Source organism: Helicobacteraceae bacterium (genome assembly GCA_031258155.1).
GTDB lineage: Bacteria > Campylobacterota > Campylobacteria > Campylobacterales > SZUA-545 > JAIRNH01.
The window spans coordinates 1-46,868 of sequence record JAIRNH010000029.1; the positions used below are offsets into that span (position 1 = coordinate 1).

Genomic DNA, 46,868 nt, shown 5'->3' on the forward strand with positions numbered 1-46,868 from the left:
ATTATGCTAAGCGACCCCGAGCGCGACAAGCCGATCGACGACGGGTTTTTCACCCCCGCGAACGGCTGGGATATTATCTCTCAATAAGGTTTTGACGAGTTGCGCGTCAGCGTTTATTATGGCGATCGGGATAATTTTGTGGAGATTATGCTAAGCGATCCCGAACGCGACAAGCCGATCGACGACGGGTTTTTCACCCCCGCGAACGGCTGGGATATTATCTCTCAATAAGGTTTTGACGAGTTGCGCGTCAGCGTTTATTATGGCGAGTAATTTTAGCGTCCGCGTCGATCAAACGACTGGCGCGTCGCTTTTATGACGCGATAGAAACATAAAAAGCTCCCCGCGTTTTGACGCGGGGAAACCTGAAAGCAAACCAACGTTCCTTTAAGCGACCTCTTATATCCGTATAGAACTACAAGAGGCAAGCGGCTTAGTAGTTAAAGATAGCCGCCACGCGAAGCGACGTATAATCCGTATCTTTATAAGCCTTATCGCCGCCAAAGACGCTAACTAGCGTCGCGTTAAGCGAAAACCAATCGGTAAAACCGTAGCCCGCCGTTAGGTCCAGCTCGTTAATAGAGCCTTTGCCGCCTTTGCTGCCCGTATCAAATACGCCAAGCAACGCGCCGACGCTAAGCGCGTCCGCTTCGTAGCCCGCGCCGATATAGATAGTCGTCGTCTCTTGGTTAAAGAAATTGTCGCCGTCCTCAAACGGGCTAACGTTTTCGCCTACGGCGCTTAACCCGCCGGCTCCGCCGTCCTCGTCCGTAGCCGCAAAGCCGGCGTATGCGTTAATGCCTTCCGCTGGCGCTATGCCCGCCTGAATATGAAGAACGCCGCCGTCATCCATGTTTTTGGTGGATTTCTTGTCAAGTTTCGAGATGGTATAAGCCGCGCTTGCGTTAAATAGATCGTTTTCAAACGCCACTTTGCCGCCAAACCAATCCGCCACGTCTGGCACAAGATAATACCAAGGCTCGATCGCCAAACCCTCTACGGGAGCGATAATCGCCTCTACAACATAAGCCCCCTGCTTCTTGTTGCTGATGACAACAACTCCGTTTTCGTCTCTGAGTGTGAGAACGTCATCCTCAAAGCCGCCGTAGTAGCCGTCGTAATCGCTTTCGGCGTATTTACCCGTGTAGCCCGCGATAACGGTAAGCGCTTCGGCTGGTTTAACAATCCCTACAATCGCCTCGTGGTAGTCGCCTAGCCACTCTAGCGCGATCTCCTGCCGTCCCGCCACAACCGTAAGCAGATCGTTGGAGTAGGTTAGATTGGCGGTATGGAATACCGTCGAATCAAAGCGATTGGCGTCGCCCCAGTCGCCGTCTTCTTTTTCAAAGAGCTTGCGGTTGCCGCGCGCGCCAAGATTAAAGCTCAGCCCGTTATAGACGTCGCCCGAAGCAAAACCTACGTTTACCGAGCCGTTTACAAAAAGGCTCTGCTTTTCGCCGTTGTTCTGCTTCTCGGAATGATTGGTCAGATCGCCATACACAACCCCCTCGATCGAGGTCTCTCCAGCCGCGAAAGCGGCGGAACCAAACAGCGCAAGCGCTACGACTATGCTAATGTTCTTCATTGTGAAAACCTTTCTTAAAATTAAGATAACGAATAATGCCATATTTTTCTGAAATCCGCATCGCCTTCTGTGGATCGTTTTTAAGCGCTTGACGCGATTTATCTATTGGGTGATAACGCGATACTCGATCGGAACGTTTTTCTTACGCTCTTTTTCTATATAATCCAGCGCTTTTTGACTGATCAAGCTCATTAACACATATACATACCGCACGTCGTCCTGCCAAAAATTATGTCGCTTGAAAAACGCCGCGCAATCCATCGCGAACAACTCGACTTCGGACGCGGTAACTTCGCCCATATTATTAGAGCAGTGGATAAGACAGATTTCGTTGGCGCGGGTGGCGATCAAATGCACCGCGTCGTCTTCGTTAATATCGACGTCTCTATAGGTTACGTCGTATCCGAGTCTTTTAAACGCGGCGGCTACGATTTTGGCGTAATGCTCGCCTTTAATCTCTTCCGCTTTCGGCTCGTTTTCGTCTTTGTCGTCGCCGTCCTCGCCTTTTTTTCTCCCCAGCTCTTCGAGTAGCCGCTGCTCGCGAAGTTTTTTGCGTTCTTCCTCGACGCGCCTTCGCTCTTCGGCTTTGCGCGCGTTTTCCTCTAAGCGGCGTTTTTCCAATAGTTCTTTGTAGCGCGAATAAGCGTAAAACGCCGCTAAGGCGACAATCGCGTAAAGCGCGTATTCAACGCCGTTCTTAACGGCGCCCGCGGTTTCCGCTATAAATCCTACGGCTAATATACCTAATATTATCCCCAAAAATAAGGTTCGACGGTTGTCCGCGTTGCCGCTCTTTGCCTCTTTCATTAGATTCCTTTATGTAGCCTTAACGGCGCGAATGATTATACCAGAACGCGCCGCCGCCGACAAAGGCTAACAGCTCTAAACGATCGCCCTCCTTTAAGATCGTAGTAGCCCAAAACTCCCGTTTGACCACCCGCGCGTTCAGCGCGCAGGCGGCTATCTTGCCCTCTATATCCAGCGTCTTGACGACGCTTTGAACGGAGGCGTTTTCCTCGACCTCGCGCGTCTGCCCGTTGATCTCTATTTTCATAGGTTAAAAGCGTAGCGCGCGCCTATCCCTCCGCCTATTTCGCGATCTTTCCAATACTCGTCGCCGTAATGTTTTTCTAGTTTTTGCCACAAACGATAACGGCAGAAAATGGACGCGCTTACAAAGAGGTTATCGCTAATTATCGATCTTTCAACGCCCGCGCTAACCAAAACCGATAGATTGTTCGGTTCCGCGCCGCTTTGAAAATCTTCGTAACCCGCGCCGATCGCCGCTTGCGCGTATGGGACGAAAGAGGCGATCGCCGTCTCTTTGAATCTAACGCCGCCAAAGGCTGAAATCTCTACAAAATCCTCCAATATACCTAGTTTCGCGCCGTAGTAAAGCTCTTTGCCGCCGAAAAATCCAAGCTCGATATTGTAAGCCAACTCGTCGGAGTCCTCGTCTGTTTTATATGTAGCGCCGTTTGCCGTTTCAAAACGCGAGCCGACTTTGACAATATCGCCGTTGTTTTTGGTTTTTATCTCTACGTCGCGTTTGCGATAAACGAAGTCCGCGCCTACTCCGACGAATATTCCGTATCGGCTTTCGGCTTTTGTTTGGTTTTGATCAATCTTGCTATATACCCGCCTTATTACGCGGAGGTTTTCGTCGGTCGGTTTGTCGCCAAGCGTCGGCGGGCGATCGCTTACATACTCCCGTTTGATAACGCGAGGCGCGTCGGCTAACAAAAGCGTTTGCGTGAATAACGAAATAAACAGTAACGCTCTAATCATAATCCCCTCGCTTTACGCTATTTGCAAGCAAAAATCGACGATCTTGCTTTCGTAGCGCTTTTTGTATAAAATCTAAGCAAACGCGATTCCATATTATCGCGGCGGCGTTTATGGAATAACGAATGCTTTATTTAATAGGGAGGCTTCCTATGCGCTTTATTGTTTTAACGGCGGTTTTCGCGCTTTGTTCATTCGCGAACGCTCTTGTTACGCCCTTTGTGGAAAGCGAGAACGGCTACGGCGCAAAGACCTTCGGCGGCGCGTTAATAGCGTCGAAAGAGGGCAAACTCATTCACAGAATATACGCGCTAGATTCGGTCGTATCTTTTAGCGAAATCATCGGATATAAAACGCTCGAACCAAAAGAGCCGCAAGAGACGACGATCGGCTTTTTGAATAGCGATCGGCGTTTAAGCGCCTACGCGGCGCTAGAGGCTGGCGAGATCGCGCCGAACATCTCGCTCAGGCTGGAAGCAAAAAACGGCGACGTGGAGAAGCTATTTACGCTTGAAAAGGGCGCTCGCGTAGAGGATTTGAAAATCAGGGTCGAAGGAGCGCAAAAGCTGGCGGTTAATAGCGCGGGCGAGCTTGTGATCGCCACAAAAAAGGGCGACGCGCGTTTCACAAAGCCGATCGCCTATCAAAACATAGGCGCCGAGCGAAAAACGATCGAGGCGGCGTATCGGATCGCGGACGGTTATTACGGCTTTAGATTGGGCGAATACGATAGGCGTTACGCCGTAGTTATCGATCCGCTCATGGCGGCGACCTATACGGGCGGCGCGGCGCGCGACGGGATCGACGCGATCGTTATCGATAGCGACACAAACGACGTATATGTCGCGGGTATTACCGATTCGCCCTCTATAGCTACGCTTTCGGCTTACGACGCTACGCTTGGGGCGCAACCGGACGGATTTATCGCCCGATACGACGAAAACTTGACAGCGCTTAAAGCCTTGACCTACGTAGGCGGGAACGGCGCCGATCGGATATACGGCTTGAGCTTAGCGCGAATTGGCGGCGTAAAGTATCTCTACGCCGTAGGCGAAACCGATTCGTCGGATTTAGGCGCGCCGCTTGGCGATAGCGACGGGTTTATCCTCAGGATTAGCGCCGATCTTAGCGCGTCGCCTTACGCGCCGACGCTTAAACGCGTCGGCGGCGACAACAAGGATCATCTAAGCGCCGTCGTCTATAGCGGCGGCTACGTCTATGCGGCGGGATATAGCGCCTCTAGCTCCGCGTTAAACGCTTCGAGCGCGTTATCGAATTACAACGCGCTCGCCGTTGCGTTTAGCCCCGATCTATCGACCGCTAGCGCCGTTATCGTCGGAACAAACGAGGCGGACAGATTTAACGCGATCGTCGCGACGCCAAACGGCGTTATCGCCGCCGGCGCGTTTGACGATAACGCCTCTATCGTTTCGTTTTCGCCCAATCTCGCGTCGCATACTTGGCATACCTTCAACGCGACGGCGGGAGCGAAAACGGAGATTTTCGCGCTAGAAACCAACGGCACGCATATATTCGCGGGCGGGCAGAGCGATAAGGCTGGTTTGCCCGCGACGCCTTCAATCGGCGCAGCCTGCCAATATATCGGCGCCAAAGACGCTTTTATCTCCGCGATCGAGATCGCCAATCTAAACAATTTTGTCAAAACCTGCTACGGCGGAGGCTCCGATGACGATCGCGTAACCTCGCTAAAGTTTAACGACGATAACGGTTCGCTCTTTATCGGCGGGCAGACGAATAGCGCTTTTCCGTATATGCCCGCCTTTCCCTATCAAGCGACGAAAAACGCCGATTTGGACGGCTTTATCGTTCGCGCCTCGATTAGCGCTATGGAGCTAGAGAGTATCACCTATTACGGCGGGAGCGGATCGGACTCCATAAACGCGATCGCTACGCTTGGCGGCGATATTTTCGCGGCGGGCGAAACCTCTTTTGGCGCTCTAAGCCAGAGCAAAGTCAATAGCCCCGCTCGCGTAAGCGGCGCGGCGGCGGAAGGCTTTATCGCCAGATTCACTAGCGATCTCGCCGCGAACTACGCGCAAATATCCGTCGGAGCGGTCGGCGTTAATTTTGGCAACGTGGGTTTCGGGCAGGTTAGCGCTCCTAAAGAGGTCGCGATCGTCAATAGCGGCTCGGATAACCTAACGCTCTCGTCGATTAGCTTGAGCGGCGGGCATTCGACGCAATTTGCGCTAGATCGCTATTTGTGCGAGGGGGTAACGACGTTAGCCCCTTTGCGTAGCTGCTCGATCAAGCTGATATTCGCGCCGTATTCGACGTTTGGCAACTTAACGACCGCGCTGGCGATTGTCTCTAGTTTAGGAACCTCTAACGTCGAGATTAACGCCACCTCGATCGCCCTGTCCGACGCGGTTTTGGCGACTTACTTTGGCGGCGATCTTTCGCTAAACGCCGAATGGGATTTTGGCGGCGCGCCGCAAGGGGGAGCTTCCGCGACCGTCGTTTTGACGCTGAAAAATATCGGAACGCCCCCCGTAACGATCAACTCGATCGCGCTTGGAGATACGACCAACTTTGGCGTCGTATCCAACTCGTGCGCCAACGGCGCTATTCTGCCTACGCAGAGCGACTGCGGCGTAACGCTTCGATTTACCCCGATTGCGGGATCGGATAGCGGGATTAGCTACGAAAGCGAACTGAATATATCCTCTAGCGATATGCACGCGCCAAATAGAACCCTGAGACTCAAAGGCGTAGGCAAAACGGGGCTTCAGATAACGCCAGCCGCGCTTAACTTCGGATCGCTCGCCGTTTCGCTAAGCAAAGAGTTAAACCTGACAATCAAAAATATGTATTCCGACGGCGCGGCGCTAACCTTCTCGTCGTCCGATCAGAACTTTACGATCGGCGGCGGTAGTTGCGCCTCCCCTCTCGCCTCGCAAGCCGAATGCAATATATCGATCGCCTTCGCGCCCATAGCGACGGGGACGATTAACGGCGCGCTAATCATAAACGATATAGCTACGGGTCATACCCCTTCTTACTCGATCGCGCTTAACGGCGTTGGAACGCCGGAGCCATACGGCGTTATCGATCTAAACGGCTTGCCGCTTCTTACGATAATCGACGCGACCGCGCTAGGGACGTTCAAAAGCGGCGTTATTACCTTGCGCAACGCGGGTTACGGCGAACTTGGCGTTTCGCTAACGCCAAACGGCGGGGATAGCTCCTCTTTCTCTATTGTCGATTCAAATTGCGCCGCGCCTATAGCGATCGGCGGTTACTGCAATTTCCGCGTCGCTTTCGCGGCGAGCGCGATTGGCTTGTATGAAACTAATATCTCTATCGTCAATACCGATCCCTCGCATCCGCAGGAGGTCAATCTAAGCGTTCGCGGCGAGGCGAGTTTAGCCGCGCCGCTCGCGATCGCGGGCTATTCGGCGGTTATTTCGGGGCTAACCGTAAGTTTTGACGCGAACGCGACGGGCGGCGTAACGCCGTATAGCTATCTGTGGAGTTTTTCGGACGGTATAACGAGCTTGGTGAAAAACCCCGCGCACACCTTCGCTTCGGTCGGCGAAAAAGAGGTAAATATCACCATAACGGACGCTGTCGGCTCAAGTCTGACGCGGGAGATTAACGTTACGCTAAGCGCCGCTATGGGCGTAAGCGCCGCGCCCTCCGTTAATCTAGGAACGGCGCCGCTTAGCGTAAATTATACGGGGACGATTACGGGAGGGAGCGCGCCTTGGACGCTGGTATGGGATTTTGGCGACGGATCGAGCGCGCTAACGCAAACAACTAACCTGCCGAGCTTTAGCGCGTCGCATACGTTTAGCGCCGCGGGAACGTATTTAGCCTCGCTTAGCGTAACCTCCGCCAGCGGCGAAAGCCTGTCCGCGCCGCTGGCGAGCGTCAGGGCGCTGCAAGAGGGCGGCGGTTACTATATCGCGGGCGATTCGAGAAAATCGGGCGAGGACGGCGGCTACTGCTTTATCGCGACCGCCGCGTATGGATCGTATCTCTCCGACGAGGTTCAGGCGTTGCGCGACTTTCGCGATCGGTGGCTTTTGAGCGGCAAAGTTCCTTTCGGCGCGGAGTTTGTGGAGTTTTACTACCGCGTTAGCCCGCCGATCGCCGATTTTATCAGAGAACGCGAGGGTTTGCGGACGCTGACGCGAGCGTTTTTAACGCCGATCGTATTTGCGGCGAAATATCCGTTTTTGTTTTTGATCGTTTGCGCGGCGATCGCGATATTGTTGTCCGTTCGCCGCCGCGACGTCTCTTTTTTAACGAATAAACGCGAACGTCTTTAAGTTAAAAGAGGTCTTATGCCAAAACTCAATATTCTTTTCGTGGCAAGCGAGTGTTACCCGTTTGCCAAAACGGGCGGCTTAGCCGACGTAGCGGGCGCGGCGCCAAAGTTTCTAAACAAGCTCGGACACGACGCGCGCGTCGTTATGCCGCGCTACTACGGCGTGGATCGCTCCAAACTCAAAAAACTGCCGGAGCCGCTCGGCGTTCCGATGGGGATTATCGGCGAGATGTGGTGCGCGGTTTATGAGGGGCGGCTGCCAAACTCGGATACGCCGATCTACTTTATAGACTACGAGCTATTTTACGGGCGCGAGAGCCTATATAACGACCAAAACGGCGTTGGGTTTATGGACAACGACAACCGTTTCGTCTTTCTCTCTCGCGCGGCGATGCAGCTATGTAAAGCGCTTGATTTCCGCCCGCATATACTGCATACGCACGATTGGCATACGAGCGCCGCTAATATGTTTTTGACTACTATCTACGCAAACGACGAGCATTTTAGAGGGTGCGCGTCTATTTTGACAATTCACAATATGCAATATCAGGGCGAGTTTTACAACGGACTAATGAACGTGCTAGATATTGGCTGGGAGCATTTTAACTTCCGCGAAGTCGAGATGAACGACAAGGTAAATCTGCTTAAAGGCGGCATAACGCACGCGACGATGATCAGCGCCGTCAGTCCAAAATACGCGCGCGAGATTTTAACGCCCGAATTTGGCTACAAGCTAGACGCGACGATGAGAACCCGCGAAAACGATCTCTGGGGCATACTAAACGGCGTGGATACCGACGAGTGGAATCCCAAAACCGACCGCTTTCTTAGCGTAAATTACGACGCGGATAGTTTAGAGGGCAAGTTGAAGTTAAAGCGAAAGTTGCAAAAGGAGACGGGTCTGCCGCAACGCGACGTTCCGCTTATCGCGATCGTGAGCCGCCTCGTTAAACAAAAGGGGATCGACGTGGTAGCCGAGGCGATCTGCGATCTGTTAAAGATGGATATTCAGATAGTCCTGCTAGGTAGCGGCGAGGTATGGACGCACTTTTACTTTGGCGATATAGCGCGTTTTTATCCGAAAAAATTCGCCTGTAAAATCGGCTTCGACAACGCGCTTTCGCATAGAATCGAGGCGGGAGCAGACCTATTTTTGATGCCTTCGCGCTTCGAGCCGTGCGGACTCAATCAGATGTATAGCCAACTTTACGGGACGCTTCCGATTGTGCATGGCGTGGGCGGATTGGAAGATAGCGTGCAAAATTACGACGAAAAGACGGGCGAAGGAACGGGCTTCAAGTTCTACGGGCTGAACGCGAAAAATTTGATCAACACCGTAGGCTGGGCTGTTCATACGTGGTATAACGAGAAGGATCGCTTCAAAGCTATGCAAAAGCGGGCTATGAAGTTAAATTACGGCTGGGAAAGATCGGCTAAAACTTACGAGGCGCTTTATTTTGAAGCGCTTAAGAGAGCGAATAAGACATTTTTTTAAGAATTATTTTAGAATTAGTCGCTACAATTCGCACTATTTTTGTCGGCTTTGTCCGCGCCAAATAAGGATGTGTTGTTATGAGAACGCGTCATGTAGAGAGATTGGTCAAAATCCTTTTGGAGCGCAAAGCTCAAATCGAGCGCAACATCCAAGACGTTCTTAAAGAGACGACGAACGCCGCGCAGGGCGAAGTGGTGGGCGACGACGCGGATTTAGCCACCTTTAGTTCCAACGCGCAAACGGGCGCGGCGATCAGCGAACAGCAACAGCGGGAGCTTAAAGAAATTGAGCACGCGCTAAAAAAGGTAAATCAGGGAACCTTCGGCGTTTGCGAAATGTGCGGCGAACAGATTGGCATAGATCGAATGCGCGTAAAACCCCACGCGCGTTACTGCATAATCTGCCGCGAAGTCTATGAGCAGAACGCAAACGGCGCTTCAGCAAACGGATTTATCCGCGCCAGACACATTGCGAGCGACTGATCGACCGCTACGCTTTTGGCGGCGCGGAAAAGGTCGCGTTTTTGGCGACGATCGATAGATCGCAAAATCGTAAAACGCGAATATTTTATTTACGCGCTTTAGCTAAGATCGCGGCATGAAAACCATCGCCGTAATTCCCGCTAGAGGCGGCAGCAAACGCATAGAGCGCAAGAATATCCGATCGTTTTGCGGCAAACCTATTATCGCCTATTCGATCGAGGCGGCTATAGATAGCGCGGTTTTCGACGAGGTGATCGTATCGACGGACGATCTAGAGATCGCAAACGTTGCCAAAACGCTAGGCGCGAGCGTTCCATTTACGCGCCCGACCTCTCTTAGCGACGATTTTGTCGGGGTCGTTCCCGTCGTCGCGCACGCTATAGAGGCGGTTGGCGGCGCTAATCGCGCTTGCTTGATCTACGCCACCGCGCCGTTTATATCCGCAAGCGATCTAAAAGAGGCTAAGCGAGCGCTTGGCGATAACGATTTTGTCCTGTCGATCGCCGCTTTTGAGGCGCCGATCTTTCGCGCGTTAAAAACGGACGAGAGCGGGCGGATAAGCTCGATTTGGCGCGAATACGAACAGACGCGATCGCAGGATTTGCCCCAAGCCTTTCACGACGCGGCGCACTTTTGCTTCGGTCGCGCCGAAGCGTTTCTGGAGGGCAGATCGATCTTTAATTCGCGGACGATAGGTTACCTAATCGACAAAAGGCGCGTTCAAGATATAGACGATCAATCGGATTGGCGGCGCGCGGAGGCGATGTTCAGGGCGCTTGCTTGCGCGTAGCGATCCGCGTCGATAGCTCCGTTCAAATCGGCTACGGGCATCTATCGAGAACGCTAAATATCGCGCGGGAGCTTAGATCGCGCGGGAGCGAGGTCTGCTTTATCTGCCGCGATCTAGACCTAAACGGCTTGCATTGGATCGAGGCTGCCGGCTTTAGGGCGCTCGTTCTACCGCGCCCCTTAACCGTTTTCGCGCCTATCGATCCAAACCCCAAGCGCTTGGCGTGGCTTGGCGTCGCGCTAGAGGAGGAGATCGCCCAAAGCAAGGCGGCGCTAAAAAAACTTGGCGGCGCGGATTGGCTTTTGGTCGATTCCTACGCGCTGGATTACCGCTACGAAAAAGCCGCGCGGGAGTTTTGCCGCCAGATCGCCGTTTTGGACGATCTAGCCGATCGCGCCCACGAAGCCGATCTGCTCATAGACGGCGCCTATATGCGAGATAGCGGCGACTACCGATCGCTATTTGGCGGAAAACCGCTGTGCGGCGCGAAGTATCTGCCGTTAAACTTGGATTACGGACGCTATCGCGCGTTGGCGCTGCCGCGCCGATTCCCGCCGAAAACGATTCTGATCGCCGCGGGCGGGATCGACGCGGCGAATCTAACCAGCGCGGCGCTTAACGCGATCGCCGAAAGCCGCTTTTCAAACGCCGCGATCGTCGCGGTTTTGAGCGCGCGCGCGCCGCATATCGCCTCGAATAAGAGGCTATCGCGCGAGCTTGGGCTGAAGGTCGATTGGCGTTTGGACGCGAGCGACATACCGCTTTTGATCTTGCGAGCCGATCTCGGCATGGGCGCGCTCGGCATGGGCGCATACGAGCGCGCCTGCCTCGCTCTGGCGTGCGTTACGATCGCGGCGGCGGACAATCAGCGCGAAAATCTTTTAAGGCTTAGCGCGGCTGGCGCGGTTATCGCCGAGGAGTCTTTCGCGAAAGCGTTGGAGTATTTAGACGAGGCGCGAGTAAGAGCGTGCGAACGGGCGGCGTTTGATATATGCGACGGCTTGGGCGCGGCGAGAATTTGCGACGAGATGGAAAGCGCGGCTTTGCGATAATGCGGATATTTGGAGCGGACTAAATGATCATAGACGAGCGCAAAATCGGCGGCGGCGCGCCGCCCTATATCGTAGCGGAGCTAAGCGCCAATCACGCCGGATCGCTGGAGAACGCGCTGGCGGCGATCGACGCGGCGAAGGCGGCGAACGCCGACGCGGTAAAGATACAGACCTACGAGCCGGACACGCTCACAATCGACTGCGATAAAGAGGATTTTCTTATTCGCGGCGGTTTGTGGGACGGCAGAACGCTTTACGATCTCTACCAAGAGGCTTGCACGCCGTTTGCGTGGCATAAGGCGCTCTTTCAGCGCGCAAAAGAGATCGGCATTACGCTTTTTAGCGCGCCGTTTGACGCGAGTTGCGTCGATCTGCTTGAAAGTCTAAACGCGCCCGCCTACAAGATCGCCTCGTTTGAGATAGTCGATTGGGAGCTGATCGCGGCGGCGGCGAAAACCGCAAAACCGCTGATTATCTCTACGGGAATGGCGAGCGAAGCCGAGATCGGCGAGGCGCTGGAGATCGCGCGGACAAACGGCGCGGAGTCGATCGCGCTTTTGCACTGCGTCAGCGAGTATCCCGCGCCGATCGAGGCGGCAAATACGCGATCGATTCTGTATCTAAAAAAGCGTTTTGGGGTTGAAGTAGGGTTATCGGATCACACGCTTGGGCTTAGCGCGGCGATCGCGAGCGTCGCCTTAGGCGCGGCGCTGATCGAAAAGCACTTTACGCCAGATCGCGATTTAGCGTCGCCCGATAGCGCGTTCTCTATCGATCCAGAAGGGTTGCGCGCTTTGAAACAAGCGGCGATCGAGGCGTGGAAAACGTTAGGCGTAGAGGGGGTTAAACGCGCCGAAAGCGAGATGAAAAATCTTGTTTTTCGCCGTTCAATTTACGCCGTGAAAGATATAAAAAAGGGCGAATTTTTTACGCGCGAGAACGTTAGAGTTATTCGTCCGGGCTTTGGTCTGCCGCCTAAAAATTTAAGCGCGCTACTTGGCAAAACCGCGCTATTTGACATAGAGCGCGGAGAGGCTATCAAGGAAGAAATGGCGCGATGAAATTTTTGATCGTTGCGCCAAGTTGGATCGGCGATATGGTAATGGCGCAAACCCTTTTCAAAGCGCTGAAAAATCGCTATGGCGCGGATACGATAATCGACGTTGCCGCGCCAAAGTGGGCGCTGGATATTTGCAAGCGAACGAGCGAGGTGGGAGAGATTATCCGTTTAGATATAAAACACGGGGAGTTTGGGTTAAAAAAACGCCGCGATCTGGGCAGAGAGCTACGATCAAGGCGTTACGATCGCGCCATAGTTGTGCCGATCACATTCAAATCGGCGCTGATTCCCTTTTTCGCGCGTATTCCAATTCGTAGCGGTTTGCTAGGCGAAATGCGTTTTGGGATTATCAACGACATAAAAAAAACGCGGAGCAAAAAACCTTCGATGGTAGAAAAATATCTGGCGCTAGACGATATAACCGAGGCGCCGCTCTTTCCCTCGCTCTTAATCGATCGGCATAACCGCCAAAGAGCGCTAAGAGAGCTTGACCTTGATACGACAAAACCGATTACCGCGCTATTTGTCGGAGCGGAATACGGCGAGGCAAAGCGTTGGAGCTATGAAAAGTTTGGCGAATTAGCCAATATGTTAATCGCGGATAATCGCGCCGTTTGGATATTTGGATCGTCGAAGGATTGCGAAAGGGGCGCTAAGATAAAGGCGATCGCGCCGAAGGCAATAGACCTGTGCGGCAAAACGACGATCGCCGACGCGATCGATTTAATATCGTTGGCGCAAACGGCGGTTTGCAACGATAGCGGACTTATGCATATCGCCGCCGCCGTCAATACGCCAATTGTCGCTATCTACGGCTCCTCCGCGCCCGATTATACGCCGCCGCTAACCGATAAAAAAACAATCGTTTCGCTTAATCTTCCCTGTTCGCCATGCTTTAAGCGAATTTGCCCGTTTGGGCATACCAACTGCCTTAATAATATAAGCGCCGAAACGGTCTATCAATGCATATAACGCATATTAACTTAGCGCGCGGTTTTCGCGGCGGCGAGAGACAGACGGAACTACTGATCAAAGAACTTGCCAAAACGGATATAAAGCAAACGCTAGTTTGCCGTAAGGATTCGCCTATGATCGAGCGGTTAAAAGATATACAGTCGCTTGAGTTTCGTTTTGCCAACTATTTTTTTAGCGGGCATTTACGCGCGAAAAAATGCGATCTGTCGCACGCGCACGACGCAAAAGCGGCGCGGTGGGCTTGGATAGAAAATTTGCTTAGAAAAACGCCGTATATTATCACGCGCCGCGCTCTCAACGCCATAAAACCAAGAACGTTAAAAGGGACGTATAAAAAAGCGCGAAAAATCGTAGCGATCTCCAAGGCGATCGAAAGGGGTATTAAAAGCCAAGACGAATCGATAAACACGATCGTTATCGCCTCCGCCGCTAGCGATCTAACGCCCGATAAAACGCGGACAGAGCGGATCAAAAAACTTTTTGAAGGCAAGAAAATTATCGGCTCGATCGGCGCGTTAGCCGATCATAAAGGTCATAGCTACCTAATCGACGCGGCGCGTATGATCGCTCGCGGCGATCTCGCGTTTGTGGTGGTTGGCGACGGCGCGGACGAAGAGAAATTGAAAAAGCGCGCCGAAGGTCTGGATAACTTTCATTTTGTAGGCTTCAAAACTAATGTGGCGGATTATATCGCGGCGTTCGATCTCTTTGTTTTTCCCTCTTTGCAAGAGGGACTTGGATCGACGCTAATCGACGTTATGCGTATAGGCGTTCCTATTATCGCGTCAAACGTAGGCGGCATACCCGAACTGATAGAGGATAACATAACAGGTTTTTTAACGCCGCCAAAAGACGCGGCGGCGATAAAAGAGGCGATCGAAAAAGCGCTAAATCGCGATCTAAGCGCGATAGTCCAAGCCGCTCAAAAAAAATCATATAATTTTACGCCCGAAAATATGGCAAAAAGATATATTGAACTTTATCGCTTAATAGTAAGCGATCAACGTCGAGAGAGTAAATGAACGGATATTTTGTTATATCGCTCGATTTTGAGCTAATGTGGGGCGTGCGCGAAAACAGATCGATAGCAAGCTACGGCGACGCGATTTTAGGCGTGCATAACGCTATGCCTAAAATGCTTGATATTTTTGATAAATATGGGATCAAAGCGACCGTTGCGGCGGTTGGATTTCTGTTTCTTAGCAACAAAGAGGAACTATTAGCGCGCGCGCCGTCTATTTTGCCAGATTACGCCGACCAAAAAGTTTCTCCTTATGGCGCGTATATCGATAATCTGAAAAACGGCAAGGAGGATCGCTATCATTTTGCGCCGCAAATTATCGACGATATAAAAAAGCGCGATCATCACGAGATCGCCACGCATACGCTCTCGCACTACAACGCGCTTGCGCGAGGACAAACGATAGATAGTTTTCGCGCCGATCTAACGGCGGCGATTAAGATCGCCAATGAAAAAGAGATACCTATAAGCTCTATCGTATTTCCAAGAAATCAGTGCAATCTAGATTATTTACAAGTTTGCAAAGAGCTGGGGATTATCTGTTATCGCGGCAGAGATCGTTACGCGAAAAATAAGATATTGCGCGATATAAATCGATATATTCCGCTCTTTAACGATCGCCCTTACCCCGTCGAGGATATTTTCGGCGGCGAGATTATCAATATATGGGGAAGCGAACACTGGAAAGCGAATATCAAATCGCGCGGATTGTTTAATAGCGTTAGCGCAAATATGAGGCTTGAGCGCGTAAAGAAAACAATGTTGTGCGCCGCCAAAAATAATCTTATATATCATATTTGGTATCACCCGCACGAGTTTGGACGATTTACGGACGAAAAATTAAAGATATTAGATCGATTATGCGCCCGCTATAAACGCTTAAACGAAACATACGGTTTTGAGAGCGCGACGATGAGCGGGTTAGCCAAAAAGACGGGCGCTTAATAGGCTTCGTAACTTTTTTCCTCTATTAGCGACGAGTTTGTTTGTAGGTTGATCTTCTTTTTTATCTCCGCTCTGCGATCGTTATTTACATATACCGATCGCGCAAGGTCGATAAAGCGATCGCCAAACTCTTTTTTTCGCTCGTACTCGCGGATTTCATCTTCTATCGCCCACAGATCGGCATTAGTTTTTAATAGCTCCAAATATAGCGGATCGTTTTGCGATATAATATCTTTTGCCGCATTTTCTAAAATCGCTAACTCTTTGCGTATATTTGTCAGCTTGCCCTCGTCTTTTACGCGCTGCGATTTTATGACTAATATGGTCAGTTTATCTACAATTTCCCCGTTGCTAACCTCAATGTTCATCTGCTATCCTTTTTCTTAAGTTGCGATAAGCACGCGTCGATTACCGTTTGCGGCTTGACGCCCTCCTCGATCTGAAAGGCGATATGCCCGCTTTGCGTCCAATTTGAGGCGCGAACAACGGAAAAAACCGTAACTGTGGCGATCCCAGCCGCGACGCTTAGATGTTTGTTTCCGCCGTCAACGCCAACGTAAAGCGAGCGCCGCTCTAATATCGCTCTTAACTCTTGAATATTTGGTATCTCATAGTCGATTATCGCGCCATCGCGCCGCTTTAACCGCTCATAAACGACCTTTGCTATCGGTTTTTCGCCCGGTCCATATACAAACCAGAGTTTATGCCCCGCCTCGATTAAAGCGTCGCCGACATTAATCCAAAAAGCGGGGTCGATCAGCTTGTATTCGCGCCGCGAAACCACGCAAAAAGCGATTGTATTATCGCCAAAATTATATTTTTCGGTAAATTCAAGCGCTTTTTTTCGCGCTTCGTCGTTCGTGAAAAACTCGATTTTATCGTCGTTTATATCGCCGCCTAAGTGCGCGATCAAGCGGTTTTTTGAGCGCGCCGCATACTCGCCCTCGCTCAAAGCTACGCGGCGGGTATAGGCGAAACGGCGATAGCGAAAGTCAAAGCCTATTCGCTCCTTGGCGCGGCTCGCAAAAGCGATTTGCGCGCTTTTTGGATTGGAAAAAAAGTCGATAGTTATATCAAAACGCTCTCGATAAACTCGCCAAAGCAGCTTAATAAACGCCAATGCGGAAAATTTACGCGGAATAATCCATAGCCTTGATATACGCGGGTTATTTTGATAAACGTTCGCGCCAAGCTCCTCGCTCATAAACGCGATCTCGGCTTGCGGGTATATCGCGCGAAGCTGTCTAACGGCGGGCGTAGTCGCCATTACGTCGCCCAACTGCCTTAGCTGAATGCACAAAATCTTCATTTACCGCTTAGCTATTTCCACAAAATAGGCTTCGGTATTTTTTACCATACGCTCCTGCGTGTGCCGCTCCAAAAATCGTTTGTAAGCGTTATCGCCAATCCGCTTACGCAAAACGGGATCGTCAAGCAGACGTTCGGTTATTTCATAAACGGCTTTCTCGTCGTTTGGCTCTACAAGATAGCCGTTGTAACCGTCGGTAATGCCTTCGGGAATACCGCCGATATTTGCGGCGATTACGGGTTTGCCCGCCGCCATATACTCTATGATAGTAAAAGGAAAAGAGTCGGCGGAGCTAATCAAATAGCCAATATCATAAAGGGCGGCAAACAATAACGGTTCTTTAGCGTATCCCGCGAATATAACTTTTTCTCCCAGTTTCAACGCTTCAACCTGCGCTTTCAACGCCGATTCTTCGCCGCCGCTACCGGCGATTATTAGCTTTATATTTTCGCGTTTTATTAATAATTGAGATAGAACGTCGATTACAAAATCTATTCGCTTTCCTTTGACAAGCCTTGCCGTAACGCCAAGCGTTAGATCATCTTTTTTTACGCCTAATTTATCTTTAAGCGCGTCAATCTCCGCTTGCGTATATTTTTCTTCTTTCACGCCGCTGTAAATTACTTTAACGGGCGTTTTTAGCCAAGGATTGCGTCTGCGCGATTCGTCGATCACCTCCGCGCTGGTGCATATGCCATATTTAACAAACCATTGATGAATCAAACGGCTTTTAGTTTTGCTCGGATCAATATCCATGTCGCCTCCGATGCGCCTGAGGAGCGGAATGCCCAGCGCCCTACACGCGGGTCCAACCGCAAGCATATCTTTGTCGATATTTGCGACTACTAAATCGATTTTACGCGCTTTGCATAATCTGAAAAATAAAAATTGCGTTACGGGGTTGAAATCAAATCCGTAGTTGATGCGCTTTTGCTCGACTGATACGCCTAGATCGGGCGAATTTTTTGATGTTACTAATGTAACGTTGTGCCCAACCCGCGCAAGGTGGTTAATAACGCTTTTTGCCCAAGTGTTAATTCCCCCCCAGTTCCTTTTAGAGAGCGCAAATAGTATATTCATCGCCTATTTTATCTTCAGATTTAACGCGCGTCTGATCGTTCGTTTTATCTTATGGCGAAGTTCTTTAAGCGCCTCTTTTGCTGAGAGCCAAGCAAAGGCGCGCCCTAAATGTTCTCCGTAAAGATATTTACGGGTTTTATACAGATATTTCGCGCGATCTTGTCTTGAAAAATTGCGTGTGTGTTTTAAGGCAACTTTTCGCATACCGCGATATTTTTTAACGACGTTATTGGAAATGCGATTGTATCCTCTTGCGGAATAGTAATTAAACAGCGTTTTTTCAATAAGTTTTGCCGTCCCGAATCGCTTTGCAAGCCTAAGGCAGAGATCATAGTCCTGACACGCGCTAAGCGTTTCGTCGTAACCTTCGATCATAGTAAGGTTCTTTTTAGAGACAAAGATCATAGCGCTCGCTATATTTTGCCCCTCTTTGGCGAGTTTTTCAAAATTGATGTTAGGCGGATTATTAGATCGTCTTACCTTGCCGTTCTCATATATTCTGTTATTCCACGCGTAAGCAAAAGCGTATTGAGAGGCGTTAAGCGCCAAAAACGATTCTACCGCGTCCGGCAATATCTCGTCGTCGTCGTCTAAGAAGACGCAATATTCGCCAAGCGCCGCGTAAATGCCCGTGTTTCTAGCGCCGCACGCACCTTTGGTTCTGGCGTTTTCAAGATAGCGCAAACGATCGTCGGCAAACGACGCTACGATCGTCTTTGTCTCCGCGCTTTTCTCGTCGTCGCACACCAAAATCTCGATATTTTTGTAGGTTTGATTTAACGCCGATCTAATCGCGCGCGACAACAGGTTCTGGCGTTTGTAGGTGGGGATAATAATCGAGACTTGCGGAGCGCTTGTCATTTGATTTTAACGCCGAATAGTTTGTATTTAAGATAACGGCGCAATTCGTCCAACGCTTTACCGATCGGTAGCCACGCAAACGCGCGTTTTAATATGATCTGTCTATAATATCTGCGGCGAGTTCTATACACATAACGAAGCAACATTTTTTTTGGGAAGTCTTTGCGATATTTAAGCGCTATTAGACGCATACCTTTATAGCGTTTTGCCCGATTGTTTGATATCCTTTCGCCTATATGCTCATAATAGTTAACGATAACTTTTCTAATGCCTTTTGCATTAGCAAAATGCTTGGTTAAACGTAAATTTAGATCATAATCTTGGCATGCAGCAAGAGTTTCGTCATATCCGCCGATCGCTTCAAGGCGCGATTTTAAGACAAATATATTAGGTCCTGCGGCGTTCGATCCGCATTTTACCAAATAATTAAAGTCCATGCTCTCGCCATGTTTATGAATATTTATTTTATCGTCGTCCGAGCTACAAAATTGACGCCAACCGTATCCAAACGCCGCCTCTTTGGGCGTATGCTTTACGTAGGTTTCGATCGCGTCGCTTAATAATTCGTCGTCGTCGTCTAAGAAGACGCAATATTCGCCAAGCGCCGCGTAAATACCGGTATTTCTTGCTCCGCACGCGCCTTTTGTTCTAGCGTTTTCAATATAGCGTAAGCGGTTATCGGCAAACGACGCTACGATCTCCTTTGTTTCCACGCTTTTCTCGTCGTCGCACACCAAAATCTCAATATTTTTGTAGGTCTGATTTAACGCCGATCTGATCGCGCGCGGCAATAACGATTGACGTTTATAGGTGGGCATTATAATTGCAACTAACGGCTTGTCAATCATCAACCAACGCTTGCTTTAATTTTGTCGCAATTATAATATCAACTTCCTTTTTAGGACGTTTTTACGCAATGCGCGCTTAAGGAATAAAATGTCGATTCTAAAGAAATGCCTAAAATCAATCAAACGAACGTTAAACTACGCGCTGGGCAAGCATTGCGCGCGAAAGCTTGAGCGCACTTTCTCCGTAAATAGTTTTTCCGTCGTCGATCCAAGTTCGAGAGCGGTTGTATCGCTGACCAGCTATGGCGATCGGATTAAAACGGTTCACTTGACCATCGAGTCAATCGCATGCGGATCGGTTTTGCCAAAACGGTTAATTTTGTGGATAGACGAAGAAGAGACGTTGCGCGACTTGCCGTCGCCCTTAAAGCGTTTGCAAGATTGCGGACTAGAGATACTCGGTTGCGAAAACTATGGATCTTACACGAAATTTTATCCGTTTGTGATCAGTCAAGATCTTAGTTTGCCGCTTGTTACCGCGGACGACGATATTTTCTATCCCAAAGATTGGCTTAAAAACCTCGTCGTCGCGCACGTAAAAAATCCAGACGCGATTTATTGCTATCGGGCGCGCCGCATTTCATTCGATTCGGATGGCTTTGCGCCTTATAAAAGTTGGCGGCTTATATATAAAAGCGATAAACCAAGCGCGCTTAATTTTGCAACCGGCGTGAGCGGCGTAATATACCCGCCGCGGTTTTTACGGATATTAAAAGAAGCCGGCGACGGTTTTTTGCAAACGTGCCCTAAAGGCGACGACATATGGCTTCATAAGCAGGCGATCGGCGCGGAATTTAGGATTGCCGTAATAGAGGGAATGCGCAAGATAATCTATATTCCGGGGACGCAACGGATCATGCTTACTAGTTATAATTACCATCAAGACGGCAACGATTTACAGATTCGCGCAACCTATGAAAAAGCCGATACAACTCTCCTTCGAGAAGCTTTGGCAAACGGCGATTAGCTTCGCCTAATTAAACGCTGAAAAAAGCGGCTAATAAAGCATATGCGTTTGCCGGTAGGTTTTTTGAGTTTATATATGTTCTTTGCAACTATGCTAAGCCGCATCGTTTCCCACAGCATAGCTATATACGATCGGCTTATAACGAACGAAAGGCCGTAATCGGATAGATTAACGCCATGCGCCGCATACCCTCTAACGCTGTTGGCGACGTTGGAGCCGTGAATATATTGCAAGGCGTATGGAATCTCGTTTAGTTCGGTCGCGTCCGTATATGCGGTATGCGGTTTATCAAAGAGTGAAATATGCAAAGGCGTTTTCGCCTTTTCTATTACTGATATAAAAGGAGAGTTCCGGTAGCGATATTTAGAAATTACAGTTTTTGGTTTGTCTCTAAAACATAACAACTTTGAAAATGTAAAGGCGCGATATTCCTGTGCGGAAAAACAGTTTTGCAACGCTTCGATCGCCTTTTTATGATATGCGTCGTCGCTGTCGATACGAGAGCTGATAATAAAACTATCGTTAGTTTTTAGCAAATTTAACGCCAATGTGTCGGATTTTTCGATCACGTCCGCGTTTGATACGACATAAATGGGGAAATAGCGTCTTTGCCATCTTAGCGCCTCCCGTTCGTTTTCTTCAATCAACCATTGCGGCGATCTTGCGTCAAAAAAGACGCAAATATAGAAATTTTGATTTGTCTGGTTTTCAAGCGAAGGCAAGGTAATACGCTTAAATATATCTAAGCGGTATTTAAGCCAACTATCGTCTATCGTAATGCCAGTTTTTCCATACGCTATCGGCACGCTAAAACGGATAAAAATAATATGAATAAACGTCGGGCTCATATCGGCGGCCTTGCAACGCGCGTTATACGCTCGCTTATATCGATTATATCGCGTTCTTCAAGCCCTAAGTGAAGCGGTAAACTAAGGATCCGATCTGAATAGTAGCGAACATTTTTCAACCTTTCGCCTTTAAACGGAGCGTACAACGTATTGTCTTTATAGTGTACTCCGCAAAATATCCCCTCTTTAGAGAGCGTATCAATAACTTCGTTTCTATTCTCAACGACGACTTGAAAAATATGTCTTGAACTTTCGCGCTTATGATTGATAAACGGTATTTTGCCAATCAAGTTTAACTCGTATAGCGCGGCCAGTTTTCTTCTATACGCATTATCTTCGTCAAGATACTTTAGCCCTACTATTCCCATAGCGGCAATAATTGAATTACCATGATATTTATAACCGACTTCGTCAACTTCGTAATCCCATTTATACGAGCCTTCGCTACTGCGCGCGAAGGTATCTTTATTAATGCCAAGCCAACTCAACTTTCTGGCGGCTTCGTCCATTTTTTTGTCAGTAAAACAGATCATCCCGCTATCGGCGGTAGGTAAATTTTTTACCGCTTGAAAAGAGAAAACCGCAACATCGACGTTATAACCGACATGTCGATTGTCGATCTTTGATCCAGACATGTGCGCCGCGTCCAGAATAATTTTTAACCCGCGCTCTCTCGCAATGTTTATAATCTCTTCTAAATTAGCGCCATTTCCGCCAATTCCCACAAAAACAATAGCTTTTGTTTTCGGAGTGATTTTTTCTAAGACGCTGGCGGGATCCAAATTAAGCGAGCTATCAATATCCGCAAAGATTGGTCGCATGTTCTCATACAAGATCGCGTGGTTTGTAGATACAAAAGTAAGCGGGGTCGATATAATCTCGTCCCCATTTTTCCAGCCAAATTTTTCTTTAAGAATTTTGACCGCTAGATGAAGCCCTACTGTTGCGCTATTAAGAAAATGAGCGTTTGGAAGAGCGGAATATTCCTTCCATTTTTCCTCAAATATCGTCGTTTTGAAACCCATGCCGCTCCAGCCAATTTCTAAACATTCCCTAATTTCGCTCAAACACTCTTCTACGCGAAAACGAGGCTTTAAAACTTGAATTTTTTTCATGCTTGACCTTTATCGTATTTTTTTAAATACCAATTTACCGTTTTTCCAAGAGCGTTTTCGAAATTTTCTTTTGCTCTCCAGCCAAGTCGCGTTTCGATTTTTGCCGCGTCGATCGCATAACGACGATCGTGCCCTAAGCGATCCTTTACAAACGTTATTTGATCCTTGTAGCTACCGCTTGGTTTTGGGCGCGCTATATCTAAAATTTCGCATATTTTACGAGCGATCTCTAGGTTCTCACGCTCGTTTTTGCCGCCGATATTGTAGCTTTCTCCGGCGGCGCCTTTATGAAACGCCAGATCAATCCCCTCGCAATGATCGGTTACAAATAGCCAATCTCGTATATTTTTGCCGTCGCCATAAATAGGGATAGGTTGAGCGTTTAACGCGGAACGAATAATGGTTGGTATCAGTTTTTCTCGATGCTGTTTTGGTCCGAAATTGTTGGAACAGTTGGTAACAACGGTATTCAAATTATACGTATGGAAATAGCTACGCACAATCATATCTGAAGAGGCTTTGCTCGCGCTATAAGGACTAGTAGGAGCATAGGGTGACTTTTCGCTAAACAGCCCGCCTTTACCAAGCGATCCGTAAACTTCGTCGGTGCTAATATGACAAAAGCGATTTGCCTCGCCGCCGTTATTAAACCAATAGTTTTTTGCAACCTCGATAAGATTAAACGTTCCAAGCACGTTGGTTTTAATAAAAACATTAGGCGATTCAATTGAGCTATCGACGTGGCTTTCGGCGGCAAAATGAATTACGCCTTGTATATCGTAACGGGCGAATATATCCGATAACAGCGATTGATCGCAAATATCGCCCCGCACAAATATGTGCCTTGGATTGTTCGCCACTTCAGATAGATGTTCTATATTGCCCGCATAGGTAAGCTTGTCTAGATTCACTATTTGATAGTTGGGATACCGCTTTATAAAATAAGGTATAAAGTTAGAACCGATAAATCCCGCTCCTCCCGTTATAAGCAACGTTGTTTTTGCGTTAAAATTTCGCTTACTCATATCGCGCTCCGCGATTTCTTAGCAAGAGCGCCGTTGCCGATAAACGTTTGCGCGTCTTTTAATAACGGAGACGCTAAATCTTTTTCGGAAAGAACGAGCTTTTTTCGCGGCAAAACCCAATCAATTCCTAACGCTGGATCGTCGAAAATAACGCCCCGCTCATGCTCTTTGGAGTATGGAAGATCGACTTTATATTGAACTATCGCGTAATCCGATAGAACGACGAACCCATGCGCGAAGCCTTGCGGGATAAACAGTTGGCGTTTGTTTTCGTCTGAAAGCGTAATCGAAATATGCGCGCCAAACGTAGAGCTTGCGGCGCGAATATCGACGGCGACGTCAAGTATTTTACCCGCTACAACCCTTACTAATTTGCTTTGCGCAAACGGAGGCAGTTGATAGTGAAGCCCGCGCAAAACGCCAAAAACGCTTTTTGATTCATTGTCTTGAATAAAACGCGCGTCGCGAATGTTTTTCAAAAACCAATCCTCGCGGAAACTCTCCATAAAATATCCGCGACGATCATTATGAAGCGTAGGCTCTATGATAACCGCGTCGCTTATATTAGTTTTGACGAGCTTCATTTAGATTCTTTGGCAAGGCGCGCTAGATATTGTCCGTAACTGTTTTTGGCAAGCGGTTTAGCGAGCTCGAGTAGTTTTTCTTTGGAGACGTACCCCTTCAAAAACGCAATCTCTTCCAAACACGCCACCTTTAGCCCTTGTCGCTTTTCGATAGTTTCGATAAAAGCGCTCGCTTCCAGCAAGGTTTCGTGAGTGCCTGCGTCTAGCCAAGCCATACCGCGCCCAAGCAACTCGATTCTCAACCGTTTTTGCTGCAAATAAGCGTCTATAATATCGACTATTTCTAGTTCGCCTCGCGCGCTTGGTTTAAGCGTTTTGGCGATTTGAACGCACTGGCTAGTAAAAAAGTAGAGACCCGGAACGACAAAATTGCTTTTTGGCTTCAAAGGTTTTTCTTCTATGCCGATCGCATTTGCCTTGTCGTCGAGCTCAATTACGCCGTAGCGTTCAGGATCGGCGACGCGGTAACCAAATATAACCGCTTTTTGCTCGTCGCAAACTATTTTAACGACTTTTTGCAACGTCTGCTCGAATGCGTCGCCGTGAAAAACGTTGTCGCCCAACGCCAAACAAACATCGTCGCGTCCTATAAACTCTTCGCCGATAATAAACGCTTGCGCCAGCCCTTCCGGATTAGGCTGAACGGCATAGGAGATTTTCAATCCAAAATCGCCGCCGTCTCCCAATAACGATTGAAACGCCGCCTGGTCCCGCGGTAACGAAATAATCAAAATCTCTCTCAAACCCGCGAGCATAAGGGTTGAAAGCGGATAGTAGATCATAGGTTTATCGTAGATCGGAAGCAGTTGCTTGCTAAGCGCTTTAGTAATTGGATACAGCCTAGAGCCGCTACCTCCCGCCAAAACTATAGCCTTCATTTTTGATCTTTCCATTGCGGTTTTATAGTAATTACGCACGCGAACAGTAATACGAACGTAATAATTCTGCTAAAGTCAACTAAAGTAGAGCCCGGAATGCTTTGGATAAGTAGTTCTATTAACAGCGCGCCGCAAAACATCTTGGCAAATGCGCCTACGGCGAACGCTTCGCGAATGATTGCAAAAAACATTGCCAAGAGCAGCGTCATGCCTACTATGCCATGCCGAGCTAAAGTCTCAACGAACTGATTATGTAAATGGACGCTCATCTTACGATCTTCTCCGACTATGGGATCAAGCGGATATATTAGATCTTTTCGTTCTTCGTATAATACGTCCCCAAGATTTTTTTGAGCGCCCGTTCCCGCGCCAAAAAATGGGCGCTTCGACAAAACCGCTATGCCAAGCCGCCACATTGCGACGCGAGCGCCGATGCTGCCTCTATAATTATTGTTTATCATCGTTTCCATGTCGTCGTTGGTGTTCTCCAGTCGCCTTTCAACGGAGGAAGAGAGATTGTACGCCAAAACAACGATTGAGGCGGTTAAAACGATAGCGCCTAACGCGGAGTAAAGAATTTTATACGCAAAGCGAACGTTTAGTGTCTGAAAAAAGATTAGAGCGCACGACGCAAAGAACGCGCATGTAAACGACACGTAGGTGGTGCGCGACGGCAGGGCGAACATAACTATAACCGATAGAACAAACCAGCCAACGCAATAAGCGCACGCTAACTTACGTTTATTTATAAAAGCGCGCGCCGATAAAAATAGCGCGATAAGAGCCGATATCTCAATTAGCGGAGCGAGTCTGCCGTAATGCAGACCGGGGAAATATTGCATATTGGCTCCCGTATCAAGACCTGCGGCGATTTTATACGGCTCTATAATGCCCAAGCGCATAAAAAATGTCGCTAAAACCGCCAACTGAAACCCTGCTAAAACCGCTATCAAAGTCCATTTATCAAAAGGTTTGCTTTCGTTAAAATAAAGTATCAATAAGGGCAGTATCAGCCAAGGGATCGAGAAGCGAAATTCGCGCCAACCAGAATAGTAATTGTCGCTCCACAAAATCGCTAGTCCAATATATCCGACATAAAGCAAACAGGCAACGCCTATGGGATTACAATAGACGCTTTTCAGGCGTTTTGCGTATAGCGCCAATAATAAGACAAACGCAACCGTTCCAGCGCTTGTACTGATTCGGTGGTTAAGAATCGCAAAAACCGCCGTCAAGACGATAAAGGCAAAAATTATTCGCTCTTTTTGCGAGAATACAAAATCAAGGAGTTTCAATTCACCCCCCCCCCCCCCCCGTTTTAGTAGAGCGCGGTTAAAATCTAAGTTAAATATGTTTGCGACGGACGCCATTTTATTTCCTTATAGTAACGCTAGACGTTATCATAGCGCTTGGTACCTTGTTCGATTTCCCAGACAAAAGCGTATTTCAAAAAGATATAAACGCCTTTGCTAAACGCCGCAAATAAACCTTGTATCCCGTCCAGAAAGCCTAAGCGAAAGATATAGGATTTCGTTACGCCCCAAAACGGGTTAAACAATAGTTTAATTAACGAAAAACGTTTGCCTTTTTGCGCGTAAGATTCGGCTGCTAAACGCGCATAAACAATCAGCCGCTTCCAGTGATCGCGCAAATCTTTATAGGAGTAGTGTATTAGATCGCCCTTTAGTTTGGCGGTTTTGCCATTGATTGTTAACCTATCGTGCGGATTGTAGCCGCCCCATTTGGGATTTGCGTCGCGCCTTACAAGTCTTAGGTGGCGATCGGGACGCCACATATAGTTTAGCGTTTTGCCAAGATATACGCTCTTTCGGCTAATTATATAACCCTCCGCGTCGTCGTTCGCAATCGCTTGTTCGATCGATTTAATAAGCTCGTCGCTAACAACCTCGTCCGCGTCGATCGACAATATCCATTTGCCGCCGCATTTTTCCAGCGCGGAATTTTTCTGCTCGATATGCCCCTTCCAATCCTCGTCAAATACCTTAGCGCCGTAACTTAGCGCGATCTCTCTTGTGCGATCGCTCGAATGCGAATCCACGACGACAATTTCGTTCGCGATCGTTTTAACTGCCTCTAGCGTTCGCGGCAGATTGTCCTCTTCGTTAAACGTAATAATCGCCGCGCTTAAAAGTTTATCGTTCATTTTGCCGCCGCCAGATACGCGCTTAAAAACGCTTCGTCGCTAAAAACGCGGATATGTTTATCGTGATCCGTAATCTTTTGGGCAAGCGCTTTGGCGTCGTTTGGCGCGACTAGATTATCCTTTGGCGCTATTTCGCTCAAAGCGCCGACCGTCGTAGCGATTAAAGGAACGCCGATCGACATAATTTCAAAAGCGACGCGGCAGATCGCCTCGCTGCCAATAGAAGCCGCGACTCCAACGTCAAAGGCGCTTATACAAGCGGCGACGTCCGAGCGAAAACCCGTAATAAACGCCGCGTTTGTTAAGCCTTGATCGTTAATATATTTTTGCAGATCGGATATATCCAGATCGGCGCTATCGGTAACTAGCAAAAGTTTATAGCGCTCGTCGCTTTGACGCAAAAGCGCTAGCGCGTCGATTAGATATTTATGTCCTTTAACCTCGCTGTAACGACCGACTAGTCCCGCCACTATATCGCCCTCGCTAAAGCCAAACTCGGATCGAACGCGATCGCGTCCCGCTCGATCGAAGCGGAATTTATTCGTATCGACGCCGCCGTATATCGCATCGATCTTATTAAGCGGCGTTTTTAACCGATCGGTAAAAAATAGTTTAATATATTCGCCGCTAACAATAATGCGATCGGCGCACCTATTGTAAAAAAAACGATTGACGAAATTCGCTTTAGGCATACGCTGATCGCCTCTAACGCGCAGTAGTTTCCAGCGCGCGCCAAAAAAACGCTTTAGCGCCAAAAACCAGAACAGCTCCCCTCGATGAGCGGTTAGAATATCGGGCGCAAAATCGCGTAGAAATCTGTTTAACCGAAGCGCGGCGGCGATCGGATTTGCGGCGTTAAAATAGTCCTCGTAGGTTTTTATATTCATCTCTTTTGCTTTTTTCGCCGTTTGCGTGTTTGGCAAAACGCCCGCGATAACCTCGAAACCCGCCGCTTGCAACAATCGGCAAAGGTTTAGCGCATACCACGCCGTCGCGTTATACCAGCGGACGTTAATAAGATGAAAAAATCTCATCTACTTATAAAACTTTCGATTTTCGTTCATAACGTCTAGGATACTTTGGCTGTGATCGCTTAAAACCGAAGCGTCTAAAGGCTTATAACTATTGGTATCAAACGCGTGCGCGCCGTTTATCGGATCGGGGTGCGCCGAGAATACCAGCGTGCGATTATTTTCAACAATCGCGTTAAAATTCCAGTTGCCGATAACCGCGTATCGACGCTCTTTTGAGGGATAGAGCAGATCGTCGCCGTTGGCGTAATCTTCGGGCGGATTTTGAATGCCAAGCCAGCGCATAGCGGCGGGGATAAAATCGGCGTGGCTCGTTAGATAATCGATCTCGTCGGGCGCGACGTTGGGCAGACGCATAAAAAAAATCGGCTTTGTCTGCTGAACGCTAAAGGCGTGATTGTGTCCAAAACCGCCGCTTTCGTAAAACTCTTCGCCGTGATCGGCGGTAACGATAATTTTTGTGCGATCGTAAGCTCCGTTCGCCTTTAGTTTTTCTATCGCTTGCGCGATTAAAGTATCGTCGTAATAGATCGCGTTTTTATATTGATTAAATAATATATCGCGCCCGCTCGCGTCGATTGTCAGATAGTTTTTATCGCCGTCGTCGTCGGGCTGAAACTTGCGGTGCGTAGAGGGGTAGCTAAACTGGTGCGGCGCGTCGTAAAAAATAAACGCAAAAAACGGCTCGGACATATTTTGATCAAGCCACTCTAAAACCTTTTCGTTCATAGCGCGATCTCTTTCCCAAGACTCGCCTTCAAAACGATCGATAATTTTGTCGTTGATCGTAGCAAACGCGGTGCGGCGAAACTCAGGCCAATTAAGATCGCTGGCGGCGAAAATCCTTATATCAAAACCGCGATATGTTAGCGCGTCAAATAAAACGCTTTGGCGTTGCGCGTTTAGAAACGCAAACCAATAGGGCGCGTTAAGCCCGTAAAAAAACGAGAATACGCCAAAACGGGTGGCGTTGCCGCCGCTAAAGTGGTTGTTAAACGCGATCGATTCGCGCTTTAGCGCGTTCATGGCGGGAGCGCTCTCTTCGTCAATCATATCCCATCTTACCGCGTCCATCATAATAACCATAATGTTTTCGCGCTCGTATTGATCGCTAAAGCGAAGCGGATTTTTCGGATAATCAAGTTGCGATCTAGAGTTATCGCCTAAGACGGCGATCGTTCTTGGCACGGGTTCCACGCCAAAATATTTTTTAGCGAACCTAGTAAATGTGAGCGGCTGATAGTATGGAATTACGCGCAGTTTGTCTAAAATTTCCGTTTTTGAATAGAGATCGGCAAAGCCTACGACCGCTTTATCGATAAGCGCTATTAGAATAACTGCGGGGATTAGATAGCGGTTGATTTTTTTATTCAGTTTTCTAGCGTCGTTATCTTTCGGCAACATATAGTATAACAGCGATTGAAAAGCCGCGATCAACGCGGCGAGAACGGCTAATAAAATATAAGGATAAACGCCTAGATCAATATTTGTTAGCGCGGCGGGCGAAAAGGCGATATTTAAGATCATAGCGTTTATGTGAGTATGGTAGATACGATAGATAAAAAAGTCTATAATCAGCAGTAACTCAAAGATTGTAAAAACCGCCCCCGCTACCATAAATCCCGCGCGACGAAAAACGCCGAACAACGCGCAGACAAGCCACAATACGACGAAAAACATAAACGCCGTCGATAGCGCGGCAAGCGTCGAGAGGCACAGCGCGAGCGCGTCGAAATCTTTCGCGAGCAGTAAAAACGCGACAAACAAAACGGAAATAAACAGCAGATTGGCTTTTGCGAATAGGGCTAACCGCGCGTTCATATCGCTATTCTACCGCGCCGAGGCTGTGAAGGCGCTTTTGGTAAAGTAAGTTAGGCAGCAGCAGCCTAGCTTGCGCGTCGCGCAGACGCTCTTCGTCAAGCGCCCGTTCGAGCGCCGTATCCTCCAAAACGCGCCGATATTCGCCGTTTTCGTCGGGCGCAAAATCCGCCCGATTGACATAGCTTCCGTTCTCGTCGAGCGCCGCCTGCGTAATAACGCCGTTTGGGCGCAAAATTGTCGCTATTTCGCCGTCGAAATAGGCAAACTCCAAGCCGTATTGCATAACCGCGCCGCCGCCGCGATCGTCTAACAGATTACGTCCGACCAACGGGTGCGGGCGATCGTCGCCAATTAGCGCTAAGAGCGTGGGAAGCAGATCGATTTGAGAGGCGATCGCGTCGTTTTTCGCCGCGCTAACGCCTTTGCCCACAAAAAGCGCGGGGATATGGTAGGCTTTAAGCGGCGCGAACAGATCGCCGCCGCGCACTTTGATCGTGTGATCGGCGACGACTAAAAAGATCGTGTTTTTATAGTATGGTTCTTTTTTCGCCGCTTTGAAAAACTCGCCAAGCGCGTAATCGGCGAAAAGCGCCGCGTTCTCTTGCGTCGCGGCGGGGGAGTTATACGGCTTGATAAAACCTTCGGGATAATCGAAGGGCAGATGAGACGAGAGCGTCAAGATCGCGGCGCAAAACGGCTCTTTCGCGCGCGAAAATTCGCGGTTTGCCGCCGCAAAAACGCTTAGATCGTCGCCGCCCCACCTGCCGTCGTAGCCCTCGCCGCGCGCAAAATAGGAGCGGATCGCAAACCCGTTGGCGCCTAAAAAGCGGCTCATATTGTCGAAATTCGCGTCGCCGCCGTAGTAAAACTCGCACCTATAGCCAAGCGGCGCAAGGTGAGAGGCGATCGTCCAAAAGTCGTTTTGCGCTTTGGGCAGTTTGGGAACGAGCGCGCCGACGATCGGCGAAAAACCCGCGAAAACCGCCTCCACGCCGCGATTGGTTCGCGTCCCCGTCGCGTATAGATTGGCAAACAGCAAACCCTCTTCGCCGAGCGCGTCGAAATTGGGCGTTAGCGCTAGACCGCCAAGCGCGCCCACAAACTCCGCGCCCATACTCTCCCACAGGATAATAACTATGTTGGGCAAATCTTGCGGCGTTTTGCCGCTAAAAACGCGCGCGCCAAAACCGGTTCTCGCGAAAATTTCCTCTTCGCTCATCGTTCCGTAACCGCTTAGATCAACCTCTCCTCTTAACTGATACAGCGCGTAAAGAGCCGAATAGGTTCCGTTAGAGGCGATCTCGTTAAGCTGTTGAGAGGCGCTAAACGTCGCCGTTCCGAGATTTGCCGCCGACATTCCAACGCTCGATCGCGCGCCAAGTAGCAGACACGCGATTATAAACGGCGCCGCGATCAGGCGCGTTTTTAGCGGCGTTTCGCGCGCTTTGATCGAACCCGTTTTATAGCCCAAGAACGCCGCCATGATCGTTAATAAAACGCCGATCGCGGTTAAAACTGGATAGGCGAAGATCAACATATAAAATATCTCTTTTGGGCGATCTAGGTAATCAAAAAATAGGTGATTTGGACGCAAGCCGTATTGATCGAAAAATCCGATTGACACGATCTCGAAAAAAGCCAATAAAGCCGCCGCGAACGCCAGATAAAAACGATTTAGCGCCGTAACCTTGCGATCAAAAAGAAGCGTCCATATAACGGGGAAAAACAGCAGGGCGCAAAGGACGATCGTATCCATTCTAGCGCCGATTATAAAGAGCTTAATAAGATCGCCGCTCGCCGCGTCGTCAGGCGCGTAGAACGCGGCGAGCGCGACTCTGAAAACGGCGAAAACAGTCAAAGAGACCAAGTAAAACAACGCGAAGGGTTTTAATAAAGCCGATAGGTTTCGCACAAAGTCTCCAAGCCGTATAATTGCGCAAGTTTATCCGAAAGCCGTTTTGTGCAAGCAAACTCAATCTGTATTATCAGACTATCCGCGCTTGGCGATATATGCCTGTTTTTGCCGACGCTGAACGCTCTTCGCCGCTCCTTTCCTAACGCTAACGTCGTCTGGATTATCGGCAAAGCCGAAGCGGAGCTGATCGAGGGGATCGACGGCGTAGAGCCGATTGTCTATGACAAAAAAAGCGGCTTAGCGGGTATGTTCGCCATAGGCGCGAAACTCAAAAATCGCCGTTTTGACTATCTGCTGATGGCTCAAGAGGCGTTGCGCGCGAGCATTCTCTCGCTCTTTATCCGCGCCGATAAGCGCGTTGGTTTTGATCGCGATCGCGCCAAAGACTTCCAGCGGCTATTTACAAACGCCCAGATCGCGCCAAATCCAAACTGCCACATGATCGAAAACTATCTTGATTTCGCGCGGTTTTTGGGCGCGGATACCGGCGCGATCCAATACGATCTGTTTATACCCGACAAGGCGATTAGAGAGGCGGAGGCGATCGCGCGCGGCGAAAGCTACTGCGTCGTAAGCCCGATTGCCAACGCGGTTCGTAGGAATTGGCGAAACTGGACTATCGAAGGTTACGCGGCGGCGATCGACTATATTTACGAACGCTACAAACTGAACGCGATCGTAACGGGCTGCCAAGCCGATCGCCAAGCGGCGGAGGCGATCGCGCGCGTAGCCAAAGCGCCGTTTATTAACGCCGTCGGCAAAACAAGCGTCAAATGCCTGCTGGCGCTGATTAAAAACGCGCGATTTACGCTCGCGCCCGATAGCGGTCCGGGACATTTTGCCGCCGCGTTGAGCGTCCCCGCGATCGCGCTGTTAGCGGCTGCCGATCCGCGCCGCGCCGCGCCGTATCAGACGCCAAGCTACGCCGTCGATCGCTACCGCGAGGCTCTGCTAAAATATAGCGGCAAAACGCCCGAAGAGGTCAAGTTTGGGCGCCGCGTGCGCCATCAAAAAGCTATGAGCGAAATTACGATTGACGACGTAACGGCTATGATTGATAAAGCGATGCGAGATAGCGCCGCGACCAGGAAGGAATAAAGACGATGATTATTGAGAGCGCGAAAGAGGCGATCGCTATCGAGGCAAGAGAGATCGCGAGCCTCGCCGATCGCATAGACGGATCGTTCGAGGGCGCGGCAAAGGCGATCTTGGCGTGCAAAGGCAAGGTGATTGTCAGCGGTATGGGCAAATCGGGGCTGATAGGGCAGAAGATCGCCGCGACGCTTGCCAGCACGGGAACGCCTAGCTTTTTCATGCACCCCGCGGAAGCCTATCACGGCGATCTGGGAATGGTCGCGGCGGACGACGCGGTTTTGATTATCTCTTACTCCGGCGAGACGGACGAGGCGCTTAAAATCGTTCCGTTTTTGCAGGATCAACAGAATGTCATCGTCGCCTTTACGGGCAATCCGCGATCGACGCTGGCGCAGGCGGCGAGTTTTCATATAGACTGCTCCGTGTCAAAAGAGGCGTGTCCTTTGGCGCTTGCGCCGACTAGCTCCACGACCGCCGCGCTCGCGATGGGCGACGCGCTCGCCGTAGCGCTGATGAAGGCGCGCGGGTTCGAGGCGGAGCATTTCGCGCGCTTTCACCCCGGCGGATCGCTTGGACGCAGGCTGATAGCCAGAGTAGAGCGCGAGATGATCGCTTTGGAAAATCTGCCGATCGTCTCTCCCGCGACAAACGCGCTGGATACGCTTAGGGCGATGAGCGCGGGCAAACTTGGCGCGGCGATCGTCGCGGACGAAAACGGCTCGCTGCTAGGGGTGATCACCGACGGCGACCTAAGGCGCGTAGTGGAAAGAGCGCGCGATAGTTTTTTTACGCTCAGCGCCCAAGAGATGATGACGAAAAACCCCAAAACGGTCGGGCTAAAAACGCGGCTGATCGACGCGGAGGCGTTAATGGACAAGTTTAGCGTCCATCAACTAATCGTTCTCGACGATCAAAACAGAATCGTCGGTTTGCTACCCTATAGAACGGGCTATAAAAAGCCTATAATGTAACGGATTTATTTGCCGACAAGGAGCTTGAATGAGGCATATTCGCATTCCTTCGCCTAGCGGGGGGGTATTGTTTTCAAACGATCTGCCGCTCGCTATGATCGCGGGTCCGTGCGTGATAGAGAGCGAGGAGTTTGCTCTGCGAACGGCGGAAAAGCTCAAAGCGATCTTCGACGAGGTTAAAATCCCGTTTATTTACAAATCAAGTTTTGATAAAGCCAACCGAAGTTCGGTCGGCAGTTTTCGCGGCGTGGGAATGGACGAGGGGCTGAGGATTTTGGAGAAAACTCGCCGCGAGATAGGCGTGGCTACGCTAACCGACGTGCATACGATCGAACAGGCAAAGCCCGTAAGCGAGGTTGTGGATATGCTGCAAACCCCCGCGTTTTTGTGCCGTCAGACCGATTTTATTCAAGCCGTCGCGGCGACAAAAAAGCCCGTAAATATCAAAAAGGGGCAGTTTTTATCCCCGTGGGAGATGACGAACGTGCTTGCCAAAGCCGTCGCCACGGGCAACAGCGCGATCGCCTTATGCGAGCGCGGAACGAGTTTTGGCTACAACAATCTAGTGGTGGATATGCGCTCGTTGGCGGTGATGGCGCAGACCAATCATCCCGTTATATTTGACGCGACTCACTCCGTGCAGCTGCCGGGAGGCGCGGGAACTAGCAGCGACGGGCAGAGGATTTTCGCGCCGACGCTTGCGCGGGCGGCTGTGGCGGCGAAAGTGGCCGGCGTATTTATCGAAACCCACCCCGATCCCTCCGTAGCGCCGTGCGACGGACCCAATATGATCCCTTTTAGCGAGCTACCGGAGCTATTGCGGCGGCTTAAAGCTATCGACGAGATCGCCAAAAAACGTATATGAAAGCGATTATAGTTATTCCCGCGCGATACGGTTCTACGCGCTTTGAAGGCAAACCGCTCGCTCTTATCGGCGGCAAACCTATGATCGCACTTACCTGCGCGCAAGCTAAAAAAGCGACGCTTGCCGATCGGACGATCGTAGCGACCGACGACGAGCGCATAGCGAACGCGGCGCTAAACGCCGGATGCGAAGCGATTATGACGCGAGCGGACTGCGCCAACGGCTCGGAGCGTTTGGCAGAGGTCGCAAAAAAGATTGACGCGGACATTTACGTCAACGTTCAAGGCGACGAGCCGTTTATCGATCCCTCCTCAATCGACGCGGTAATCGAGATTTTAGCGCGAAACGACAAGGCGCAAATCGCGACGCTTTATCATACGATCGACGCGATCGAAGCGCGAAATCCAAACGCGGTAAAGGTTGTGTTAGACGCGAGCGATCGGGCGCTCTATTTTAGCCGAGCGGCTATTCCATATCCGCGCGAGGGCGCAAAAGCGGAGTATCTAAAACATATCGGGCTTTACGCCTATAGAAAATCGGCGCTTCTTGCCTATGAAACCCTGCCGCGATCGCCGCTTGAGGAGATCGAAAAGCTAGAGCAACTGCGTTTTCTGCAGGCGGGTTACGCGATCTACGCCGCCAAAGCCAAAGCGCCGTTAATCGCGATCGATACGCCCGCCGATCTTAAACGCGCCGAAAATTACCTTAGCGGCAGAAGCCTATCCGCGCCCAGTCTCGCCGAAATCAAGCTGCTACTAACCGACATTGACGGCGTTTTAAGCCCGCCGACGCTGTTTTTTGACGAAAACGGCGAGCGCCTGAAAGCCTTTAACGTGCGCGACGGGCTTGGCGTGGAGATCGCGCTCAAACTCGGATTAAAAATCGGCGTAGTAACGGGGCGCGATTCGCCCGCGCTTCGCAAACGGCTTGAAATTCTCAAGATCGAAACCGCGCTTTTTGGCGTTAAAGACAAAGGCGCGGCGTGTCGCGAAATTATGGCGAAGACGGGCGTTAGCGCGGATGAAACGCTTTTTGTCGGCGACGATTCGCCCGATCTCGCCGCGTTTGAAGCCTGCGGTTTAAGCTGCGCCGTAGCCGACGCGCCCGATTATATTAGGGCTCAAGCGAGTTTTGCGCTCAAACATAAAGGCGGGCGCGGCGCAATCCGCGAAGTCGTGGAGATGATTTTAGAGGCGCAAGGCAAACTTGACGCGCTAAAAGAGGCGCGAGCCTATATGCGACTTGCGAAAACATAAATCTTTCGCCGCGATAGCGTAAAGGGGCGACTAAAACTTAAAAACAGAAAGAGACCATTTGCGGTATGCGTTTATCGGCTTTTAGCCGCGAAAATAACTTAACGCTCTGAAAAAACCGATAAAACATAGTCCGCGGCGACAACGACCAAACGAATAACCTGCAAGGCGCTTCAGTTCGCGCGCTCGCAAATAGCGCGATTTTATCGCTCGTCGATAACCTTTTAGTTTAATTTTTCAACCACAAATCCAAACAGCCTCGTCAAGCGTTTATAATAAAACGCGGCTTGTTATAAGCGCTCAAGCGCAAAAAGCGCCGAACCAACCCGATAGGCGGGTATTCGCGCTTTTGTCGTTTTCGCTTTTCCGTCATTCTCGCGCGGAGCAAGCGTGATCGCTTCATAATCGAAGGCGGGTATCCATCTTTTTAATGATCGTTGTTATGGATTACCGCAATCCTGCGCCCTTTGCGCTCCTACCCGCGCGGGCGCTTCGCGGCAATGACAGGGGGCGCGGGTATGACGGTAAAATTGAACGGCAATCTAACGAAAATTGCGCGTATATGGATTCCCGCTTGCGCGGGAATGACAAAAACGTAAGTTTTTAGTAAAGCGCTGGAATGTCAACTATTCCCCTCATACCCGCGAAGGCGGGAATCCATCTTTTTGATGATCGTTGTTGTGGATTCCCGCTTGCGCGGGAATGACGAGAATGTAGATTCCCGCCTACGCTGGTATAACGACAAGATTAAATTGCGATCTGGCGAAATTGCGCGAGATGGATACCCGCTTGCGCGGAAATGGCGGGGGACGTAAGAAACGACAAGGCGCGAGAGTTTATTTCTCCCGCCGCATCCCTTTGCGTCATATTTTATTTGCGCCCCTCTTATGGATAGTTTATATTTGAGTCGAGATCGCGATATTCGCCGCTTTTTGCGCGCGTCTTACTCAAAATCCGCGATCGTTATTTGGTAGCGATTTATTCGCCTATTCAAATTCGCGCATAAATAGCCGAAACATAACTTCGACAAATCTAACGCGCGTTTAGCGTTCGCGGCAAATACTTGCGTCGCCGTTAAGCGCGTCAAGCATGCGTAGCGCCTGAACGTGTTCAAAAACGTCGTGGCAACGGACGATCGTCGCGCCGTATTCCACCGCTTTAAGGTGCAACGCGATCGTGCCGCCAAGTCTATCGCCAACGGCGGCGGGCGATATTGCGTCTATTAGCGATTTGCGAGAAGCGCCGATAAGCAGCTCGTATCCAAAACGCAAAAAGTGAGACTGAGCGGATATTAGTTTAAGATTGTCGCTTAGATTTTTCCCAAAACCAATACCCGCGTCCAAAATAAGCCGTTTCGCGCCCGCTTCGATCGCCGCCTCCACGCGCTTTGCAAAGAAGCGGTCGATTGTTTCTACAACGTCGTCGTATCGCGGATCGTTTTGCATCGTTTTTGGATCGTCCTTCATGTGCATAATGCAAAGCCTAGCGTCGTATTCGGCGGCAAGTTTCAAAACGCGCTCGTCTTTGCCTCCAGTAATATCGTTGATCAATCCAAAGCCGCGATCAAGCGCGTATTTGATCGGCAAAGGCTCGTAACTATCGAGGCTTAAAATCGTCTTTTCGTGGATTTTCGCGGCGTATAGCGCGTCTATCGCCGGTTTTAGCCGCGCCAGCTCCGCTTGCGGTTCGATCGGCGCGCTCCCCGGTCGCGAGCTAATCGCGCCTATATCGATATACGCCGCTCCGTCGGCTATCATTTTTTCGGCTTTCGCAAGCGCGTCGTTAGGGTTTGTCCTGCTTGCGGGATTGAAGCTATCGTCGTTGACGTTGATAACGCCCATAACGGCGGCTTTGTTATCGTTTGTTTTGAGAAACGTTTGCAACTCTTGAGCTATTTGCCTCAAACCAAACGGTTGCGTTTTCTCCTTATCGATCAGCTTTTTTAGCTGCGAAGCCGTAGCGAGCAACAGCGCGTCGGTATGCGCGGCTTCGCACGAGGGCGTATAGCGGCTTACGGCGAGTTCCGCGCCGATCGCGAGCGCGTCTTGTTTTAGAATATTCGCCGCGCCGCAAGGCAGGTTTTTGATAAAAAACCTATCGACTCGCGCCTTATTCAGCATTAACTCCGCGCCTCTTTTATCGCAACCGATCGTCTCTAAAATAGGCGCGATATTTATATCAAACGGAAGTTTTTGCGTCATCTTCGCACTCTAGTAGCAGTAGCAAAATCGGCAGGATTGCGTTGATCGCGTTAGAGTTAAGCGCCGTCATCTTGAATCCGCGCTCAAACGCTTTAAGCGTTCTTTTTCGTAGCGGCGCTCTCTTTACTTTAAGCGCGGCGAAACGGTTAAAAGCCGCCTCTATAAACCGCTTGGCGCGATCGCGCTCCAATCTGCCGTTATCTTTGATAAACTCGTAAACCGCTCTTAGATCGAGCTTCGCAAAGTCGATCAGGCGTTCGCTTGGCGCTTTGGGCGCGGCGATCGCATATAATGGCAGACGCGATCGGACGGTGGGCAAAAAGACTGATTTTTGCGTCGCTAAAAGATAGATCGTTATATTGCGCGGCGGCTCTTCAAGCAGTTTTAAAAGCGCGTTTTGCGCGCTCGCGTTGTAACCGATCGCGCAGGCGATTAAAAATTTCTCGCGATCGCTTGAAATGTAAGCCGCGCCGATCAGCTCTCTAGCCTCCGCGACGGAAAACTCCTCTTTTTGAGCCTCGAAAACTACTCGCGGCGCGTCGCCTATTTGCGACAAAACGCGCTTCAGCCCCGTCTCTTTATCGGCGCAAACCCATAGCGCGCCCATCGTTTAGAGATTTACCTCGCCAAACATTACGGCGTTGATCGTTTTATCAAACAGTATCGCTAACTGCATTAGTTTTATATCGATTAGGCGATCCGCCGAACGCATAAAAAAGCCGTTTGGCGCCTCCTCGTCCATTAGCCATAGGAAGCTGTCGTCGCTTTTTTTGGGCGCGCGCGCGCGCGCGTCGTCGCCGCGTCCGATATACCAATAGATAAATCGATCTCCAAAGGCGATAGAGAGCATATTCTGCACGAGATCGATCTCGTTTGGATTTGCGCGATCAATGTGCGGCAAAATATCGCGCGCGTTAAAGATCGGAAGCAAAGGTCGCTTTTTTTCGCTGCCGTTTAGCGTCGTCGTGAGATATTCGGCGAACCACTCGCGGTTGCGATCGGTTATGATAACAAACGAAACGCCGCGCATTAGACGAGTCATAGCCGAGTGCGCCGCCGGCACCCAGTCAAAACGCCTTTCCTCCATCCACGTCATCATTGGGCTGTCGGCGCGAATGGCGCTTAGCGTCCAGTTGCTGAGCTGTTCCACAAGGATTATTTATCCAACTCGTAGGCGGCGTGGAGAATTCTTACGGCAAGTTCGCCGTATTTTCTCGCGATCACGACGCTAATTTTTATTTCGCTCGTGCTGATCATTAAAATGTTGATATTTTCTTTGGCAAGCGCGCTAAACATTCTCGCCGCCACGCCGCTATGCGATTTCATGCCAACCCCGACTATGCTTACCTTGCAAACCTGATCGTCAAACTCCTGTCTGCCCAGCGCGCCTCCAAAACCGCTAAGGGCGCGTTTAGTCTGCTCTAACTCCGTGGAGGGGATCGTAAAGTCAAGATCGGTTTTGCCGTCTTGTCCGATCGTTTGGACGATCATATCCACGTTGATCGCCCCGTTTGCCAACGCGCCGAATATCTCCGCGGCTATGCCGGGGCGATCGTCAACGCCGATCAGACTCGCTCTGGCTTGATTTTTGTCCAGCGCTATGCCGCTTACAATCGGTTTTTCCATGCACTCTTCCTCGTTTGTAATCAATGTTCCCTCATTGTCGTTAAAACTGCTTCTGGTCACCAGCTTTACGCCAAGTTTTTTAGCTAATTCGACCGATCTGTTCTGCAATACTTTCGCGCCCAAGCTGGCAAGCTCTAGCATCTCGTCGTAGCTTATGCGAGTTAGCTTTTTGGCTTTGTCCTCCACGCGCGGGTCTGTGGTGTAAACTCCATCGACGTCGGTGTATATCTCGCACAGATCGGCTTTAATCGCGCCCGCGATCGCCACCGCCGTCAGGTCTGATCCGCCGCGTCCTAGCGTTGTAACCTCTCCGTTGCGAGTCGCGCCCTGAAAGCCCGCGATAACGACGATTTTGCCTTCGTTTACGCGCTTTAATACCGGCGCGTTCGATATTTCCTCGATTCTGGCTTTGGTGTGCGTATCGTCGGTAACGATTCCTGCTTGCCTGCCGCTTAGCGCGATCGCCTCTACCCCAAGCTCGTTTAACGCCATCGCCGTCAACGCGCAGGCGACGCGCTCGCCGCTAGAAAGGAGCAGGTCCATCGCCTTCGCGGGCGGCGCTTTGCTAATTTGCAAAGCCATATCGATTAGATTGTTTGTTTCGCCGCTCATAGCCGAAACGACCACGACGACTTGAGCGCCCCCGTCGGCGGCGCGTTTAACGCGCTCCGCCACAGCCTTTATTCGCTCTATGGAGCCAACGCTTGTCCCGCCGTATTTTTGAACGATCAGCATTATAGATATCCGCTTTTTTTGAAGTGCGCCAGCACTCTTTTATATATCGGGCGCTTGAAAAACGAAACCTTTTTTAGCGCCTCGTTCATAGGGACGAACTTAAAGCGCGTAAATTCCGGCGATTTCGTGTCTAGATTGATCTCGGCGCTGTTTTTTAGCCGCACCAAGAAGTATTTTTGCTTTTGCCCGTCGTAGGGATACATTTTGTCGGCGACGGACATGGGGAAGTCGTAACTGATCCAATCGGGATGTTCGGCTATAATCTCCACCTCGTTTGTGCCAATCTCCTCGTTCAGTTCGCGAAACAGCGCGGTTCGCGCGTCCTCGTTTTTGTCTATGCCGCCTTGCGGAAACTGCCAAGCTCCTTTTACGTCGCTTCGTTCGGCTATAAACAGTTCGCACATATTGGGATATTGGCTAGAGAGGATTACGGCGGCGACGTTCGGGCGATAGTTCTTTTTCACGCGTCTTCCTAGTATTTTGCGGTATTTTGGCGCTTATCCGTCAATGGGCGATAAAATTACGGAATTATAACGCCGCGCTCATTAGGGAAGGAACGTTTGTCTTGATTTACGCGCACATTCCGTTTTGTCGGTCAAAATGTCCGTATTGCGGATTTAATTCGTTTGCGGTCTTAAACCCGCCGCAAAAAGCCTACGTCGCGGCGCTTATTCGGCAGTTTGAAGCCGATCTTGAGCTATGCGGTTGCGATCGATTCGACTCGCTTTACGTCGGCGGAGGGACTCCGTCGATATTCGCGGCGGTAAGCTACGAGCCGTTTTTCGCAAAAATCTCGCCTTTTTTGCGCGGCGACGCGGAGATTACGATCGAGGCAAATCCAAGTTCGCTTACGCTAGATTGGGCTAAAACTATGCGAAGTTACGGCGTTAATCGCGTCAGTATCGGCGTTCAGAGCTTCAACGATCGCAAACTGAAATTTTTGGGGCGCGATCATAATGCGGCGCAAGCGAGAGGCGCGGTTGAGAACGCGCGTAAAGCGGGTTTCGAGCAAATTAGCGTCGATTTTATCTACGGCGCCGCGATCGATACGAGAGCCTTGCTGCTAGACGATCTTAAAGCGGCGAAAAGTTTCGGCGCGACGCACGTTAGCGCCTATTGCTTGACGATCGAGGAAAACGCGCCGTTTTTCGCAAAACCGGAGTTTGCGTCGAACGATAGCGAACTAGAACGCGAGTTTTCGCGGGCGATCGAGGCGGCGGGTTATCCGCGCTACGAGGTTTCAAACTACGGCAAAACGATCTCGCGCCACAATCTAGGCTATTGGGAGGGGCGCGGCTATTTGGGACTCGGCGCGGGCGCGGTCGGTTTTATCGATCGCGGCGAAAGCGCGTTTAGATACTCTCCGCGTAGAGCGCCGCAAGGCTACATAGACGATCCGCTTGACAAAACGACGGAGATTATCGATCGCGCCGCTTTGAACGACGAGCGGCTTATGTTGGGGCTGAGGTGTTTCACGGGCTTCGAGGCGGGCGTTTTAAGTCAAAAAGAGACGCAAAAAGCGGAGTTTCTAGTCGATCGGTCGCTGCTAAACAGAGGAGAAAATCGTTACCGCAACGCGGATTTTTGGCTCTCCGACGAGATATGGCTGTATATTAAAAGCTAAAACTTAGTATTCTTTCTGCAAGGGACTTGTTATGGGAATCTTAGATCAAGCGCACAAAGATTTTAAATACGAAATCATAGACGAGTTTATCAACCACTTCGAGGTGATGAAAGACGCGATGCAGCCGGCGATACTCGCGCTGGAAAACCCGATCGAGTACTCATATCGCTTAGACGAGCTGTTTAGGATATTTCACAACCTTAAATCGGCGTGCGGATATTTGAAGTTCGAGGCGATGCTCCGCCTTTCGGATTTTGTGGAAAGCGCGTTAGACAAGGCGAAGGCAAGTCGGGGACCCGCCTCTTCGGAGTATGTGGATTGGTTGCTCAAAGTAAGCGATCAATACGCGATCTGGTTTATCGATCTGGTCAATAACCGCGATCGTTTTACGCCGATCGCGCACGCGGACCTTTTCGACACTCCGCATCTATTGGACAAACCAAATCCTTCTAGCCGATAGCGTTCGCCGCCGCGAGCTTGCTTGAACGCGCGCCGATCGCTAGAGAGATTTGCGCCGTCCCTTTGATCGGCGAGCGGCGGTCGGTTTTTATAGCGTTAGCCGACGACGCGCAAAATAGATCGGCAAGCGGGCGTTGGCTAAAATGCCGCGTTAATTTACGCGCCGCAATACGGCGCGAACAGAGGTTTTAGCAGATGTCGCGGGATATTGAATCGCTATTAAAAGCGCATAAAATTTCAAACGAAGAGTATGAGCGGATAAATCGTATTTTGGGGCGCGAGCCCAATTTGACGGAGCTAGGCGTTATAGGCGCCATGTGGAGCGAACATTGTAGTTATAAATCAAGCAAGAAATATCTTCGCGGCTTTCCTAGCGAAGCCGAATGGGTCGTTCAGGGACCGGGCGAAAACGCGGGCGCGATCGATATTGGCGGCGGCTACGCGGCGGTTTTCAAAATGGAGAGCCACAATCATCCGAGTTTTATCGAGCCGTATCAGGGCGCGGCGACCGGCGTGGGCGGGATTTTGCGCGATATTTTCACGATGGGCGCGCGCCCGATCGCGAACCTAAATTCGCTTCGCTTTGGCGATATAACCAACGACGACGCGATAGGCAAACTACATCGCCGCTTGTTGCGCGGAGTGTCGGCGGGCATAAGCGGATACGGAAACTGCATAGGCGTGGCGATGTTAGGCGGCGAAACGACCTTTGACGAGAGCTATAATGGAAACATACTAGTCAACGCCTTCACGCTTGGCATAGTCAGAAAAGATCGCCTTTTTTACGGGCGATCCGAGGGGATCGGCAATCCGGTTATATACGTCGGCAGTAAAACGGGGCGCGACGGGCTTGGCGGCGCGGTGATGGCTTCGGACAGCTTCGCCGACGAGAGCAAATCGAAGCGCCCGACGGTGCAGGTGGGCGATCCGTTTACCGAAAAGCTGCTGATGGAAGCGTGCTTGGAGCTATTTGAAACCGATCATATCGTGGGTATTCAGGATATGGGCGCGGCGGGTTTGACAAGCTCTAGTTTTGAAATGGCTTCGCGCGGCGGCGGCGGAATGCGGCTCTATCTCGATAGGGTTCCTATGCGCGAAACGGGAATGACCCCGTATGAACTGATGTTATCCGAGTCGCAGGAGCGAATGCTAATCTGCGCTAAAAAAGGGCGCGAAGAGGAGGTTATTAAACTTTTCGCTAAATACGAGCTTGACGCGGCGGTAATCGGCGAGGTTACGGATACGGGACGAATGGAGCTGTATTGGGAGGGCGCTATTGCGGGCGATCTGCCCGTGGCGATCGCCGACGAGTTTGCGCCGATTTTAGACCGTCCGACCAAGCGTCCCGCGTATTTAGACGAGATCGCCAACTTTGACGATACGGAAGAGGCGAGTTTTCCCTCCTCTACCGACGCGCTCAAGACTCTGCTAAGCCACCCCGAAGTAGCCGACAAGCGGTTTATCTACGAGCAATACGACTCCACGATCGGCGCCGCCTCGATTACTAAAATCGGCGAGAGCGACGCTGGATTGGCGTATATTTATGAAAACGACAAAGCGATCGCTCTAAGCGTCGATTGTAACCCGCGCTTTTGCTATATCGATCCTAAAGTCGGCGCGGCGGCGGCGGTCGCCGAAGCGGGGCGCAACGTGGCGATGAGCGGCGCCGCTCCCCTTGCGATCACCGACTGCCTTAACTTCGGCAATCCGGAAAATCCCGAAGTGATGTGGCAGTTCAAAGAGGCGTGCGAAGGGATAAAAGAGGCGTGCCTCAAACTCAAAACGCCCGTCGTTAGCGGCAACGTGTCGCTCTACAACGAAAGTGGCGGCAAGAGCGTTTTTCCAACGCCCGCGATAGCGACCGTAGGCTTGCTAGACGATCCAAAAAAGGCGCTAACTATGCCGTTTAAGAGAGTCGGCAGTCTTGTATATCTGCTTGGCGAAACGCGCGGCGAGTTTGGCGGATCGCTATATATGAAAGTTTTCGCCAAAAAAGTAGCCGGCAAAGCGCCTAAGCTCGATCTCGCCGTCGAACGCCTTTTGTGGGATTGCGTTATCAACGCCAACCAACAAGGTTTATTGCTCGCCGCGCACGACGTAAGCGTCGGCGGCATAGCTACGGCGGTCGCTAAAATGGCGCTGCACGGCAAACTTGGCTTTGAAGGCATGGTCGCTCTTGGCGACGAGCGCGATCTCTTTTGCGAGAGTTTTTCGCGCGCGATCGTAGAGGTCGCGCCCGACAAGAAAGAGGCGTTTGAAAGCTTGATCGCGCAATCGGGGCTGAACTACGAGCAGATCGGGAAAGTGACGCAAGCCGATCTGATAATTAACGGCGTAAGCCTCTCTAGTTCCGAAATGAAAGCGCTATATTTCGACTCTTTTGCGGCGATTATGGAGTTAGATAGCTGATCGCGGCGGATCGCCTCTAGCGTCTTTGCGATAGACGCCGATTGGACAAAACGGTCGATTATAATCGCGCCTCGCTTGCTTTATTGAACCTTAAATAACGTTCGGCGCGTTTTTTGCTCCGCCGATCAAACCTTTGCGCGCATAAAAATTTTAGCGTCGTCATTGACGCGCGTAATTTATTTTCTCGCCAATATTTGCTAAATGTCGCCGTAGTTTCCATCAGCGTATTGTTGTTTCCCCTACATACATAATAGACAATCTCGACTAACTTAAACATTACTTAACTCCTTTCGTTAAATTGAGCCCAAAGATGTTTAGCGCTATTATGTCTTCGTCACAGTTTGCATTTAAAGGGAAGAGAGGGATATAGGTATGTTGGTAAAGCATAAATTGTTGATAGTATTGTCGCTCAGCGTAGCGAGCCTAATCATCGTCGCTTCTATAGGCGTAAAGATCGCCTTAGACAATCTTAGCGCTTTGGAGCAAATACAAAACGTCAGGCTACAAAAAGTCATTGAAATGATGGAGTTCGACGTGGACGTTAAGGATTTGGTGCAACGCTCGTATCAGATCGTCAGCGTCTCGCGTTTGAATTACGACACGCAGCTTGATGAGCTGCGAACGCTTAGCTCTATTGTGCGTCAATCGCTTGAACACGCCGATAAAGCGCTTAACAAATACGTATCCATAGAGCCGGTCTCCGGCGGTCTTAAAGGCGATTGGGACAAACTGATCGCCACGTTTACGAGTTGGTCGCTCCAAGATCGCGATATAGCGCAAAAGATCGACGCGGCGCTTAAACGCCCAAGCGAAGCCGCGCTCCAAGCGATATACGCCGAAATTGTGAGCGGCAATCTAAAACGTAGGAATACGACGCAGGACGTGATCGGCTTGATCACGAAGTTTATCGAAGCGAACGAAAAGCTCGCGCACGATTCCGTCGCCGAAGCGACAGAGCAAACCACCTTTATGATGACGGCTCTTGTCGCGGCGACGGCGATCATTATCGGAATTATCATCGCTTTTATTTATTCGCTATACGCGTCGGTGGTTAAACCGATCGGACGCGCTAAGGACGTAGTCGTTCAAGTCGCCGAAGGGCGCGATCTTAAACTGCGAGTTAATTACAGTTCCAAAGACGAGATAGGCGCGATGGTGAGCGCCTTTGATCGCATGATGCAGACGGTGCAGGATTCGGTCGTAACTATTAGGCAAAAAGTAGATTTAGTCAATAAAGAGATAGCGAGTTTTTCCGAGGCGGCTGAAAACGTCGCGCAAGGCTCGCAAGCGCAAAGCTACGCCACCTCTTCTATGGCTGCCGGTATCGAGCAGATGAGCGTAAGCGTAAGCTCGGTTTCGGAGAACGCCAATAGCGCTCAAAAGATGGCGCAAGCGGCTGGCGCGGGGTCTGAACAAGGTAGCCGCGCGATTGAACAAACCGCCGACGAGATGCGATCTATGGTGGAGATCGTGGCGCAAACGTCGAGCGTTATTCAGGCTTTGGGCGAGGAATCAAGACAGATTAGTACCGTCGTTCAGGTAATAAAAGACGTAGCCGATCAGACTAACCTTTTGGCGCTAAACGCCGCGATCGAAGCGGCTAGAGCGGGCGATCAGGGCAGGGGATTTGCCGTCGTCGCCGACGAAGTGCGCAAACTAGCCGAAAGAACCGCCAAGTCGATCGACGATATTACCGCTAT

At 50.3% G+C, this 46,868-nt stretch carries 42 protein-coding genes; 18 read left to right on the forward strand and 24 right to left on the reverse strand.

Annotated features, from left to right (window positions below):
- Nucleotides 1-433: 433 nt before the first annotated feature.
- The 4 genes from LBF86_04095 to LBF86_04110 form a co-directional block, all read right to left on the reverse strand.
- Nucleotides 434-1,585 carry an Opr family porin gene (locus LBF86_04095; protein ID MDR0664686.1) on the reverse strand — a complete coding sequence of 384 codons (1,152 nt, stop codon included), beginning with the start codon at nucleotides 1,583-1,585 and terminating at the stop codon, nucleotides 434-436.
- Between the two features lie 102 nt (nucleotides 1,586-1,687).
- Nucleotides 1,688-2,392 (reverse strand): hypothetical protein, encoded by a 705-nt coding sequence (locus LBF86_04100; protein MDR0664687.1) that lies wholly within the window; start codon nucleotides 2,390-2,392, stop codon nucleotides 1,688-1,690.
- A 19-nt stretch (nucleotides 2,393-2,411) separates the two neighbouring features.
- A complete protein-coding gene (thiS, locus tag LBF86_04105) occupies nucleotides 2,412-2,639 on the reverse strand; it encodes a sulfur carrier protein ThiS (GenBank protein MDR0664688.1) in 228 nt (75 codons plus the stop codon).
- Nucleotides 2,636-3,373, reverse strand: a complete 738-nt coding sequence (locus tag LBF86_04110; protein ID MDR0664689.1) for a hypothetical protein — start codon at nucleotides 3,371-3,373, stop codon at nucleotides 2,636-2,638. Before LBF86_04110 ends, thiS begins: the two co-directional genes overlap by 4 nt.
- Nucleotides 3,374-3,522: 149 nt before the next feature.
- Here LBF86_04110 and LBF86_04115 point away from each other — a divergent pair, with 149 nt between their 5' ends.
- The 9 genes from LBF86_04115 to LBF86_04155 all read left to right on the forward strand — a co-directional run bounded on the left by LBF86_04115 (nucleotide 3,523) and on the right by LBF86_04155 (nucleotide 15,484).
- On the forward strand, nucleotides 3,523-7,665 hold the full coding sequence (locus LBF86_04115; protein ID MDR0664690.1) for a choice-of-anchor D domain-containing protein: 4,143 nt from the start codon (nucleotides 3,523-3,525) through the stop codon (nucleotides 7,663-7,665).
- 15 nt (nucleotides 7,666-7,680) lie between these two features.
- Nucleotides 7,681-9,159: a glycogen synthase GlgA gene (gene glgA / locus LBF86_04120; protein MDR0664691.1), complete on the forward strand. Its 1,479-nt coding sequence runs from the start codon at nucleotides 7,681-7,683 to the stop codon at nucleotides 9,157-9,159.
- A gap of 77 nt (nucleotides 9,160-9,236) precedes the next feature.
- Nucleotides 9,237-9,641 carry an RNA polymerase-binding protein DksA gene (gene dksA / locus LBF86_04125; protein MDR0664692.1) on the forward strand — a complete coding sequence of 135 codons (405 nt, stop codon included), beginning with the start codon at nucleotides 9,237-9,239 and terminating at the stop codon, nucleotides 9,639-9,641.
- A 115-nt stretch (nucleotides 9,642-9,756) separates the two neighbouring features.
- Entirely contained in the window at nucleotides 9,757-10,431 is a 675-nt protein-coding gene (gene pseF, locus LBF86_04130; protein MDR0664693.1) for a pseudaminic acid cytidylyltransferase, read from the forward strand.
- Nucleotides 10,422-11,483 (forward strand): UDP-2,4-diacetamido-2,4,6-trideoxy-beta-L-altropyranose hydrolase, encoded by a 1,062-nt coding sequence (gene pseG / locus LBF86_04135; protein MDR0664694.1) that lies wholly within the window; start codon nucleotides 10,422-10,424, stop codon nucleotides 11,481-11,483. The genes pseF and pseG overlap by 10 nt, the downstream gene beginning before the upstream one ends.
- 23 nt (nucleotides 11,484-11,506) lie before the next feature.
- Nucleotides 11,507-12,544, forward strand: a complete 1,038-nt coding sequence (gene pseI / locus LBF86_04140; protein ID MDR0664695.1) for a pseudaminic acid synthase — start codon at nucleotides 11,507-11,509, stop codon at nucleotides 12,542-12,544.
- The gene (gene waaF / locus LBF86_04145; protein MDR0664696.1) at nucleotides 12,541-13,515 is read left to right on the forward strand and encodes a lipopolysaccharide heptosyltransferase II; all 975 of its coding nucleotides are present in this window, start codon (nucleotides 12,541-12,543) and stop codon (nucleotides 13,513-13,515) included. The genes pseI and waaF overlap by 4 nt, the downstream gene beginning before the upstream one ends.
- A complete protein-coding gene (locus LBF86_04150) occupies nucleotides 13,506-14,540 on the forward strand; it encodes a glycosyltransferase family 4 protein (GenBank protein MDR0664697.1) in 1,035 nt (344 codons plus the stop codon). Before waaF ends, LBF86_04150 begins: the two co-directional genes overlap by 10 nt.
- Nucleotides 14,537-15,484, forward strand: coding sequence for a polysaccharide deacetylase family protein (locus LBF86_04155; protein MDR0664698.1), 948 nt, complete (start codon nucleotides 14,537-14,539; stop codon nucleotides 15,482-15,484). The genes LBF86_04150 and LBF86_04155 overlap by 4 nt, the downstream gene beginning before the upstream one ends.
- On the opposite strand, the gene LBF86_04160 is transcribed toward LBF86_04155, so the two are convergent.
- Genes LBF86_04160 through LBF86_04180 form a run of 5 tightly spaced genes read right to left on the reverse strand, consistent with a single transcriptional unit; the run spans nucleotide 15,481 to nucleotide 19,582 of the window.
- Nucleotides 15,481-15,852 (reverse strand): DUF6165 family protein, encoded by a 372-nt coding sequence (locus tag LBF86_04160; GenBank protein MDR0664699.1) that lies wholly within the window; start codon nucleotides 15,850-15,852, stop codon nucleotides 15,481-15,483. The two genes, LBF86_04155 and LBF86_04160, sit on opposite strands and share 4 nt — an antisense overlap.
- Nucleotides 15,849-16,793, reverse strand: a complete 945-nt coding sequence (locus LBF86_04165) for a glycosyltransferase family 9 protein (GenBank protein MDR0664700.1) — start codon at nucleotides 16,791-16,793, stop codon at nucleotides 15,849-15,851. Before LBF86_04165 ends, LBF86_04160 begins: the two co-directional genes overlap by 4 nt.
- Nucleotides 16,794-17,873, reverse strand: coding sequence for a glycosyltransferase family 4 protein (locus LBF86_04170; protein MDR0664701.1), 1,080 nt, complete (start codon nucleotides 17,871-17,873; stop codon nucleotides 16,794-16,796). It lies immediately after the preceding gene.
- A 3-nt stretch (nucleotides 17,874-17,876) separates the two neighbouring features.
- The gene (locus LBF86_04175; protein MDR0664702.1) at nucleotides 17,877-18,734 is read right to left on the reverse strand and encodes a glycosyltransferase; all 858 of its coding nucleotides are present in this window, start codon (nucleotides 18,732-18,734) and stop codon (nucleotides 17,877-17,879) included.
- A complete protein-coding gene (locus LBF86_04180; GenBank protein ID MDR0664703.1) occupies nucleotides 18,731-19,582 on the reverse strand; it encodes a glycosyltransferase in 852 nt (283 codons plus the stop codon). Before LBF86_04180 ends, LBF86_04175 begins: the two co-directional genes overlap by 4 nt.
- Nucleotides 19,583-19,670: 88 nt before the next feature.
- Between LBF86_04180 and LBF86_04185 the strand changes: the two genes are divergently transcribed.
- On the forward strand, nucleotides 19,671-20,549 hold the full coding sequence (locus LBF86_04185; protein MDR0664704.1) for a hypothetical protein: 879 nt from the start codon (nucleotides 19,671-19,673) through the stop codon (nucleotides 20,547-20,549).
- Here the strand turns inward: LBF86_04185 and LBF86_04190 are convergent.
- The 10 genes from LBF86_04190 to LBF86_04235 are packed head-to-tail and all read right to left on the reverse strand — an operon-like array spanning nucleotide 20,546 to nucleotide 31,927.
- Nucleotides 20,546-21,397 carry a putative rhamnosyl transferase gene (locus LBF86_04190; protein MDR0664705.1) on the reverse strand — a complete coding sequence of 284 codons (852 nt, stop codon included), beginning with the start codon at nucleotides 21,395-21,397 and terminating at the stop codon, nucleotides 20,546-20,548. The two genes, LBF86_04185 and LBF86_04190, sit on opposite strands and share 4 nt — an antisense overlap.
- Nucleotides 21,394-22,512 carry an aminotransferase class V-fold PLP-dependent enzyme gene (locus LBF86_04195; protein MDR0664706.1) on the reverse strand — a complete coding sequence of 373 codons (1,119 nt, stop codon included), beginning with the start codon at nucleotides 22,510-22,512 and terminating at the stop codon, nucleotides 21,394-21,396. The genes LBF86_04190 and LBF86_04195 overlap by 4 nt, the downstream gene beginning before the upstream one ends.
- Nucleotides 22,509-23,537 carry a dTDP-glucose 4,6-dehydratase gene (gene rfbB / locus LBF86_04200; GenBank protein MDR0664707.1) on the reverse strand — a complete coding sequence of 343 codons (1,029 nt, stop codon included), beginning with the start codon at nucleotides 23,535-23,537 and terminating at the stop codon, nucleotides 22,509-22,511. Before rfbB ends, LBF86_04195 begins: the two co-directional genes overlap by 4 nt.
- A complete protein-coding gene (rfbC, locus tag LBF86_04205) occupies nucleotides 23,534-24,121 on the reverse strand; it encodes a dTDP-4-dehydrorhamnose 3,5-epimerase (GenBank protein MDR0664708.1) in 588 nt (195 codons plus the stop codon). Before rfbC ends, rfbB begins: the two co-directional genes overlap by 4 nt.
- Nucleotides 24,118-24,999: a glucose-1-phosphate thymidylyltransferase RfbA gene (gene rfbA, locus LBF86_04210; GenBank protein MDR0664709.1), complete on the reverse strand. Its 882-nt coding sequence runs from the start codon at nucleotides 24,997-24,999 to the stop codon at nucleotides 24,118-24,120. The genes rfbC and rfbA overlap by 4 nt, the downstream gene beginning before the upstream one ends.
- Complete coding sequence (locus LBF86_04215; GenBank protein ID MDR0664710.1) at nucleotides 24,996-26,369, reverse strand: O-antigen ligase family protein; 1,374 nt, start codon at nucleotides 26,367-26,369, stop codon at nucleotides 24,996-24,998. Before LBF86_04215 ends, rfbA begins: the two co-directional genes overlap by 4 nt.
- Nucleotides 26,370-26,389: 20 nt before the next feature.
- The gene (locus tag LBF86_04220) at nucleotides 26,390-27,163 is read right to left on the reverse strand and encodes a glycosyltransferase family 2 protein (GenBank protein ID MDR0664711.1); all 774 of its coding nucleotides are present in this window, start codon (nucleotides 27,161-27,163) and stop codon (nucleotides 26,390-26,392) included.
- Nucleotides 27,160-28,197 carry a glycosyltransferase gene (locus LBF86_04225; GenBank protein MDR0664712.1) on the reverse strand — a complete coding sequence of 346 codons (1,038 nt, stop codon included), beginning with the start codon at nucleotides 28,195-28,197 and terminating at the stop codon, nucleotides 27,160-27,162. Before LBF86_04225 ends, LBF86_04220 begins: the two co-directional genes overlap by 4 nt.
- Complete coding sequence (locus LBF86_04230) at nucleotides 28,198-30,015, reverse strand: sulfatase-like hydrolase/transferase (GenBank protein MDR0664713.1); 1,818 nt, start codon at nucleotides 30,013-30,015, stop codon at nucleotides 28,198-28,200. It lies immediately after the preceding gene.
- A gap of 4 nt (nucleotides 30,016-30,019) precedes the next feature.
- Nucleotides 30,020-31,927, reverse strand: a complete 1,908-nt coding sequence (locus tag LBF86_04235; GenBank protein ID MDR0664714.1) for an LTA synthase family protein — start codon at nucleotides 31,925-31,927, stop codon at nucleotides 30,020-30,022.
- Nucleotides 31,928-31,975: 48 nt separating this feature from the next.
- Between LBF86_04235 and LBF86_04240 the strand changes: the two genes are divergently transcribed.
- From LBF86_04240 to kdsB, 4 genes are read left to right on the forward strand one after another with little or no spacing between them, the layout of a single operon-like run.
- Nucleotides 31,976-33,028 carry a glycosyltransferase family 9 protein gene (locus LBF86_04240; GenBank protein ID MDR0664715.1) on the forward strand — a complete coding sequence of 351 codons (1,053 nt, stop codon included), beginning with the start codon at nucleotides 31,976-31,978 and terminating at the stop codon, nucleotides 33,026-33,028.
- 5 nt (nucleotides 33,029-33,033) lie between these two features.
- Nucleotides 33,034-33,996, forward strand: a complete 963-nt coding sequence (locus LBF86_04245; GenBank protein MDR0664716.1) for a KpsF/GutQ family sugar-phosphate isomerase — start codon at nucleotides 33,034-33,036, stop codon at nucleotides 33,994-33,996.
- 28 nt (nucleotides 33,997-34,024) lie between these two features.
- Nucleotides 34,025-34,861, forward strand: a complete 837-nt coding sequence (kdsA, locus tag LBF86_04250) for a 3-deoxy-8-phosphooctulonate synthase (protein ID MDR0664717.1) — start codon at nucleotides 34,025-34,027, stop codon at nucleotides 34,859-34,861.
- The gene (kdsB, locus tag LBF86_04255; protein MDR0664718.1) at nucleotides 34,858-36,117 is read left to right on the forward strand and encodes a 3-deoxy-manno-octulosonate cytidylyltransferase; all 1,260 of its coding nucleotides are present in this window, start codon (nucleotides 34,858-34,860) and stop codon (nucleotides 36,115-36,117) included. Before kdsA ends, kdsB begins: the two co-directional genes overlap by 4 nt.
- A gap of 1,040 nt (nucleotides 36,118-37,157) precedes the next feature.
- On the opposite strand, the gene folP is transcribed toward kdsB, so the two are convergent.
- From folP to LBF86_04280, 5 genes are read right to left on the reverse strand one after another with little or no spacing between them, the layout of a single operon-like run.
- Nucleotides 37,158-38,315 carry a dihydropteroate synthase gene (gene folP / locus LBF86_04260; GenBank protein ID MDR0664719.1) on the reverse strand — a complete coding sequence of 386 codons (1,158 nt, stop codon included), beginning with the start codon at nucleotides 38,313-38,315 and terminating at the stop codon, nucleotides 37,158-37,160.
- On the reverse strand, nucleotides 38,293-38,922 hold the full coding sequence (locus LBF86_04265) for a hypothetical protein (GenBank protein ID MDR0664720.1): 630 nt from the start codon (nucleotides 38,920-38,922) through the stop codon (nucleotides 38,293-38,295). Before LBF86_04265 ends, folP begins: the two co-directional genes overlap by 23 nt.
- Nucleotides 38,923-38,925: 3 nt before the next feature.
- The gene (locus tag LBF86_04270) at nucleotides 38,926-39,465 is read right to left on the reverse strand and encodes a HobA family DNA replication regulator (protein ID MDR0664721.1); all 540 of its coding nucleotides are present in this window, start codon (nucleotides 39,463-39,465) and stop codon (nucleotides 38,926-38,928) included.
- Between the two features lie 5 nt (nucleotides 39,466-39,470).
- On the reverse strand, nucleotides 39,471-40,676 hold the full coding sequence (locus LBF86_04275; GenBank protein ID MDR0664722.1) for an aspartate kinase: 1,206 nt from the start codon (nucleotides 40,674-40,676) through the stop codon (nucleotides 39,471-39,473).
- The gene (locus tag LBF86_04280; GenBank protein ID MDR0664723.1) at nucleotides 40,676-41,140 is read right to left on the reverse strand and encodes an RNA pyrophosphohydrolase; all 465 of its coding nucleotides are present in this window, start codon (nucleotides 41,138-41,140) and stop codon (nucleotides 40,676-40,678) included. The genes LBF86_04275 and LBF86_04280 overlap by 1 nt, the downstream gene beginning before the upstream one ends.
- Before the next feature lie 101 nt (nucleotides 41,141-41,241).
- Between LBF86_04280 and hemW the strand changes: the two genes are divergently transcribed.
- The 4 genes from hemW to LBF86_04300 form a co-directional block, all read left to right on the forward strand.
- Nucleotides 41,242-42,300 carry a radical SAM family heme chaperone HemW gene (hemW, locus tag LBF86_04285; protein MDR0664724.1) on the forward strand — a complete coding sequence of 353 codons (1,059 nt, stop codon included), beginning with the start codon at nucleotides 41,242-41,244 and terminating at the stop codon, nucleotides 42,298-42,300.
- Nucleotides 42,301-42,331: 31 nt separating this feature from the next.
- Complete coding sequence (locus tag LBF86_04290; GenBank protein MDR0664725.1) at nucleotides 42,332-42,760, forward strand: Hpt domain-containing protein; 429 nt, start codon at nucleotides 42,332-42,334, stop codon at nucleotides 42,758-42,760.
- 194 nt (nucleotides 42,761-42,954) lie between these two features.
- Nucleotides 42,955-45,168: a phosphoribosylformylglycinamidine synthase subunit PurL gene (purL, locus tag LBF86_04295; protein MDR0664726.1), complete on the forward strand. Its 2,214-nt coding sequence runs from the start codon at nucleotides 42,955-42,957 to the stop codon at nucleotides 45,166-45,168.
- Between the two features lie 372 nt (nucleotides 45,169-45,540).
- Nucleotides 45,541-46,868: methyl-accepting chemotaxis protein (locus tag LBF86_04300; GenBank protein ID MDR0664727.1), on the forward strand; the 1,328-nt coding region annotated here is incomplete at its 3' end.

Bases quoted from the DNA above. Each gene is read 5' to 3' on its own strand.
- LBF86_04095 (MDR0664686.1), bottom strand. From the start codon at position 1,585: ATGAAGAACATTAGCATAGTCGTAGCGCTTGCGCTGTTTGGTTCCGCC.
- LBF86_04100 (MDR0664687.1), bottom strand. From the start codon at position 2,392: ATGAAAGAGGCAAAGAGCGGCAACGCGGACAACCGTCGAACCTTATTT.
- thiS (MDR0664688.1), bottom strand. From the start codon at position 2,639: ATGAAAATAGAGATCAACGGGCAGACGCGCGAGGTCGAGGAAAACGCC.
- LBF86_04110 (MDR0664689.1), bottom strand. From the start codon at position 3,373: ATGATTAGAGCGTTACTGTTTATTTCGTTATTCACGCAAACGCTTTTG.
- LBF86_04115 (MDR0664690.1), top strand. From the start codon at position 3,523: ATGCGCTTTATTGTTTTAACGGCGGTTTTCGCGCTTTGTTCATTCGCG.
- glgA (MDR0664691.1), top strand. From the start codon at position 7,681: ATGCCAAAACTCAATATTCTTTTCGTGGCAAGCGAGTGTTACCCGTTT.
- dksA (MDR0664692.1), top strand. From the start codon at position 9,237: ATGAGAACGCGTCATGTAGAGAGATTGGTCAAAATCCTTTTGGAGCGC.
- pseF (MDR0664693.1), top strand. From the start codon at position 9,757: ATGAAAACCATCGCCGTAATTCCCGCTAGAGGCGGCAGCAAACGCATA.
- pseI (MDR0664695.1), top strand. From the start codon at position 11,507: ATGATCATAGACGAGCGCAAAATCGGCGGCGGCGCGCCGCCCTATATC.
- waaF (MDR0664696.1), top strand. From the start codon at position 12,541: ATGAAATTTTTGATCGTTGCGCCAAGTTGGATCGGCGATATGGTAATG.
- LBF86_04150 (MDR0664697.1), top strand. From the start codon at position 13,506: ATGCATATAACGCATATTAACTTAGCGCGCGGTTTTCGCGGCGGCGAG.
- LBF86_04155 (MDR0664698.1), top strand. From the start codon at position 14,537: ATGAACGGATATTTTGTTATATCGCTCGATTTTGAGCTAATGTGGGGC.
- LBF86_04160 (MDR0664699.1), bottom strand. From the start codon at position 15,852: ATGAACATTGAGGTTAGCAACGGGGAAATTGTAGATAAACTGACCATA.
- LBF86_04165 (MDR0664700.1), bottom strand. From the start codon at position 16,793: ATGAAGATTTTGTGCATTCAGCTAAGGCAGTTGGGCGACGTAATGGCG.
- LBF86_04170 (MDR0664701.1), bottom strand. From the start codon at position 17,873: ATGAATATACTATTTGCGCTCTCTAAAAGGAACTGGGGGGGAATTAAC.
- LBF86_04175 (MDR0664702.1), bottom strand. From the start codon at position 18,734: ATGACAAGCGCTCCGCAAGTCTCGATTATTATCCCCACCTACAAACGC.
- LBF86_04180 (MDR0664703.1), bottom strand. From the start codon at position 19,582: ATGATTGACAAGCCGTTAGTTGCAATTATAATGCCCACCTATAAACGT.
- LBF86_04185 (MDR0664704.1), top strand. From the start codon at position 19,671: ATGTCGATTCTAAAGAAATGCCTAAAATCAATCAAACGAACGTTAAAC.
- LBF86_04190 (MDR0664705.1), bottom strand. From the start codon at position 21,397: ATGAGCCCGACGTTTATTCATATTATTTTTATCCGTTTTAGCGTGCCG.
- LBF86_04195 (MDR0664706.1), bottom strand. From the start codon at position 22,512: ATGAAAAAAATTCAAGTTTTAAAGCCTCGTTTTCGCGTAGAAGAGTGT.
- rfbB (MDR0664707.1), bottom strand. From the start codon at position 23,537: ATGAGTAAGCGAAATTTTAACGCAAAAACAACGTTGCTTATAACGGGA.
- rfbC (MDR0664708.1), bottom strand. From the start codon at position 24,121: ATGAAGCTCGTCAAAACTAATATAAGCGACGCGGTTATCATAGAGCCT.
- rfbA (MDR0664709.1), bottom strand. From the start codon at position 24,999: ATGAAGGCTATAGTTTTGGCGGGAGGTAGCGGCTCTAGGCTGTATCCA.
- LBF86_04215 (MDR0664710.1), bottom strand. From the start codon at position 26,369: ATGGCGTCCGTCGCAAACATATTTAACTTAGATTTTAACCGCGCTCTA.
- LBF86_04220 (MDR0664711.1), bottom strand. From the start codon at position 27,163: ATGAACGATAAACTTTTAAGCGCGGCGATTATTACGTTTAACGAAGAG.
- LBF86_04225 (MDR0664712.1), bottom strand. From the start codon at position 28,197: ATGAGATTTTTTCATCTTATTAACGTCCGCTGGTATAACGCGACGGCG.
- LBF86_04230 (MDR0664713.1), bottom strand. From the start codon at position 30,015: ATGAACGCGCGGTTAGCCCTATTCGCAAAAGCCAATCTGCTGTTTATT.
- LBF86_04245 (MDR0664716.1), top strand. From the start codon at position 33,034: ATGATTATTGAGAGCGCGAAAGAGGCGATCGCTATCGAGGCAAGAGAG.
- kdsA (MDR0664717.1), top strand. From the start codon at position 34,025: ATGAGGCATATTCGCATTCCTTCGCCTAGCGGGGGGGTATTGTTTTCA.
- kdsB (MDR0664718.1), top strand. From the start codon at position 34,858: ATGAAAGCGATTATAGTTATTCCCGCGCGATACGGTTCTACGCGCTTT.
- folP (MDR0664719.1), bottom strand. From the start codon at position 38,315: ATGACGCAAAAACTTCCGTTTGATATAAATATCGCGCCTATTTTAGAG.
- LBF86_04265 (MDR0664720.1), bottom strand. From the start codon at position 38,922: ATGGGCGCGCTATGGGTTTGCGCCGATAAAGAGACGGGGCTGAAGCGC.
- LBF86_04275 (MDR0664722.1), bottom strand. From the start codon at position 40,676: ATGCTGATCGTTCAAAAATACGGCGGGACAAGCGTTGGCTCCATAGAG.
- LBF86_04290 (MDR0664725.1), top strand. From the start codon at position 42,332: ATGGGAATCTTAGATCAAGCGCACAAAGATTTTAAATACGAAATCATA.
- purL (MDR0664726.1), top strand. From the start codon at position 42,955: ATGTCGCGGGATATTGAATCGCTATTAAAAGCGCATAAAATTTCAAAC.